Origin of the sequence: Paenibacillus sp. BR1-192 (genome assembly GCF_029542445.1) — a bacterium.
In the GTDB taxonomy this organism is placed as follows: domain Bacteria; phylum Bacillota; class Bacilli; order Paenibacillales; family Paenibacillaceae; genus Paenibacillus_AQ; species Paenibacillus_AQ lautus_A.
The window spans coordinates 6,943,873-7,001,543 of record NZ_CP120718.1; the positions used below are offsets into that span (position 1 = coordinate 6,943,873).

At 51.3% G+C, this 57,671-nt stretch carries 54 protein-coding genes and 1 pseudogene (2 of these 55 only partly in view); 22 read left to right on the forward strand and 33 right to left on the reverse strand.

The window, feature by feature from the left end; genetic code table 11:
- The 4 genes from P0X86_RS31880 to P0X86_RS31895 all read right to left on the reverse strand — a co-directional run.
- Window positions 1-141: the start of an LLM class flavin-dependent oxidoreductase gene (locus tag P0X86_RS31880; RefSeq protein WP_277747351.1), read on the reverse strand. The gene continues 921 nt to the left of window position 1, outside the view; only the first 141 of its 1,062 coding nucleotides appear in the window; the start codon lies at window positions 139-141; the stop codon falls past the left edge of the window.
- Window positions 142-400: 259 nt separating this feature from the next.
- On the reverse strand, window positions 401-910 hold the full coding sequence (locus tag P0X86_RS31885) for an SRPBCC domain-containing protein (protein WP_096775664.1): 510 nt from the start codon (window positions 908-910) through the stop codon (window positions 401-403).
- Between the two features lie 29 nt (window positions 911-939).
- On the reverse strand, window positions 940-1,269 hold the full coding sequence (locus tag P0X86_RS31890; protein ID WP_015737993.1) for an ArsR/SmtB family transcription factor: 330 nt from the start codon (window positions 1,267-1,269) through the stop codon (window positions 940-942).
- A gap of 272 nt (window positions 1,270-1,541) precedes the next feature.
- Window positions 1,542-1,898 carry a nucleotide excision repair endonuclease gene (locus P0X86_RS31895; protein WP_277747352.1) on the reverse strand — a complete coding sequence of 119 codons (357 nt, stop codon included), beginning with the start codon at window positions 1,896-1,898 and terminating at the stop codon, window positions 1,542-1,544.
- Between the two features lie 162 nt (window positions 1,899-2,060).
- Between P0X86_RS31895 and P0X86_RS31900 the strand changes: the two genes are divergently transcribed.
- Entirely contained in the window at window positions 2,061-2,372 is a 312-nt protein-coding gene (locus P0X86_RS31900; RefSeq protein WP_096775663.1) for a hypothetical protein, read from the forward strand.
- 657 nt (window positions 2,373-3,029) lie between these two features.
- Window positions 3,030-4,235 carry an MFS transporter gene (locus P0X86_RS31905; protein WP_192570239.1) on the forward strand — a complete coding sequence of 402 codons (1,206 nt, stop codon included), beginning with the start codon at window positions 3,030-3,032 and terminating at the stop codon, window positions 4,233-4,235.
- A gap of 121 nt (window positions 4,236-4,356) precedes the next feature.
- On the opposite strand, the gene greA is transcribed toward P0X86_RS31905, so the two are convergent.
- The 5 genes from greA to P0X86_RS31930 form a co-directional block, all read right to left on the reverse strand.
- Window positions 4,357-4,833, reverse strand: coding sequence for a transcription elongation factor GreA (gene greA / locus P0X86_RS31910; protein WP_015737997.1), 477 nt, complete (start codon window positions 4,831-4,833; stop codon window positions 4,357-4,359).
- A gap of 240 nt (window positions 4,834-5,073) precedes the next feature.
- Window positions 5,074-6,243, reverse strand: coding sequence for a mannitol-1-phosphate 5-dehydrogenase (locus tag P0X86_RS31915; RefSeq protein ID WP_192570238.1), 1,170 nt, complete (start codon window positions 6,241-6,243; stop codon window positions 5,074-5,076).
- Window positions 6,240-6,680 carry a PTS mannitol transporter subunit IIA gene (locus P0X86_RS31920; protein ID WP_009591149.1) on the reverse strand — a complete coding sequence of 147 codons (441 nt, stop codon included), beginning with the start codon at window positions 6,678-6,680 and terminating at the stop codon, window positions 6,240-6,242. The genes P0X86_RS31915 and P0X86_RS31920 overlap by 4 nt, the downstream gene beginning before the upstream one ends.
- A 16-nt stretch (window positions 6,681-6,696) precedes the next feature.
- Entirely contained in the window at window positions 6,697-8,766 is a 2,070-nt protein-coding gene (locus P0X86_RS31925) for a BglG family transcription antiterminator (protein ID WP_277747353.1), read from the reverse strand.
- Window positions 8,767-8,838: 72 nt separating this feature from the next.
- On the reverse strand, window positions 8,839-10,272 hold the full coding sequence (locus tag P0X86_RS31930; protein ID WP_015738000.1) for a PTS mannitol transporter subunit IIBC: 1,434 nt from the start codon (window positions 10,270-10,272) through the stop codon (window positions 8,839-8,841).
- A 368-nt stretch (window positions 10,273-10,640) separates the two neighbouring features.
- Here P0X86_RS31930 and P0X86_RS31935 point away from each other — a divergent pair, with 368 nt between their 5' ends.
- On the forward strand, window positions 10,641-11,099 hold the full coding sequence (locus P0X86_RS31935) for a hypothetical protein (RefSeq protein WP_277747354.1): 459 nt from the start codon (window positions 10,641-10,643) through the stop codon (window positions 11,097-11,099).
- An 80-nt stretch (window positions 11,100-11,179) separates the two neighbouring features.
- On the forward strand, window positions 11,180-11,470 hold the full coding sequence (locus P0X86_RS31940; protein WP_192570235.1) for a hypothetical protein: 291 nt from the start codon (window positions 11,180-11,182) through the stop codon (window positions 11,468-11,470).
- Between the two features lie 106 nt (window positions 11,471-11,576).
- Here the strand turns inward: P0X86_RS31940 and P0X86_RS31945 are convergent, their stop codons facing one another.
- Window positions 11,577-13,205 (reverse strand): glycoside hydrolase family 9 protein, encoded by a 1,629-nt coding sequence (locus P0X86_RS31945; protein ID WP_277747355.1) that lies wholly within the window; start codon window positions 13,203-13,205, stop codon window positions 11,577-11,579.
- A gap of 193 nt (window positions 13,206-13,398) precedes the next feature.
- On the reverse strand, window positions 13,399-14,091 hold the full coding sequence (locus P0X86_RS31950; RefSeq protein WP_277747356.1) for an FHA domain-containing protein: 693 nt from the start codon (window positions 14,089-14,091) through the stop codon (window positions 13,399-13,401).
- A gap of 200 nt (window positions 14,092-14,291) precedes the next feature.
- Between P0X86_RS31950 and P0X86_RS31955 the strand changes: the two genes are divergently transcribed.
- The 4 genes and pseudogenes from P0X86_RS31955 to P0X86_RS33375 all read left to right on the forward strand — a co-directional run bounded on the left by P0X86_RS31955 (window position 14,292) and on the right by P0X86_RS33375 (window position 18,584).
- Window positions 14,292-15,278, forward strand: coding sequence for a glycerophosphodiester phosphodiesterase family protein (locus P0X86_RS31955; protein ID WP_096775656.1), 987 nt, complete (start codon window positions 14,292-14,294; stop codon window positions 15,276-15,278).
- 225 nt (window positions 15,279-15,503) lie between these two features.
- Window positions 15,504-16,244 carry a hypothetical protein gene (locus P0X86_RS31960; protein ID WP_277747357.1) on the forward strand — a complete coding sequence of 247 codons (741 nt, stop codon included), beginning with the start codon at window positions 15,504-15,506 and terminating at the stop codon, window positions 16,242-16,244.
- Window positions 16,245-16,285: 41 nt separating this feature from the next.
- On the forward strand, window positions 16,286-17,296 hold the full coding sequence (locus tag P0X86_RS31965) for a polysaccharide deacetylase family protein (RefSeq protein WP_277747358.1): 1,011 nt from the start codon (window positions 16,286-16,288) through the stop codon (window positions 17,294-17,296).
- Between the two features lie 182 nt (window positions 17,297-17,478).
- A pseudogene (locus P0X86_RS33375) lies at window positions 17,479-18,584 on the forward strand (glycosyl hydrolase family 8).
- A 26-nt stretch (window positions 18,585-18,610) separates the two neighbouring features.
- Here the strand turns inward: P0X86_RS33375 and P0X86_RS31975 are convergent.
- The 4 genes from P0X86_RS31975 to P0X86_RS31990 all read right to left on the reverse strand — a co-directional run bounded on the left by P0X86_RS31975 (window position 18,611) and on the right by P0X86_RS31990 (window position 21,737).
- Entirely contained in the window at window positions 18,611-19,324 is a 714-nt protein-coding gene (locus tag P0X86_RS31975) for a sulfite exporter TauE/SafE family protein (RefSeq protein ID WP_096775652.1), read from the reverse strand.
- Between the two features lie 200 nt (window positions 19,325-19,524).
- Window positions 19,525-19,866: a zinc ribbon domain-containing protein YjdM gene (locus tag P0X86_RS31980; RefSeq protein WP_096775651.1), complete on the reverse strand. Its 342-nt coding sequence runs from the start codon at window positions 19,864-19,866 to the stop codon at window positions 19,525-19,527.
- Window positions 19,867-19,956: 90 nt separating this feature from the next.
- Window positions 19,957-20,973 (reverse strand): SDR family oxidoreductase, encoded by a 1,017-nt coding sequence (locus tag P0X86_RS31985; protein ID WP_192570229.1) that lies wholly within the window; start codon window positions 20,971-20,973, stop codon window positions 19,957-19,959.
- 263 nt (window positions 20,974-21,236) lie between these two features.
- Window positions 21,237-21,737, reverse strand: coding sequence for a cupin domain-containing protein (locus P0X86_RS31990; protein ID WP_192570228.1), 501 nt, complete (start codon window positions 21,735-21,737; stop codon window positions 21,237-21,239).
- Between the two features lie 264 nt (window positions 21,738-22,001).
- On the opposite strand from P0X86_RS31990, the gene P0X86_RS31995 reads away from it, so the two are divergent.
- Together P0X86_RS31995 and P0X86_RS32000 are read left to right on the forward strand one after the other, a co-directional pair.
- Window positions 22,002-24,416: an S-layer homology domain-containing protein gene (locus P0X86_RS31995; RefSeq protein ID WP_277747359.1), complete on the forward strand. Its 2,415-nt coding sequence runs from the start codon at window positions 22,002-22,004 to the stop codon at window positions 24,414-24,416.
- A gap of 5 nt (window positions 24,417-24,421) precedes the next feature.
- Entirely contained in the window at window positions 24,422-25,300 is an 879-nt protein-coding gene (locus P0X86_RS32000) for a GNAT family N-acetyltransferase (RefSeq protein WP_277747360.1), read from the forward strand.
- 43 nt (window positions 25,301-25,343) lie between these two features.
- Here the strand turns inward: P0X86_RS32000 and P0X86_RS32005 are convergent, their stop codons facing one another.
- The 4 genes from P0X86_RS32005 to P0X86_RS32020 form a co-directional block, all read right to left on the reverse strand.
- Window positions 25,344-25,883, reverse strand: a complete 540-nt coding sequence (locus P0X86_RS32005; RefSeq protein WP_277747361.1) for a DinB family protein — start codon at window positions 25,881-25,883, stop codon at window positions 25,344-25,346.
- Window positions 25,884-25,944: 61 nt separating this feature from the next.
- Window positions 25,945-26,892: a helix-turn-helix transcriptional regulator gene (locus tag P0X86_RS32010; RefSeq protein ID WP_277747362.1), complete on the reverse strand. Its 948-nt coding sequence runs from the start codon at window positions 26,890-26,892 to the stop codon at window positions 25,945-25,947.
- A gap of 23 nt (window positions 26,893-26,915) precedes the next feature.
- Entirely contained in the window at window positions 26,916-27,665 is a 750-nt protein-coding gene (locus P0X86_RS32015) for a class I SAM-dependent methyltransferase (RefSeq protein WP_277747363.1), read from the reverse strand.
- A gap of 345 nt (window positions 27,666-28,010) precedes the next feature.
- Window positions 28,011-28,547, reverse strand: coding sequence for a hypothetical protein (locus tag P0X86_RS32020; protein ID WP_009591201.1), 537 nt, complete (start codon window positions 28,545-28,547; stop codon window positions 28,011-28,013).
- A 107-nt stretch (window positions 28,548-28,654) separates the two neighbouring features.
- Here P0X86_RS32020 and P0X86_RS32025 point away from each other — a divergent pair, with 107 nt between their 5' ends.
- Entirely contained in the window at window positions 28,655-29,569 is a 915-nt protein-coding gene (locus tag P0X86_RS32025) for a phosphatidate cytidylyltransferase (protein ID WP_009591157.1), read from the forward strand.
- A gap of 116 nt (window positions 29,570-29,685) precedes the next feature.
- Here the strand turns inward: P0X86_RS32025 and P0X86_RS32030 are convergent, their stop codons facing one another.
- Both P0X86_RS32030 and P0X86_RS32035 read right to left on the reverse strand, forming a co-directional pair.
- Window positions 29,686-30,681, reverse strand: coding sequence for a sensor domain-containing diguanylate cyclase (locus P0X86_RS32030; protein ID WP_277747364.1), 996 nt, complete (start codon window positions 30,679-30,681; stop codon window positions 29,686-29,688).
- Window positions 30,682-30,716: 35 nt separating this feature from the next.
- The gene (locus P0X86_RS32035; protein WP_277747365.1) at window positions 30,717-31,532 is read right to left on the reverse strand and encodes an alpha/beta fold hydrolase; all 816 of its coding nucleotides are present in this window, start codon (window positions 31,530-31,532) and stop codon (window positions 30,717-30,719) included.
- Between the two features lie 477 nt (window positions 31,533-32,009).
- On the opposite strand from P0X86_RS32035, the gene P0X86_RS32040 reads away from it, so the two are divergent.
- The 3 genes from P0X86_RS32040 to P0X86_RS32050 are packed head-to-tail and all read left to right on the forward strand — an operon-like array spanning window position 32,010 to window position 35,653.
- Entirely contained in the window at window positions 32,010-33,362 is a 1,353-nt protein-coding gene (locus tag P0X86_RS32040) for a glycosyltransferase family 2 protein (RefSeq protein ID WP_277747366.1), read from the forward strand.
- A 29-nt stretch (window positions 33,363-33,391) separates the two neighbouring features.
- Window positions 33,392-34,483, forward strand: a complete 1,092-nt coding sequence (locus tag P0X86_RS32045; protein WP_277747367.1) for an acyltransferase — start codon at window positions 33,392-33,394, stop codon at window positions 34,481-34,483.
- A 6-nt stretch (window positions 34,484-34,489) separates the two neighbouring features.
- Complete coding sequence (locus P0X86_RS32050; RefSeq protein ID WP_277747368.1) at window positions 34,490-35,653, forward strand: glycoside hydrolase family 18 protein; 1,164 nt, start codon at window positions 34,490-34,492, stop codon at window positions 35,651-35,653.
- A gap of 198 nt (window positions 35,654-35,851) precedes the next feature.
- Here the strand turns inward: P0X86_RS32050 and P0X86_RS32055 are convergent, their stop codons facing one another.
- On the reverse strand, window positions 35,852-36,379 hold the full coding sequence (locus P0X86_RS32055) for a DinB family protein (protein ID WP_277747369.1): 528 nt from the start codon (window positions 36,377-36,379) through the stop codon (window positions 35,852-35,854).
- A 124-nt stretch (window positions 36,380-36,503) separates the two neighbouring features.
- Window positions 36,504-37,640: a VanZ family protein gene (locus P0X86_RS32060; RefSeq protein WP_096777195.1), complete on the reverse strand. Its 1,137-nt coding sequence runs from the start codon at window positions 37,638-37,640 to the stop codon at window positions 36,504-36,506.
- 236 nt (window positions 37,641-37,876) lie between these two features.
- Between P0X86_RS32060 and P0X86_RS32065 the strand changes: the two genes are divergently transcribed.
- Both P0X86_RS32065 and P0X86_RS32070 read left to right on the forward strand, forming a co-directional pair.
- Window positions 37,877-38,278 carry a MerR family transcriptional regulator gene (locus P0X86_RS32065; protein WP_096777196.1) on the forward strand — a complete coding sequence of 134 codons (402 nt, stop codon included), beginning with the start codon at window positions 37,877-37,879 and terminating at the stop codon, window positions 38,276-38,278.
- An 11-nt stretch (window positions 38,279-38,289) separates the two neighbouring features.
- Window positions 38,290-39,138, forward strand: a complete 849-nt coding sequence (locus tag P0X86_RS32070; RefSeq protein WP_277747370.1) for an SDR family NAD(P)-dependent oxidoreductase — start codon at window positions 38,290-38,292, stop codon at window positions 39,136-39,138.
- Window positions 39,139-39,187: 49 nt separating this feature from the next.
- Here P0X86_RS32070 and P0X86_RS32075 read toward each other — a convergent pair whose 3' ends face one another.
- From P0X86_RS32075 to P0X86_RS32095, 5 genes are all read right to left on the reverse strand, one after another.
- On the reverse strand, window positions 39,188-40,177 hold the full coding sequence (locus P0X86_RS32075) for an aminoglycoside phosphotransferase family protein (protein ID WP_277747371.1): 990 nt from the start codon (window positions 40,175-40,177) through the stop codon (window positions 39,188-39,190).
- Window positions 40,178-40,498: 321 nt separating this feature from the next.
- Window positions 40,499-41,977 (reverse strand): protein adenylyltransferase SelO, encoded by a 1,479-nt coding sequence (locus P0X86_RS32080; protein ID WP_277747372.1) that lies wholly within the window; start codon window positions 41,975-41,977, stop codon window positions 40,499-40,501.
- Window positions 41,978-42,154: 177 nt separating this feature from the next.
- Window positions 42,155-42,895: a Bax inhibitor-1/YccA family protein gene (locus P0X86_RS32085; RefSeq protein WP_192570212.1), complete on the reverse strand. Its 741-nt coding sequence runs from the start codon at window positions 42,893-42,895 to the stop codon at window positions 42,155-42,157.
- 205 nt (window positions 42,896-43,100) lie between these two features.
- Window positions 43,101-43,973 carry an SMI1/KNR4 family protein gene (locus P0X86_RS32090; RefSeq protein WP_213580820.1) on the reverse strand — a complete coding sequence of 291 codons (873 nt, stop codon included), beginning with the start codon at window positions 43,971-43,973 and terminating at the stop codon, window positions 43,101-43,103.
- Between the two features lie 183 nt (window positions 43,974-44,156).
- Window positions 44,157-46,841, reverse strand: a complete 2,685-nt coding sequence (locus P0X86_RS32095; protein WP_277747373.1) for an Ig-like domain-containing protein — start codon at window positions 46,839-46,841, stop codon at window positions 44,157-44,159.
- Between the two features lie 340 nt (window positions 46,842-47,181).
- Between P0X86_RS32095 and P0X86_RS32100 the strand changes: the two genes are divergently transcribed.
- Complete coding sequence (locus P0X86_RS32100; RefSeq protein WP_176502563.1) at window positions 47,182-47,619, forward strand: VOC family protein; 438 nt, start codon at window positions 47,182-47,184, stop codon at window positions 47,617-47,619.
- Between the two features lie 95 nt (window positions 47,620-47,714).
- On the opposite strand, the gene P0X86_RS32105 is transcribed toward P0X86_RS32100, so the two are convergent.
- Together P0X86_RS32105 and P0X86_RS32110 are read right to left on the reverse strand one after the other, a co-directional pair.
- On the reverse strand, window positions 47,715-49,811 hold the full coding sequence (locus P0X86_RS32105; protein ID WP_277747374.1) for a cytoplasmic protein: 2,097 nt from the start codon (window positions 49,809-49,811) through the stop codon (window positions 47,715-47,717).
- A 348-nt stretch (window positions 49,812-50,159) separates the two neighbouring features.
- Window positions 50,160-50,795 (reverse strand): hypothetical protein, encoded by a 636-nt coding sequence (locus tag P0X86_RS32110; protein ID WP_213580825.1) that lies wholly within the window; start codon window positions 50,793-50,795, stop codon window positions 50,160-50,162.
- A gap of 206 nt (window positions 50,796-51,001) precedes the next feature.
- On the opposite strand from P0X86_RS32110, the gene P0X86_RS32115 reads away from it, so the two are divergent.
- On the forward strand, window positions 51,002-51,385 hold the full coding sequence (locus P0X86_RS32115; RefSeq protein ID WP_255250692.1) for a hypothetical protein: 384 nt from the start codon (window positions 51,002-51,004) through the stop codon (window positions 51,383-51,385).
- Window positions 51,386-51,399: 14 nt separating this feature from the next.
- On the opposite strand, the gene P0X86_RS32120 is transcribed toward P0X86_RS32115, so the two are convergent.
- The 3 genes from P0X86_RS32120 to P0X86_RS32130 all read right to left on the reverse strand — a co-directional run bounded on the left by P0X86_RS32120 (window position 51,400) and on the right by P0X86_RS32130 (window position 54,077).
- Complete coding sequence (locus tag P0X86_RS32120; protein ID WP_096777205.1) at window positions 51,400-52,479, reverse strand: ankyrin repeat domain-containing protein; 1,080 nt, start codon at window positions 52,477-52,479, stop codon at window positions 51,400-51,402.
- 300 nt (window positions 52,480-52,779) lie between these two features.
- A complete protein-coding gene (locus P0X86_RS32125; RefSeq protein WP_277747375.1) occupies window positions 52,780-53,259 on the reverse strand; it encodes a hypothetical protein in 480 nt (159 codons plus the stop codon).
- Window positions 53,260-53,339: 80 nt separating this feature from the next.
- Window positions 53,340-54,077: a hypothetical protein gene (locus P0X86_RS32130; protein ID WP_277747376.1), complete on the reverse strand. Its 738-nt coding sequence runs from the start codon at window positions 54,075-54,077 to the stop codon at window positions 53,340-53,342.
- A gap of 198 nt (window positions 54,078-54,275) precedes the next feature.
- On the opposite strand from P0X86_RS32130, the gene P0X86_RS32135 reads away from it, so the two are divergent.
- The 4 genes in view from P0X86_RS32135 to P0X86_RS32150 are tightly spaced (at most 34 nt apart) and all read left to right on the forward strand, a layout consistent with a single transcriptional unit that may run on beyond the window.
- The gene (locus tag P0X86_RS32135; RefSeq protein WP_277747377.1) at window positions 54,276-55,412 is read left to right on the forward strand and encodes a DUF418 domain-containing protein; all 1,137 of its coding nucleotides are present in this window, start codon (window positions 54,276-54,278) and stop codon (window positions 55,410-55,412) included.
- Between the two features lie 19 nt (window positions 55,413-55,431).
- Window positions 55,432-56,553: a sensor histidine kinase gene (locus tag P0X86_RS32140; RefSeq protein ID WP_192570202.1), complete on the forward strand. Its 1,122-nt coding sequence runs from the start codon at window positions 55,432-55,434 to the stop codon at window positions 56,551-56,553.
- The gene (locus P0X86_RS32145; RefSeq protein WP_090909640.1) at window positions 56,550-57,155 is read left to right on the forward strand and encodes a response regulator transcription factor; all 606 of its coding nucleotides are present in this window, start codon (window positions 56,550-56,552) and stop codon (window positions 57,153-57,155) included. Before P0X86_RS32140 ends, P0X86_RS32145 begins: the two co-directional genes overlap by 4 nt.
- A 34-nt stretch (window positions 57,156-57,189) precedes the next feature.
- On the forward strand, window positions 57,190-57,671 hold the 5' portion of the coding sequence (locus P0X86_RS32150) for a hypothetical protein (protein WP_096777212.1). 61 nt of this gene lie beyond the right edge of the window; only the first 482 of its 543 coding nucleotides appear in the window; the start codon lies at window positions 57,190-57,192; its stop codon lies off the right edge, out of view.

Sequence of the window (57,671 nt, forward strand, 5' to 3'; positions counted from 1 at the left end):
TACGCCATACACATCCAATCCCACCTGATCGGCCAGGACGATTTCCTCAACCACCTCGCGCAGCCGCTGCGCATGGCTTATCACTTCGCCGGTCTTCACATCCGGCCACGTCTCCACGAACGAGCTAACCCCAATCTCCATTATGATTTCCTCCTATTATGCTTTGCCGCGGTCAGAACCGCCGGCAAAGGTTATCGATGCTTCCCGCCTAGGGCAGTCCATATCGTTAATCATCTTGCAATTATCTTTATATTGAACTTTTGGTTCGGATTTTTCAAGTTACAAGTTAACTGATAACGTGAAATCGGTGGATTCGATGCATATGAAATCTAAAAATGGCCGGGATCCATACGGATTCCGGCCATGCATTTTACCTTTTAACGATGCATTTGAAATGGGCTTATTGTTTCGATGCCAGGTATTCCTCCAAGCGATCCCAGGTTTGGGTAATGCCTTCTTCCATTCCCATATCCAATACCGATTGGAGCGCTTCAGCGGATTCATATACACCTCGATTGACCAGCTTGGTCTTTCCATCCACTTCCTCAAACGTCATCGTCACCGTGGTTGCGGGCATGCCCTCCGCAATATTGCCTTCCGCATCCGAGAAATAGTCGATGTAGACGATTTTCTCCGGCTCCTCAATTTCCTGGTAGACCGATTTGCCCCAGGATTCCATGCCGTAGAAATCCCCTTGATTCTGATCCATGCACTTCATGCAGTAATGCCATTGGCCGCCAGGACGGAAATCCATGTCGGATACCGTAATGTCCCATCCGCGAGGCCCCCACCACTGCTTCAGATGCTCTCCATCGGTAAGCACCTTGAATACCAGCTCTCTTGGTGCATTAAATACGCGCTCCAGTACGATCACTTGACCTTCTACCCGTGTAATCATTTTGCTTGTCATTATATATTCCTCCTCGAATTAGATGGTGTTTACTCCTGTTTCTTCATATCCGATTGCAGCTTCTCCAAGTAATCATCCAAGTTGTCATACCGTTCGTTCCATATGCGGCGGTAATTATCGAGCCAACGGTCCAATTCCTGAAACGGCTCCGACCGCAGCATGTAATTCCGTCGGTTCGCATCCGCCCTTACCTCGACCAGTCCGGCATCCAGCAGTACCTTCAAATGCTTCGAGGCTTGAGGCTGCCGAATGTCGAGACGTTCGGCGATTTCCCCTACCGTAAGCGGCCCCTTCTGCAGGAGATTCACGATACGAAAACGGCTTGGTTCGGCTAATGCGTTAAATGTTGTCAGTTCCATCTTGTCGTGATGACCGGTACAGACCCGCTGTTATGGCGTTTACGGCGATTGTCAACTCTCTCTGTTCCCGTCACCATCATCACCTCTTTTTTTCGGCTTCTTTTTTTGCTGCCGTTTTTCTTGTTTTCAATATACCACAAAGGGAATATTCCTGTAAAGGAATATTTAGATGTTTTTTCAATTTATTTTTATTACAGCGCAAAAAAAGCAACAAACGCGGCTCCTTACCTGACCTCGCTTATTGCCCCTCTTCGCTTTACCGTTCGTATTCCTTATCGAAAGAACACCTTGTCCACATTGTATTTGGCCTTGAATTCATTAATGATATAGGTTTCATATATCTCTCTATGCACCGCGTCTTCAATGACGCAAACCTCGATGCTCGTCACTTCATTCCGATGCTCCTTGATCGGGGAGACGCTATCTTCAAAATGCTTCTTGATCCGCGGTCTCAGCTTTCTAGCTTTGCCAACGAACAGAAGCTCTCCCTCGCTGTTGTAGAACATGAAAATCCCGCCCCGGTCTCTCGGAATCAGGTGGAAATCCGTAAATCCGTAAATATGGCTCAGTTCCGGAGCATCCTGCTTGGTTATGGTGACGTCCGGCTTGGGGATGGTTATATCGATCATGGCTAACGTTCACTTCCTCTATTCAATGTATTGACCTAAATCGTATCACTGATCGGCTCATTTGCCCATGCGGGAAATTCAACAGACCCTTAACACCCTTCTCTGGGCATTTGCATAGGATGGGATTATGTATGACTAATTCACGATGGGGGTCTTTTCCATATGAGCATTCAATATCCCGGACACCAGGAGCAAACCTTATATCAAGCTGAACCCAGCATGAAGCACAACATCAAATCGGTTCGCGATCATATCCACCATCTATGCAAGCAGCATGCGAATCAGCTGGTTCGCGTCGAAACGCTTGACGGCGATGTCTTTGAAGGCACTATTATGCATTGCGAGAAAGGGATTCTGTATTTGAGCATGCCCGGATACGGAAACCAGCGCGGCTTCGGTCCCAGTTACTATAACAATGTAATCCTGCCACTTGTCCTCTTCGAATTGCTTGTCATCACCTTGCTTTACATCTAGAAGAAGGGCTTTACATTGTAGTTCGGCAAGTCTCCCGCGCACTTCCAAACCTAAAAACCCGATTAAGGAGTGAATCCTCATGGCATTTATGCCGCCGCAAGGACCCCAGGGACCGATGCAAGGGCCCTCATCCCCGCCTCCAACATCTGTCCCCCAACAGCCTATGGCCAGTACCTTCGCAGTTGATCCTGGAGCGATCAGGGGCTGTTTGTTCAGAAATACCTATATTTGGCCGACACGTGGACCCGGCTTCTGGTTTTACCCGACTTTTGTGGGCCGCACCTCGGTGGCCGGCTTCCGCTGGACGGGATGGATGTGGGTATATTCAGGGCTCGACTTAAGAAGTATCGAGTCGTTCACCTGTTTCTGATGCTCTTATATCAAAAGGAATGGGTCAATCCGCTCCCACAGGCACCTCTATAGCGCCTACTTATGGGAAGAGCGCCTGCAATGGCGCTCTTAAGCTCTTACATGACGGACAAGCTCCTGTTCATGGAAGAGTCTACCTTAACAGGATGCCCCTGTTTTACGAAAAATAAAGTTCTTGATTATCCTCCCGCCACGTTAAATAATATGTAACAGTCCCTCTATAAAACCGATAATGGAGATTGGGATTATATCTTTAACATACAGAGCAGAAAGGTTGACTTGAACACCATGGATATTTCGCAACATGCCACTGGGGAAAAAAGCGGCAAAGAACCCTTTCCCATCTCTATACTCTCTCTCACCGTGGGTGCATTTGCCATTGGCATGACGGAGTTTGTCATTATGGGGATCCTCCCCAATGTAGCCGATGATCTGAATGTCAGCATCGCGTCTGCCGGGCAGCTGATTACGATGTATGCCCTCGGGGTAGCCGTAGGAGCCCCTATTCTGACCGTCCTTACTAACCAAATTCCGCAGAAAAAGCTGTTACTGCTGCTCATGGGCCTGTTCATCCTGGGCAACGGCATCTCGGTCTTCGCTCCGAACTATGCCGTTCTGATGGGAGCCCGGATGCTGACCGCGCTGACCCACGGGACCTTCTTCGGCGTGGGCGCTGTCATCGCATCCAATCTGGTGCGGCCGGACAAGCGTGCCGGAGCGGTGTCCATCATGATGGCGGGATTAACGATAGCCAATATCATCGGGGTTCCGATCGGTACCTTCATCGGCCAAACGATGGGCTGGCGCGCTTCATTCGGCGCGATTGCCGTCATGGGCGTGTTGGCATTGATCGGCATCCTGATCTTCATACCGAAGATACGGCAGGAGCAAGCGACAAGCATCGTTCAGCAGATCACGGCCATCATTAGACCCCAGCTTCTTCTCTTCCTGCTGATCGGCGCGCTTGGCAATGCCGGCCTGTTCGCCGTCTTCACTTATATCGCGCCCCTGCTGATTGAGATCACGGGCTTTGCGGAACCCAGCGTCACCTGGATTCTGATCCTGTTCGGTATCGGCGTGACCGTAGGCAACATCGTAGGCGGCAGGCTGGCGGACTGGAAACTGCTGCCCTCCATCCTGGGCGTTTACTTTGCGACGGCCGTCATTCTGACCATCCTCACGGTGACCATCCATCACCCGGTCACGGCTGTGCTGACCATCGTGCTGTGGGGGGCCGCCTCTTTCGCCGTTATGCCGGGAATGCAGGTGCGCGTGATGAGTCTGGCCCAATCCGCTCCTGCACTGGCCTCCACAGCAACCCATTCCGCGGGCAACCTCGGAAATGCGGCGGGCGCTTTTATCGGGGGATTGGTCATTACGCATCTAAGCTTAACGGCCCTGCCTTGGGTAGGAGCCGGATTGGTAGCGCTCGCCTTCATTCTGGGAGCAGCCTGCTATATGTATGAGCGCAAGGCTGTGACGGCTAATGCTTAAAGGGCTCCAACAGGCATGAAAAGCCGATCCCTTAACCGGGACGAGCATAAGAAAGGCGTAACCGGACATGTAGCACCCGGTTACGCCTTTTGCATCTATATATTCGTTGATCCATCGGCGATTACAGCGCCTTGATCTCCAACAATTCGTATTTCACGATGCCCATGGGCGCTTCCACATGGACCTGGTCGCCTACCGCTTTGCCCATCAGCGCTTTGCCGAGCGGGCTTTCATAGGAAACTTTGTTATTGGATACGTCGGCTTCTGCGGGGCCTACCACCTGATATTCAAGCTTCTCGCCAAATTCGATGTCGTTCAGAACGACGTTCGAACCGACGTTGACCGTGGTCGAGCTTACATCCTTAGCGTCGACGATCCGGGCGCTGTTAAGCGTTTTTTCCAGGATGATGATGCGCGTTTCCATAAATGCCTGGTCGTTCTTGGCTGAGTGGTACTCGCTGTTCTCCTTCAAGTCACCATAGCTGATCGCGAGCTTGATCCGTTCCGCTAATTCTTTGCGTTTTACATACTTGAGATCGTCAAGTTCCTCCTGGAGTTTGTCATAGCCCTCCTGGGTCAAGATCAATTCTTCTGCCATGCTCATCACATCCAATTTGTAGATTCTTACTTCTAGTGTACTCTTTATTTCGAAAATTAGCGAAAATTTTCTGAAATATTATGGATGGAATATTTGGAATTTACTTCCTTATGATGGTTTCCAACGATAAGCGCCAACAAAGCGCACAACATCCTGAAGCATGAGAAACTCCCCGCTATGCATAAAGCCCCTGATATCTCCGCGAAGAGGATCAGGGGCTCATCATTATATTTCCAATGATTATGCATTCGCTTCGAGCTCGGCCTTCAAGGCCTCATACTGCTCCATTACCTCACCCATGATGGGATGCTCTCCGGCAATGCCGGTATATTGGGAAGCCGTGTCGCTTACGCCGATATCCCGAACGGAGGCTTGGAGCTCCACGCTTTCCGGATCTTCCGGAACATCGAACAGCAGGGCTGCCGCCATGGACTTCGCCAGGCTCTTATACGCCAGTCCGCTCTCGAAAGCCAGCATGGCCGGCGAGACCAGGCGGTCGCCCGGGGACAGCTTCCGGATCGGGGAGCGGCCAACGCGCGACACCTCGTCGGTCAGCGCGGGATTGCGGAACCGCTCCAGGATGGTGTCAATATATGCTTGGTGCTCGGAAGGACCGAAGCCGTGCTTGTGTATGAGCGCAGCTCCCGTTTCTTCGAGCACCGCGCGGACATGGCCTGCCACCGCCTCGTCCTTCATGGCGTCCTGGATCGTTTCATAGCCTTTCAGAAAGCCTACATACGCAGCCGAGCAGTGTCCGGTATTCACCGTGAACAGCTTGCGTTCAATGTACGGCTCCAGGCGGTCCACGTAGTGAATGCCTTCAACGGGGACATAATCCTCAAACATCTGCGAGCGATCCACAGCCCACTCATAGAACGGCTCCACCACGACCTTCAGACGGTCCTCATGCTGCTGCAGCGGCACGATCCGGTCTACGGCTGCATCCGGGAAAGCCACGAGCCGATCAGCCTTACGCTTCGTCTCGTCATCAAGCTTCCCATAGACATGCTCTTTCAGCTGCGAGCTGCCGCCGATGGCGTTCTCGCATGCAATAATATGAAGCGGCGATGCCGAGTTCGTTTGCAGCCGAAGCTTCAGCCCCTCGGCAATGGTGCCGGCGATAAATTTCAAGATGTTGACGCCGACCGCCGTCGTGACGAGATCCGCTTCCGCTACCGCGCGCGCGGCAGCTTCCGGTTCCGAGGCGCTATTGAGAGCGGTGATGCCTTTGACCACCGTGGTCTCCTGCCCTTCGCTGGCCAGGGTTACGGGATATTCCCCGCGCGCCTTCAGCTCTGAAACCAGCTCTTCGTTTACGTCGACAAAACAAACCTCATAACCGGCCTGTGACAACAAGAGCCCTATAAAACCGCGTCCGATGTTGCCCGCGCCGAAATGGACTGCCTTCATGCGCCCATTCCTCCCTCGAAGATGGCCAGAATCTCCTCTTCGCTGGAAGCGTTCATGACCTTCTCGATGCTCTCGTCATCCGTGAAAATCATGGCCACATTCGTCAGAATCTCCATATGGTCGCCGCCGGCAGCCGCGATGCCAATGACGATGAACGCCGGCTCGTCTCCGCCGAAATCCACGCCTTCCGGAAAGCGGACGATCGACAATCCCGTGGAGATGACCATGCCTTTCGCTTCTTTGGTGCCATGGGGAATTGCAAGTCCTCCGCCCATATAAGTGGACGCAATTTCTTCGCGTTCCAGCATTTTATCCACGTAATCGGCCGATACATGGCCTGCTTGTACCAGAAGGTTCCCCGCCATGCGAATGGCTTCACTCTTGCTGTCAGCCTTTGCGTTCAGTACGACTTTATCTTTGGACAGTATGTTATTCATGTTAGTCTCCCTCTTTCTATGGTCTGTGATTGAAAAAATGCTGAAGCTCTTCCGCCAAATAGGATCGAATCTCTTCCTCGCCGCCCCGCTCCATCAGCTCGATCAGCTCGGAGCGAAGCAGCATGGCGCTGATTTCGCTGAGCACCTCCAGGCTCTCCTTCGGGAGCTGTTTCGGTGCCAGCATCAGCAGAATGACGCCCGCCTGGGCCCCATCCTCAAGCGGCGCTCGATGCGCCAGCCTGAACAGGGACAGCGAAGGCCAGGTGATATAGCGGCTTCGCGTATGGAATAAAGCCAGCGTCGTGTCGGGAATAAGCTGGGTACCCATCCGTTCGCGTTCAAGCAGGCGCTCCTTCACCATCTCCGCATCACGGAGAGCCCCTTGCTCATATACCTTGGTCAAGGCCTCGTTCAAAGTTCCCTGCAAATCATTCTGAAGATTATCCAGATGGTAGACATGGAAGCCGTCCAGAAGCGATACGATTTCGTTCATCAGGGCGGCCTGCATGCGGAGCCGCTCGAAAGATGCAGCTTTACGATCTTCCTCGATTCGGCTGACGGCAGCCGTGCTGCTGGCCGACTCGAAGGATGTGCTCTGGATGAATCGAAGCAGCGCCTCTTTATCATCCGCCGTCAGCAGCGGGCTTAGTCTTACATATCGATCCCTCGGCAGCGGCAGATCAATGGTCGATATGATGAGATCGTATTGCTCCTTCGGGATCCGAGCCGCTTCATACCACGATACGTTGCCGAGCACCTCGATCTGCGGCATCTCCTTATTCAGCCTTGTCCCGAGAAGCCTGGAGGAGCTGAGACCGCTGGAGCATACCAGGATGGCCTTCAGATGGTGTTCCGGCTGGTTCAGCCGTTCGCTCGATGCTCCAAAATGCATAACCAGAAATCCGATTTCTTCATCCGGGATGCTTAAATCCAGCTTCAGCTCGTCGACCGAGCGCCGGACGATCCCGAACAATTCCTCATAATCCTTCCGAATCGGACTGAGCAGCGGATTTCGGATCCGGGTCCCTTCCCGAATCCGATTCAGTGCAGCTCCGATGTGCTCCACCAGACCTGCCCGCAGCGTGCGGTCCTCCTGGAACGGAATGCCGGTGCGCCCCTGAACCCGTTCAATCAGGCGATGGGCGATCTCCACCATTTCGACGTCCGCATGAACCAGCTCGCTGACCTCGGACATGTTCTTTGCCGCCTCAAACAATTGGGCGATATAGATCAATTCTGATTCGCGGAAATTCATTTCCAGTTTCTCGCCGAGGCGACCAACAAAATCCCGCGCCTCCTCGACGGAAACAGAGGAAGGAGGGTAGCTCGCAATATCGGCAGCTTCCATGTCCCGTCCCCGCTTGATCCTGTTTACGGAAACCGATAACGCGATCAGCGTGGAAGTGTAGGCACTTTCGCTAAGATCCTCCGTCCAATCCCAATTCATATCCCACAAGGTTTTCTCTACATCCAGCAGAGCCGGTTTATCGATCATGGACAGCAGCCGGGCCGTCACCGGCTCCCGCGTGTCGCTGTATCCGTCACCGACAAGATCGGAATAATCCAGATATTCCTCGGCGAGCCTGCCAATCGCCCTTCGCCTTACCCCTTCCGCGCCGTCGATCTCGATGCCGTAGCCCCGGCGCCGTATGAGCTTCAGGTTAAACCGCTTCATCCACGGCTCCAGCTCATCCAGATCATTGCTCACCGTCGGGACGGTTACCTTCAAACTATGGGCCAAAGCAAACAATTTGACGGGCTCATCCGCCTCAAGCAAAGCGCACAGCATGAGGATTTTGCGTTCTTCCACGGAATAATCGGCCGGCTTCCCCGCAAGCAGGGATCGTCGCAGCAGGGACATCCCTTCGGGCTTCTCTTCTTCCAGCCGGATGCCCGTTCCCGACTTTTTGAGAAGCACAACGCCCGTACCTTGCAGGTCTTTCTCGATCTCCTCCATTTCCCGGTGAACCGTCCTGACGCTGACCCCAACGTCAGCGGCTATTTCTGCAGCCGTCATGCCATCGGTCCTGCTCATGAGGAGCAGAAGGATTTGTCGCTGGCGGGCAGTAATGTGTCCCAGATCCATGGCTCCCTTCTTCATGAAATGGAGACAACGCCGGCGTGATTACGCCAGCGTGTCATATGGTTCAAGCTTATGTTAGTCTTTGAGTCGTTCCACCAGCTCGTCATATCTCGGACTCTTCAGGAAGTTGTCGATCGAGATATGCTCGGCATTCGGATTCTTGGCGATGGCCCGCTCGGTGAGAGTCTTCTGGGTAATGACGATATCCGCATCATCCGGTATTTCGCTTACCGCCGAATTCACAACGGTAATGTTGACGCCTGCCTGCTGAAGTTTCTTACGCAATACCGAGGCGCCCATCGCGCTGGAGCCCATGCCGGCATCGCAAGCGAACACGATTTTGTTCACGTTGTCTTTGTCCAGATTGGCCACAGCCGCAGAAGCTGGGGCAACTTGGTCGTTCATGCCGCCGGTTTTCATTTCTTTCATCTTGGCGGATGCTTCTTCCAAATTCGGCTCTTCTTCTGTTTGTTTACCCGTTTTGAGCAGCAGTGCCGCAATCACGAAGGAAACGACCGTCGCAGCAAGGACACCGGCCAGCACCGGAACCAGGCCGCCCTTAGGCGCCATGGCGAAATAAGCAAGGATACTGCCTGGCGACGCAGGTCCCACGAGTCCCGCTCCAAGAATCTGGAAGGTGAAGGTTCCGGCCACGCCGCCCGCAATAGCGGCCAGGATGAGGACCGGCTTCATCAAAATATACGGGAAGTAGATCTCATGGATACCGCCCAGGAAGTGAATCACAACCGCCCCCGGAGCAGAGGATCTGGCAGAACCGCGTCCAAAGAACCAAAAGGCGAGAAGAATGCCCAGCCCGGGTCCCGGATTGGATTCCAGCATATACAGGACGGATTGACCGATCCGAGCCGATTCCTCTGTAGCGAGAGGACTGAAAATCCCGTGGTTAATCGCATTGTTGAGGAATAATACCTTCGCCGGTTCAATGATAATGTTGACCAGCGGCAGAAGGTTGGCATCGACCAGTACGTCAACGCCGGCTGAAAGAACTTTGGTAATGCCCTGCACAAGGGGACCAATTCCGGTGTAGGCCAGCAGCGTCAGCGCACCGCCGATAATACCCAGCGAGAAGTTGTTCACCAGCATCTCGAAGCCGGATTTGATTTTGCCGTCGATCAGCTTGTCGAACTGCTTTAATACCCATGCAGCCAGAGGGCCGACAATCATGGCGCCAAGGAACATCGGAATACTTGCACCGACGATAACGCCGACCGTGGCAACCGCACCGATAACCGCACCGCGTTTGCCGTGGATCATCTGTCCGCCCGTATAACCGATCAAGAGCGGAAGCAGATACTTGATCATCGGGTCAACCAGAGCTCCCAACTTCTCGTTCGGGAACCAGCCGGTCGGGATGAACAGAGCCGTAATCAGGCCCCAAGCAATAAACGCACCGATATTCGGCATCACCATGCCGCTAAGGAGCCGGCCGAGCTGCTGAACCCTTACGCGAATGCCTTTGGAAGCGTTTGTATTTGTCTCGTTGGACATCGTACTGACCTCCTAGTCATATTTGAAAATAAAGCTGAATGTTGTAGTGTTGCTTTCATCTGACACCTCTATGTTAAGTCAGCCCGGCAAAAGGCTCAACGAAAGGAAAAGCGGGTTTCGTCAAGAATATTGTTGACAAATTTTAAATGGATCATGTCATCATTATGAAAATGCAGTCCTGACGCGGTTTCATTCGTAGAACAAGCCTGCCCCTTGATCCTGTATATTCCAAGTTGCAAGCCGAAGCGGCTCAAATTCACGGATTGCGTACACCCTCGTCATAAGTTCACAACATGCCTTCGGTAAACTAAAACCATCTCGGCTAACATCGGGAATCTAAATTCAAGGTTACGGAGGTAAATTGCGAGATGAACATACAAAGAAGAAATAACAACGGCTTGCCGATGCTCTCAATCATACTGCTGGCATTGCTCGGCGTTCCCCGCGTCATTGCCCACGATTTGCAATGGGTCGATCCCCACGGGATCATCAATCGGCTGCTTGTCTTCATTCCCCCGATCGTCTGGATACTCTATGTACTCGGCAAGCGGCATCACGTTCAATATCCTTTTCTGCCCTTAATGGCCATCGGAGCCGTCTATGGGCTCTTTCTTGGCATTACGCATCAGCTGTTATGGAATATGGCCTTCGAAACGCCGCCGGCTCTAGGGGGCAATCTGGCCGACCTCCCTGCAGCAGCCAACAGCTTTTTGACCAGAACCTTCGCCTTCATCAGCAGCATCGTGACCGGTACGGTCGTCGGCAGCGTCTGCGGCATTGCTGCCACGTTGCTTCATACGCTGGTGAAGGGGAAATTAAGAGGCTAGCATCCAAACCTATCATCTGCAGCTGCATAGAATAGATAGGAGATGATGCAGCGACAGCACGGTCATTTCCCACGTTTTTCATGAATGAAGGGGAGGTGTACGCCTTGAGAACACCGTCATCGGGTCGAATTGAAAATCAGGTATACTCGAGCCGCGTCTTGAGATCAGAGTTTGACGGCAACTGGAGAACCGTGCTTTCGAAAAGCGGTTATGTCGTTTATATCGCTACTTCGAACCATGCCAAAGTCGAGGTGATGCTGGCAGGCGGACTGACCAAGCTGCTGGTGTTTAGAAGAGGAGGAAAAGTTCTGGTCGGCGGGGGCGGAACAAGCCATTACAGCAAGCCTCACCGAGCGATCACGATAAATTAAGCCCATGCTTTACTCGACTCTTTGGAGATGGAAGAATCCGCAGTCCATTACAAAAAAAGAAACGTCAAGAATCTCTCGGCGTTTCTTTTTCTGTGTAATGCTCTTTCTATACAAAATGAGACAGCACGAACACGGCCGGTGAGTTCCAATAAATAGCCACCTCATTGGTGGAATAGCTCTCCATCACATCGGCAAAAGAGGCTGCGGGCGCCCTGCCGGCCAAGTGTTCATGCGCATAATCGTCGTGAAGCCCCTTGTTCGGACCGCCGGAGACGAGGCCCGGAACCGGCTCCTCCACGCCGTCGCCTTCGGAAGGACGGTGATGGGGATGCCGGATCGGCCTCGCCCCATATCCGGTAACATAACTTGTCCCCATCACGTTCGCCCCGAATACATAGTGCACATGCTCGTGCACATGCCGCTCAAAGTTCTCGGAACCCGACAGTCTTCCCGCCACCAGCAGGAGCATCGCGTGGTTCATGACCAGCATATTGCTGCCCCAGATATATTGATCCGGCAGAAGCGAGAGGCCATAGCCGTCCCGATCGCTGACAGCAGCAAGCTCATCCGCACGCCGTAACAGGCCCGCCATCAATTCTTGCGCCAGCTCGGGCTCTTCTTCCCGCTCCGACATCAGATAGGCAAACGTCCCGTAACCGCCCATGTCCGCCCATCCCAGCTCGTACTTTCCGAAAGAGTCCTGCTTGGCTAAAGCTTGGAAAGCCTCATGATATGGCGTCTCCCCCGTTGTACGGTATAACTCTGCCGCTGCCCAGTACCGTTCGTCCGCATCCTGGCCATCGCCATACTCGCCTGTAGCGATATCAGCCGGATTGCGGAAGCCCGGCTCGTCGGGATGCTCCTCCAGCCATGCCCAAGCCCGCACCGCTGCCTTCAGGCAGCTCGCGGCGAAGGCTTCATCATAGGGAGAATAGATCCGTGCCGACATGGCCATGATACCGGCAAAACATCCGGTTGCCGTTGCGGAGATCGGCGACAAGTACAGCGGGGCCGTATCGTCCTCCGGCATGACGTCTCCCGCCGGAAACCGCAGCGTCGTGAGCTTATGGAATACGCCCCCCGATTCCTCATCCTGCATGCGCTGCAGCCAGTCCAGCTCATACCTGCATTCATGCAGCACATCCGGCATGCGGCCGTCGCTTTCAGGCAGCGGCAGCGGCTGGGCAAACGCTTCGGGGTACAGCTCGAAGGCCAGCAGCAAGTCGGCGGCGGCTTTGGCGCCAGGCACGACGTACTTGCCATAATCCCCGGCATCATGCCATCCTCCCCAAGCATCCATCCGCCGCGATTCATGTCCATGCACGATGGCCTGCGTGAGATGGCAGGCTTCATGCTTCCAAGGCCCCGCATGCGGCTCATCCAAAGCCGTCCCGCACCGGAAGTAATAAAACGCTTTCAACATTGCTCGGTGGGCATCCTCATATACATCGTCGGCAATGGCAAATGGTACCGACGACTGCCCATCCTCCGTCTCGATTCGATAGGTACCGGGTGCTTCCCATGCCGTAAAATCCCCTCTGCTTACCGTCTGTCCGCTGGACGCATCCTCTATGGCGGGCGCCGTCTGCCCCTGCCATACGACCTCGCCATTTCGCGCATTGACGATGCGAAACCGTCCGCCCTGACCGGCAATGACGGCAATCTTGGCGTCCCGGCCCCGATAACCTAACTGGTTAACGGCAATGCCGTTTTGCTGCAACTGCTCCATGTTCATCTGTTCTGCACATCCCTTTCGATTGTCGTTTCATTCGAAACTTCCATGCTATAACAGTTCGCTGGGGCCTGCCATTTCCCTCTCACCGCCATCGAATTTGTCCTGTTCATGCAAGCAAGCCCTTCCTGCATGGAGGAAGGGCTTGCCGTTTGATGGTTCCTTAGATTTCATTGCGTTTTCGTTTTTGCGATCGTCATTCAGCCGTCGACTGCAAAATATAGCCTTTTCCCCGGATGCTCTCAATGGCCAAAATATCCCTCGTCTTCTTGCGGACCCGGTAGATCAGCGCATTCAGCTCCTCCGAGCTCACATCGGGCACTTCGTCCGTCCCGTAGCTTCGCTCGGGCCAAACGTATGCCTTGAGCTGCTCCTTGGACACGAACTGTCCTTGGTGATTGACGAGCAGCTCCATGCACTTGTACTCTTTTTCCGAAAAAACGTACACGTCCTCGCCGTATACCAGCTCCTGCTTGAAAGGATTCAGCTTAAGCCCGCCGGAGCCCTCAACCGCCGCCAGCTGCTTGATCAGCGGGGTAATGTCCATCGTCTCATCCATGCTGAGGATGGAGAAGGACAGCACGATCAGATCTCCCGCAAGCACGATGGTATCTCCATGCTGAAGGGGTATTTCATCATGGGGAGCCAGCCGTGCCTGATTAACGAAGGTGCCATGCTTGCTGTTCAGATCCTTGATGCTGAACTTCCCGTTTAGATGCAGCAGCGCCGCATGCCGCCGGGACACAAAAATATTGTCAAACGCGATATCCGGATCAAAATGCTGGCCCTTGCGGCCAAGCACCGTGATCGGTTTGGTCAAAGCTATAACGTCCCCGCGTTCGTAGGGATTTCCCCGCTCCACCATCAAAAAGGAGGATTTGTCCATCATGCTCCCTCCTGTTCCCATATACTCGCTCATTCGTATTTGTTAGTTCGTTATTATGCAATTGTTATGTTCCAGCCATTGAGTATGCGCCCAAAATCACTAAGATTGAATAAAGAAGGATATAAATAGAGAACTTCGTATAGAGAAAGAGAAAAATATAAATCTACTATTGCATATTGTATACGATTTTGGGGGATTGGATCATGCGAAAACTAAAAAGATGGAAGAAAATCATACTGTTTTTTGTTGTGTTGCTCGTGTTTTTGTTCGTTAACAATTCATCCCTGTTCACCAAAGACCGTGACGGCGAGCCGCTTCTGCTGGCGCATCGCGGGCTTGGGCAGACCTTTACGATGGAAGGCATTGAAGCCGACACGTGTACCGCCTCCCGCATCTATGTGCCGGAGCACGCTTACCTGGAGAACACCATTCCGTCCATGAGAGCCGCCTTCGAGGCAGGTGCCGATATCGTGGAGCTGGATATCAAACCGACCAAGGACGGCCAGTTCGCCGTGTTCCATGACTGGACGCTGGAATGCCGCACCAACGTGGAGGGCTCGGTCAAGGATTATACCATGGACGAGCTGAAAAACATAGACATCGGGTACGGCTACACGGCCGACCAGGGAGCGACTTATCCTTTTCGGGGAAAGGGAGTCGGGCTGATTCCGTCGTTAGGCGAGGTGTTGGAGGCGTTCCCGGACGGCGCGTTTCTGATCCATATCAAAAGCACGGACCCTGAAGAAGGAAAACAACTGGCCGATTATCTGTCCGGTCTGCCGGTGAAGCGTCTCAGCCAGCTGACCGTTTACGGGGATGACCAGCCGATCCGCACGTTAAAATCGCAGCTCCCCTCGCTGCGCGTCATGTCCATGAATACGCTCAAAAGCTGTCTCGTATCCTACGCCGGGGCCGGCTGGAGCGGCTACCTTCCATCGGTTTGCCGCAACACCCAGCTCCATATACCAGAGAAATATGCCCGTTACTTATGGGGATGGCCGGATAAATTCCTAAACCGGATGGACAGCATCAATACGCGGGTCATCCTCGTGGCCGGGGACGGCGGCTGGTCGGAAGGCTTTGACTCCGTAGCGGATTTGGAAAGGCTGCCGGACGACTACAGCGGCGGGATTTGGACGAACCGGGTCGACGTTATCGCCCCGGAGCTGACCATAAAGAAGACGGAATAAGTCGAAGCATCGCGTTCGTTTTAATTCATGAATATAGGCGGGTCGAAAGGCCGCATAAACCGGAAGATCTGCCCTCTAAAAAGCCCCCTCTCGCTTGCGGGGCTTTTTTTTATTTTCATAGGGTCAAAGGGCAAAGTTTTTAGGGTGTTTTTACCGATGACTATTAATAGGGTCTTTTATCCTAAATTCATGCTGTATTCATTGAAATATATAGGAGTTGATATTTTGGCCAGGGAAACAGAAAAAAAGGGAATGGCCTGGTTTAAGAATGCCCGCTCAAACCAGAACCAACCCGAGAAGAACAGTGCCGAACACCAGGAAATTGCCGTAACCGTCGAAGAAGAGCCGGCTTATTCCGCGGAGCCTGAACTGCCCGCCGCGGAGAGCAGCAAGCATCTTTTCTCCAAGGACAACCAGGACAAAATCGGCCTCGACGTCATCGTTTCGATCGAGAACATGCTGAAGGAGCGGCAATTGCTGTCTTATAAGAACAAGGGCCTGGAGGATCAGCTATTTACCGCCAACGAAACGATCAACCGGTATAAGCATGAGCAGATCAAGCGCGATCAGTTGGTCCAGGAGAAGAACAAGGAAATCCGCGAGCTCGAGAACGTGCTGACCAACAAACAGATGAGTTACGACCAGCTGTTGGAGGATTACAAGGAATACCAGCTGACATCGAACCTGGCGTACGAGAAGCTCTCCAACCAGCTGGAGACCGAAACCGCCAAGTACAACAAGCTCTACGAAGAGTCTAACAACACCCAATATCAGAGCATGCTCAAGATCAACGCGCTTGAAGAGAAGGTGCGCGAGTTGGAGATTGCAAACCAGAAGTATGCGGAGCAGTACCAGAACATTCTGGACGATAAAGCCAAATTGATGCAGACCATCAATGATTTTACCGAGAAGATGTCTTTCTCCTTCTCGCCAAGAACATCGGCTCCCAATACACCATCGGAATAAGCATAATCACTGCATGAACATCTAGAGAAAGGAGGGCCGTCATGTCTGACTCCTATGGAAAAGTCATTGAGCTGCTGGCGATCAAGGCTATCCGGCATTTGGACGATGTATCTACCCTGTCCTTCCTGTCCGCGCCTCCATCCGAACCGGGTCCGGCCGAAGAGGTGCAGACCGATGGAAATCGAAACACCACGCGCTCTGCAAGGAAGCCGCATCGTCTTCCGCTTAAGCTGGCAAGCGCAACCTTGATGAGCTTGATTTTTGTGGTATTGCTAAGTTCATTTAATTACTCGTATCCGAGTGACATCCGGCATGAAGCTGCTATAACCGCCGCAGCGGAGGTCGAAACGGTCATCCAATTGCTTGCCGAGAACCGGAATGCGATGATTGCCAAACCTGTAGCCGCTTCCGTGGAGAAGGAAGCGGATAGCAAACCGAGGAAGGAGATCAAGACCTCGGCTGCCGTTCCACAGCTGGAGCTTAAGGATTTCATCTCCTACAGCATCCCCAAAGGGTATGTCGCCCTTACGTTCGATGACGGGCCATCCAAGCACTCCATGGATATCATGAACGTCTTGAAGAAACACGGGGTTGGCGGGACGTTCTTCTTTGTCGGCACCAATGTGAAAAAACACCCGGACTACGTCAAGGCCATCCATGCCAACGGGTACTCCGTCGGCAGCCATTCGATGACCCATAGCCAGATGCCAAACCTTACTTATGAAGAACAAAAGGCGGAACTGACCCGCGCAGCCGATCTCATTGAGCATATTACCGATGAGAAGCTGGTGCTCTTCCGTCCGCCTTACGGTGCCTTTGATGACCGGACCGAGGCGTTAAGCCGCCAGCAAGGCAATAAAGTGGTGCTCTGGAACCGGGATCCCGAGGATTGGCTGACTCGCGACGAGGATAAAATCCTGGATTATGTCCAGCACATCGAAGCTTCCGGCTCCATTATTCTCCTCCATGAATCCCAGGCGGTCGTGGATGCGTTACCGAAGATCATTAAGAGCCTGCAGGATCAAGGACTAACCATCGTCAGTCTGCAATAATCGCTATACGCTTATGCAAGAAAGGCTGTACCTTTGATGATTTGGAGCTTCCAACATCAGGTACAGCCTTTTTTAGTGAAGTATACCCGTTCCTACAGCCGGGGGCTATGTTCACCGCCGCCCAGTCTTCCTTGAAGGCTTTAACCTGTTGAATATCGAAAGAGTATGGTCGAGGTGAACCTATGACAAACCGGATTTCAACGCGCAAGAAAGCCATTCTTGCGATCATCGTCGTTCTTGCCCTTGCCGGCATCCTCCTCATAGCCTGCTGGATCAACAAGAACAAGGAGAATCCTGACGTGACCGCAGCGTTCATTGAAGAGCATATGACAAACGATAACGGTACCATTGCCACCTATCTTAAACCCGCTGCTTCCGTGAATCCGGACATCGTTGCCGGCCGGGAAGCGTTATCCGAGTCGCTCGGGCTTTGGATGCGGACTGCCGTGATATCCGGCAATCGAGCCCGGTTCGACGACAGCGTCCAGCTTCTTACCACCTATTTTCTTAATCAGGAGCAGAGCCCTATATCCAATGGAAGCTCAGGCCGGACGGTCAATCCGAGGTCACAACCAATGCGCTGGGCGATGATCTGCGAATCCTCGATGCCCTGCTGAAGGCGTTCAATCGCTGGGGCGAGGAAGAATACCTTCAATTGGCAAAAAGGATCGGGTCTGCACTCCTTGCGATACAAACCGAAGGTTATCTCGTCGATTATCATGATTTTGCACGGGATGAATCCGCCGCCGCGCTAAGCCTGGTCTACGTTGACTTATCGGCACTGCGCGAAATGCATAATAACGGAATCCTACCCTCCCAGGATTATGAACGATATCAAAACCTGCTCGCTCATATGCCTTCGGACGGCGTTTTCTATCCCAAAACCTATCACATCGGCTCCGGCCAATATGAGTACGACGCATCGGTCAATCTGATCGACCAATTGATCGTTGGCGTCCATCTCGCCGAGATGAATCATCCGCCGACAGATCTTATAGCGTTCCTGAAGGGAGAATTCCGCCAGCATCAGCGGCTGGCAGGCCGCTACACCCGTGAAAGCCGCAAACCGGACGCGGATTACGAGTCGCCTGCCGTTTACGGTCTGGCCATCATTCTGGCGCTGCAAACCAATGACCTCCCATGGGCGCAGCAGCTGCATGAACGCATGCTCCAATTCCGGGATCAGGATCCCGCTTATCCGGGAGGATACGTGTTTGACGGGAATACGCATGCTTTTGATAACCTGTTTCCCTTGCTGGCCGAGACGCTGTTCGAGCAGTCCAAATGATGATCCTGCCATCTTCTTTGGCATGACTACAAGCTTTCGATCAGCATGTACACACCGGTAAAGATCAAAATGATATAGGTAAAGATCTGAAACACGCGCTGGTTGATGACGTTGAATAAACGTTGTCCGATAAACAGCCCGATGAATACCAGCGGCAGCGCGATTCCGCTCGATACCCAGACTGTCTTGGACGTTCCCGCCACGATCACCTGAATGATCAAACTCAGGGAGTAGATGAACAAATAGAAGGCCAGGGTCGTCCCTCTCAGTTTGGCCTTTTGCGTATCGGTGCCCGAAAAATATAACAGCAGGGGCGGACCCGGCATGCCGATGCTCGTCGTTAGAGAGCCTGAGAGTCCTCCCACAGCCAAGTCCCTGCCGCGGCTTTGGTTTATTCTAAACTTCAGCATCAGCATGACGGTCAGTGCCAATATGATCAGACTGACGCCCAGCTTCAGATAGCCGATATCGATGAGCGAAAAAATAACGATGCCCAGAGGGAGACCTGCCGCGCTTCCGATCACCAATCGTTTAAGGATGCCGTAGTCGATGTCCTTGCGGATTTTAGCAATCAGGGCAGCCGATATGACAAGCGATAGAATCAGATTAATCTGAATGGCCTCGGCGGGCCGGAACAACAACAGCAGAAACGGCGTAGCCAGGATGGAGAACCCAAAACCGGTACTGGTCTGGAGAATCGACGCCACGAATATGATAACCGCAAATAGTATGATATCCACGCTGCACCTGCTTTCTTCACCTATTCGGGGAGCTCCTATACGAAGCAAGCCCATCCTGTCATTGTACCATAAGGCCATCACAAGACTGCTTCTCATTTGTTGCCGCAATAGGCTGCAAAAACCCTGGTTAGACGAGAAAAACCCTCCTTGATGGAGGGTTTTTGCTGCTGCTATTCATGATGGAACCGTGCTAACACATCTTAACTCTTTTTAACGAATTCCGATTTCAATTTCATGGCCCCGAATCCTTCGATCTTGCAATCGATATCGTGGTCGCCGTCGACCAAACGTATATTTTTCACTTTCGTGCCTATTTTTAATACGGATGAGCTGCCTTTTACTTTAAGATCTTTGATTACCGTTACGGAATCGCCGTCGGCCAATACATTTCCGTTCGCGTCTTTAATGACCCTCGCATCTTCCTCATGCTCCGCTTGGGACCCCGGGGTCCATTCATGAGCGCATTCGGGGCAAATCAAGAGGTTCCCATCCTCATACGTATATTCTGAATTACATTTCGGGCAATTCGGCAAAGTAGACATCGTTTCGTTTCTCCATTCGTTTTACAATAACTATACCCTATATTCGAAACAGATGTCCGCTATATACTTCCGCCCCTGAAAGATTAAGCCTTACCCCGTAATGATCGACTTGGCCTTCTCCAGCGCGGAGATGACCTTATCGCACCACGCATCAAACTCCGCGTCCTCCCGCTGATGTTCCGGGTGGGCTAAAATATAGTCCACGGTCTGCTTGATCCCTTGATCGGCACGGATGGTTGCCACGAATTCAGGGACCAGCCGCTTCAGCTTGCTGTTATCGAACACCACCGTATTCGCTTTGTCTCCCAGTAACGACCCGCGGAAATCCTGCGTGCTGGTAGCATCCAGGAACTCGGAAGAGACATGCACCGCATTCAGCTGTACGCCAAGGGCATCCGCAATGATTTCATAAATTTGATTCCAGGTAAGCGACTCGTCCGAGGTAATATGCACCGACTCCCCGATGGCATGGATATTGCCCATCAGGCCGATGAAGCCTTTAGCAAAATCGCGGTTATGCGTCAGGGTCCACAGCGACGTCCCGTCTCCATGAATAAGGACCGGTTTATTCTCCAGCATGCGCTTTACGACCTGCCAGCTTCCCTGGCTGCCGTGCACGCCGAGCGGAATGGACCGCTCATCGTACGTATGGCTTGGCCTTACAATAGTCACCGGGAAGCCATGCTCCCGATACTGCTTCATCAGATAATCCTCACAGGCTATTTTGTTTCGGGAATACGCCCAGTATGGATTGGATAAAGGCGTCCCTTCCGTAATGCGATAATCGGATAGGGGCGTTTGATAGGCTGAGGCCGAGCTGATAAAGATGAACTGTTTGGTTTTTCCTGCAAACAGGCGGTAATCCCTTTCCAGATGGGCGGGCTCGAATGCAATAAAGTCGGCCACAACATCAAAATCGAGATGCTCAATCAGTTTCGTTACTTGGTCTTCGTCATGAATATCGGCTTGCAAAATATGTGCGCCCTCGGGCAACGTGTCGTTTCGGTTCCCTCGATTGAGCAAGTATAACTCGCAACCTTGTTCAAGCAGCTGCTTCGTAATCGCCGTGCTGATCGTTCCGGTTCCTCCAATAAACAACGCTTTCATAAACTGCACCTCCGGTAGCAATAATGAGAAGACTGACTGCAACTTGACCTTCTATCCCTTACCATAGCATGGGCACGGGTGCATTACAATTTCCAAAAAGGGTTGACCCGCACAAGACTTTGAGCAGAGTGTGGAGCAGGAAGCATTATAGGTCGTGCGTGAACCGGCATGAGGCTAAGGTGCTGTTGTAACGCGCAGAAAGACTCCCGTCTGCTTGCGGCAGGCGGGAGTCTTTTCGTTTCTAATAATGTCGCATGCTTAGGTTATTTCACCCACTTATGCAGCAGAGGCCCTTCCTCTCCAAAGACAGGATCCGTTTCCGGTACAGGCACGCTTTGGATTTCGTTGATCGCCTGGGCCCGATCCGTCGGATTACGCTCCCTCATGTTCGGCGTATTCCCTTCGGGATAGGCACCAATCACTTCGAAGTCGGGCGTACTGGTAAGCTTCATATGTGCAGTACCCGCCGGCAAGACGATCACGTCACCTGTAGCAAGCTCCAGCCGCTCCCCTGCATCCCCGCCCACAAGGACGGTCGCGCTTCCGGACCGCACGCCAAGGACTTCGTGCGTATTGCTGTGATAATGATGGTAATCGTATACGCCGCCTGACCAGCTGCCGCTCCAGCGATGCCGGTTAAAGGCTGCCTCCAACCCGCTCGGGTCATCCGCGAATACCCCATTGTACACAATGACAGGCAGGTCGGGATTGTTGGGAACCTCTCCATCGTCATTCACGAAAAATGATCTGACATGTACTTCCACGGTCATCCGCTCCTTTTAATTCATTGTTCACTCGTGTACCAGTACCCGGGCCGAGCGTGTCTCAAACAATCTTCCTGCAAGAAAATTTCCATATAACCCGCCATAATATAGAAAGGAATCGACCCAGATTCTCTGTATTATATTCACTAGTTCTTTAGTCCGGAAAAAATGATTGCCAACCCAGAACCTGGAACTATATTATAGAATCACGAATCCAGCGAAAGAGCCGGATTACGGTATACATCAAAACAAGGGGGAACATGCTTGAAACACAAATTAATCGTAAAAGTGATGACCACAGCAGCATTGCTGAGTGCTTGCGCCTTCCCTGCGCACGCAGCTCCGACATCGCTTACGGACATCTCCAATTCTTATGCAAAGGATGCCATCCTGGAGCTTGTCGACAAAGGAATCATCAATGGGAAAGGCAATGGCACGTTTGATCCTACCGGTAAGATTTACAGGCAGGACTTCGCCATTATCTTGGCCAAGGCTTTGTCTCTGGACGTAACATCAGCGCCTCCGTCACCAACATTCAGCGACATACCGGCCACTCATTATTCTTACAAATTCGTGGAGGCTGCAGTCAAAGCCGGCCTAATCAAAGGCCAGGGCAATGGGGAATTTGGCTTAGGAGAGAACCTATCACGACAGGATATGGCCGTCCTATTCATCCGGGCTCTCGGCGTAGATGCAAGCGGAAAGGCTGCCGAACAGGGTAAATTGAATTTCAGCGATGCAGCCTCAATCTCAAACTACGCGAAGGATGCCGTTGCTGCAGCCGTTGAACTAAAGCTGCTCAATGGCCTAACGGACGGCTCGTTTAATCCTGCCGGCAGTGCGGACAGGCAATCGGTAGCCTTAGTAGCAAGCCGCTTCCTAAAAGCCAAGGACGAGCTCCCTCAAATTCCCGATACGACACCGGAACCAGGCAATCCAACACTTCCTCCAGCCACTGAAAAGCCTGTGGCACCACCTACTACCAATAACAATTCTAGCGGCGGCGGTTCTACCGCTCCAAGCAATCCCGGCACGCCCAGCCAATCCGATACGACACCACCTACGGTGACCATGGTTTCAACCTCTCCGGTCATGGCTGATCTGCACGTTATCGTTAAAAGCACAGAATCAGGCATCGTGTATCTTGTTCCCGCTTCAAAGACAGCCGCTACCAAAGCCCAACTGGAATCGTTGGTGGCCGAGAAGCTCGCTAACAAGGCAATCGTAGCCTCCGCCAATGCGGAAACCGCCATCACAACAACCCATTTGGCCTTGGGCGACTATAAAGTCTATGCAGTGGATTCTGCAGGCAACGTATCTGCGGCTACCTCCACGATCGTGCTGCAGGTACGGGTGATGGAACAGCCTACCCTTTATTTTTCCGATCAGCGCACCCTTGTATTCGCCTATAACGAGAACCTGAATCCTCAGTTTGTTCCTAAGGTTGAGGACTTTTCCGTTTATACCGAGGATGGAACTCTAAAATTCCCGAAGGCCATAGAACATGTACGCATCATAGAGAATAAAGTGGAGATCGTGCTTGCGGAGACGTTACCGCTCGGGAGATCCGTAAAAGCAGCTTTTAACCCTCTTGATTCCGGTGCTTCAGTCCGCAGCCTCACGGGAAAAATCTCTCCTGTTGTAGGTCCCGCATCCGTTACCTATTTGCCGGACAACGTAAAGGAAATGCTGGACGATCTGATTGCGGAAGCCATGACATTGATGGAGAGCGCCGAGATCGGAAACACGTTGGGCAAATATCCGCAAGAGGCGGTCGAAAGCCTTAACGGGGTGATTCAACTCGCATCATCCGCAGCTGAGAATCCGGATGCAACACCCCAGACTCTCGCAGAAGGTTATAACAGTCTGTCTTCCTTTATGGGAGTTTTCCGGAACCTTCAGGTTAAGCCGTTAACGATATCGCTTGCCCAACAGGATGATGTGTTCATTTTGAACAGCCCTATCCACTCTGTAAACAGCTTGGTTACAATAACAGACGATGTTTTTCATACTCCGGGTGACGCATACACCAAGCGGAACATTAAGAATTTGGTTCAGGTGCAGCGCAATGGAAACCAAGCACCTATTCAATATCAATACAATGACGCCCAGCTAGCATTCGACATCATTCAGAGTAGTGAAGTGATTGGTCATATTGAGATCGAGTCTACCGATCCAACCATTGTGCAATTGACCAACGAATCCCATTATGGACTTTCGGTGAAGCCTACTGCAAAAGCTGATGAATCAGTACAAACTTCACTCATTTTCAAAGTGATTGAGAACGACAATGAGACGGGTCGGGTGGAGTTGCCCGTAAAGTTCGATCTAACGGCTCCTACGGTAACCCAAGCCACCTATGATCCCTATAATGGGCTCTTCACTTTAAGAATAGACGAAGCTATTAATAATGACATATATAATTTACAAACGCCATTATCAATGAATATCGCGCATTCACCAAGTGGAGATTTCACCGATGTAATTCAGCTATCTCAACAAGATTTCTTTATCTCGGCAATTACCGGCCAAAAGCTCATTCACATCACTCTTCAGCCTTCGGGTATTGCCAAAATATCGACCAACCCGCCTGGTGGTAAATTCAAAATCAACGTCAACGGTCTGAGCGATTTTGCTCGAAATCACAAGCCACAAGTTATTGAAATTGATGCATTCTAATTGCCATGAAAACATCCATTGAGGTTCGCGCTTACCAAGGCGCACTGCCTTCAGAGTTCAGCTCGTTGGTCCCCCCTGAGCTGCGGGACTATCTGCGCGTACTGCCGCCGAACTGCATCGCATTGGGAGCGATCGGCGGAGGCATGCCGCTTGGAATTGCGATTGCGAAGCGGAACGGTGCGGAATTGTCAGCCAACCTGCAAGCACTAGTCATAACCGAACCCTGCCGACGGCAGGGGATCGGGCTCCAGCTGTACGGCATGCTCGAATCGCTGCTGCGGCAGCAAGGGATATGTTGGATCAGGACCGAATACTTGGGGGCCAGCCATGTTGCATCGTTGGAAGCTTCCTTTCTTCAGTCATGCGGATTTCCTGAGCCTGCACCCGGTATCCATGTATGGAACGGTTCCTTTGACATCCTGAAAGAACTGCCGCGGATCCAGTCTCTGAAGCTGCCCGGCGATTACCTCGCTATTCCGTTTGACGAGCTTACGGGCAAGGAACGAGTGGAGATGGCCAAAGGAAACGGCGACTGGTATCCGCCCATCCTGGATCCTTTTGCCGAAGAGGATTTGATCGACCGACAGCGGAGCCTGGCATTGCGGTATCGGGATGCGATCATAGGCTGGATGATACTGGAGCCGTTCCATGCACAAACATTGCTCTTTAAAACGATGTTTGTGAGGCAGTCCCATCAACGAACAGGGCGCGGAATTGCGCTTCTGGCCGAGGCTAGCCGGCGAATTGTGCGTGAAGGGCAATACAAAGATTGGATATTCTTCGTCGAAGCGGACAATGCGGACATGGTCCGATTCATGCAGCGGCGGATCCATCATCCGAATGTTCAGAAGGAGATACTATGGAGAACGGTCAAAGCACTTTGACCGTTCTCTTGTTGTATTCGGACATCCGCAGCCTGATATGTCATCATACCCGCTGCTCTAACGCCTGTTTCAACCGATTCAGCTGTCGAACATGATGACGATAATGCATCTCAATGAGCAAAAACCACTCTTTGGCATGCAATCCTCCGAACCTCGGATGGGGGACGGTATGCTGCAAGGATGCCTCACCAAGCTTCGGTTCGGTTTCTTTCACCCGATGGAGGACGGCGTTCAAGCCTTGAATCAGCTGCTCCTTGTCTGCGGGCTGTTCCGGGGTATACTGCGGAGACGGCGGAACCTGAATGCGGATGGGCGGGAAACTGCCCTGTTCGAATATCGCCGCTCCCACTTCCGTTTTTCCGGCCGGGGAAGCTGCCGCATCTCCATTCATGTTCAAGCAATGGTCGATGTTCCGCAGATGCATGTACAGTGCGGATTGAATCAAGTGCTGGTACATTTGCCCGATCGACCACTCGTCCTCCGCCGGCTTATATCTTAATTGCTCCTCGCTGAATCCATCCAGCTCCTGCACATAAACCTTCACCGTCTCTTCTAATCGCTGCAATGCTTCCTTTATATTCATATCAACAACTCCTTCATCGTCTTTGTACCGAATATACAAAAACGCTACTGACAACGTCATGTCAGTAGCGTTTAAACATCTTCTCCGCTTCGTCGCGGATTCGGTCTCGGAAGGATTGCGGTTCAAGCACAACGACATCCGATCCCCAGCCGAGCACCCAATGCAGGATCTCCTCAGGACGGCGGACGCGAAAGCTCACAAGCAGTCCTTCCTCGCACTCCTCTAAAGTCTCTATATAATAGTTGCCGGCTTCCTTCACTCGATCCGCGATGCCATGACTTGCCAGAACCCGTACCAGCAAATTGCGGTCATCCCGTGGCCGATAATTCTCCAAATGAAAATCCGGCGGCATCTCAAAGCGCTGCTCAAGGATCGTCAGGTCCTTCATGCGGGACAACCGAAAATGACGAATGCCTTGCCGGAGGTCGCACCAGGCAATCAATGTCCATGAGCCTTGAAGAAAGGCCAGGCCATAAGGGGCCGCCGAGCGAAAGCTCTTTCGGTTGCCTTTGGAATCCGGCATGTTCTTCGCGTAATGGAATTCTATCTTCCGTTCCTCAAGTATGGCCCTACGAACCAATTCCAGATAATCCCTCTCTTCTCCTAAAGCTGCCTTGCTGCCGGGAGCAAGGAGCCGCATGGTCTTTCGAACCCGGGCAGCGTCTGCGCGGACACGGTCCGGCAGAATGGACTCTATCTTCTTGCGGGAAGCCCTAGCCTTCTCGCCATAGTCTGCGTCAAAGCGCTGCTCGACGAAATCCGTTCCTATGAGCAGCGCCACGGCTTCCTCTGCCGTGAACATGATGGGCGGCAGAAAGTACCCCTCCATTAACGAGTATCCTTGCCCGGGGGCTCCGATCACGGGTACGCCTGCTTCACTAAGAGCCTGAATATCCCGGTAGATGGTCCGGACGCTCGTTTCGAATAGGGATGCCAAATCTTCGGCCCGCATAACCTTGCGCTGCTGCAGCTCAAGCAGGATGGCCAGTAATCGATCGGTCTTGTTCATTCTATGTTTACCTCCGAAAGGACTTAAACCTCTCCCCAGTACACCTTCGTCTCGTAGTCAAAAAACACGCAGCCATCCTGCTCATTCCGTTCATAGATGATTTGGAGCTCCTTCATCATCGGCTCGTAGTTCGGATGCCCGGGCAGGGGAGCATAAGATGACGAATGAAGGCGACCGCATAAGCCTTCATAATCGAATGTCTGCCGATTGAAGAATTTCGCCTCCTTCATATCTCCTGAACGGAAAAAGGCCGCCAGCGTTTCATGCCCAATATTCTTCTGGTCCACTTCTTTATAGTCGGTGCCATAGGTAAGGAGCAACTGCTCATATGCCCTCAGGAACGGCGTTCCCTCCGTGAGCCTGGAATTCCATATCAGGGCAACCTTCCCGCCCGGCCTCAGAATCCGCCGAAACTCCGACTGGGCCGCATGACGGTCAAACCAGTGAAAAGCCTGGGCGCTCACGATATGATCCACCGATTGATCGGGCAGCCCCGTCATTTCGGCCGAACCGGAAACCATGCGGAAGCCGGGCTCGCCGCCAAGGTCCGACTCGGCGGCTTCCCGCATCGCCTGATTGGGCTCCACGGCGGTCACATGGCTCCCCCGTTTCAGCAGCAGCTTCGTGAATATCCCCGTCCCTGCGCCAATATCGGCGATATCGCCATGCAGTCCCACCGTGTCATACAGATAATCCATGACCTCCTGCGGATAACTCGGGCGATACTTCGTGTACGAATCCACGCGATTCGAAAACCGTTCCTTGCTGTTCATCCTAAACCACGCTCCCATCCAAGATATAAGCGAATCCTGACTACGACACCCTTTCGTTTCATTAGATGAAACTTCATTTCATTTTCATAACTCCATTTTATAGCAAATGCTGTTTAATCTCCAGTACTTGCTGCTGGGAGGGGCTCCCGACCTTCATCATCCACGAACTGCAAAAAGCCCAGCCTCATCTGGATGCAGACTAAGCGGGCTTTTTCCTTATTTCGTAATAAGGTAATAGCTGACACTGCCGAGCATAAATGGATGCGCTTGAAGCTGAATGTCTTAGCAACCGTCCGCCTTACAAGTTGGTCATGTCCGCAGGATGCCGACAATGCTTTGTGAAGTTCAAGGCTCATACTCGCTCAGCTTCCCTTCATATATCAACTGCAGGCGCTCGCTTTGGCGAAAATCGTCCGGCGTCACCAAGGCAGGCAGCTTATCCCATAACCTTACTCCGGAACGCTGCAGAATCTCGGCCACGAATTGCGAACAGAAATAGGAATTGCTGAATTCGATCGGTTCCTTCAGGGCGATGCCCAGGACGCCCAATATGTTATAGAAATACTTTTTATCCTTTCGGATAAAAGCCTGCAAAACCCGCTTCATCTTCGCGATGTCGCGTTCGGATACCTGAAGCTCATAGATCACGCAGGTCGTGTTGGGGTACTTGCTGAACGTTCCCGTCTTCAAATCCTCTTTTACAAATCCGCCGTTCAGGGGGTTGTTCGGATTCTTCCTCCCAAAACTATATAACTCCGACAGCTCCCGGTTAAAGGAGATCGAGGCATGATTATAAGGCGCTCTCGTATAGCCCTGAATGACTTTCGTAAAGAGCGTTCCGGTATTGGTAAGCAATATAAAGACCGATTGATCGTCTACCATTTACGAAATTTCCCCTTATCCGTATTGAATTATTCCTTCATAATAACATATGATTCTTTTAGTAGAACAAGAATCGTACCCCGTGACAAGTTGGTGATGACAGGCATATGGAAAGCTCGCTTTTAACCTTGATCCTTATATTCTCCGTCTTATCGGTCATCCAGCTCCTGTATTACGTGATGAGTAAGACGCAGCCGAATATCGACTATACCGAAGTAGGATTCCGCATCAAAACCTGGTGGGGCATGCTCGTCATCTTCTGTTTGGCGACCCTTTTGAATCCCGTCGTATCCCTGCTATCCCTTATGGTGCTGACCTTCTTTACGCTCAAAGAATATTTCTCGATGATCAAAACCCGGAAGGCCGATCGCCGTTTATTTCTGTGGGCTTATCTAACCATCCCCGTCCAATTCTATTGGATCTATATCGAATGGTACGGGATGTTCATCGTGTTCATTCCAATCTATGTATTCTTGGTGCTGCCGCTTCCACGGTTGATCAACAAGGGCACCGTCGGATTTATGCGCAGCGTCAGCTCGACCCAGTGGGGACTCATGCTAATGGTATTCGGTCTCAGCCACCTGGCCTATTTTCAATTTGCCACGCCCCAGTATGGAGCTGGGCTCGTGCTGTTTCTCGTCGTCTTAACGCAGCTGAACGATGTGGTGCACACGATCGCTTCCCTCTATTTCGGCAAACGGAGAATCGTGCCGACATCGAACCCGAATCTCACTTGGGAAGGCTTTGCGTGCGCGTTTCTCGTTACCACCGGATGCTCCTATCTCATCTATCCCTATCTGACGCCGCTAAGCCCGACCTTTGGCCTCTTGTCCGGCATGCTGATCAGCCTCGCCGGCTTCTTCGGCAGCTTGACGGTTTCCGTGCTGAAGCGCGATTTATTGATCGGGGATGACGGACGATTCGATGCTTTGAAGAAAAGTTACCTGAGCCGCGTCGACAGCCTGACGTATACCTCGCCGATCTTTTTTCATTTCATCCGTTACTTTTACGATTTTATGTAGTTTCGCCTCTCATGCAAAAAATAGGTTAACAAGGCTCAGGGGCCTGAACCTCTATAAGCCATAACCATGCGAGCTTAGGCTCAACTTGGTTATGGCTTTTTCGTGGATAGAATGTATTAAGGCGAATATCCCTGGAGCCTCAAATCCTCATAATGGGAAACCTGGTTTCGTCCATTTTGCTTGGAGGCATAGAGGGCTTCGTCCGCTTTTTGCAGGAGCGTCGCTTCATTGGCGTCCGGACTGGCCGTGATGATGCCGATACTGATCGTCATGCTGCCCGTTTTCCAGCTGAAATCCTGGACTGCCCGCCGTAACCGCTCCGCGCCGGCCTTTGCTTTCTCCGCATCCGTTTCCGGGAGGATCATGACAAACTCCTCTCCGCCATAGCGGGCAACCGTCTCCCCTTCGACGGCGTGGGTCTTCAGGATGGTTGCTACATTAAACAGAACCTCATCCCCATACCCATGTCCCCAAGTATCGTTCACGTGCTTAAAATGATCAATGTCGATGATGAACAACGAGAGCGGAATCCGGTTATGGTTATACTGCATCAGCTGCTCTTCCAGCTTCTCCTGAAAGAATCTCCGGTTCTTCAATCCGGTCAGCTTGTCGGTATTCGACAGTTCCAACAGAACCGCGTTAATCTCCATGAGCTCCGTCTGCTTCCGTTCAATCTCGGCATGGATCTGCTGCAGCTCGGCCAATGCCTGGTCTTTTTCCCAATAGGCCTTCTCAATCTGCTTGTTGGCCATCCGAAGCTCCATTTCATAATCAATGCGTTTGCCCATCTGCACCAATACGCAGTCCAGCCGTTCCTGTCCCTCACGCTCAAATTTGCGTCCATTCAATATAAACGGCACCGACTCTCCCTGACTGTTCTTAAGCCGGATAAACAGCTCCTCCACATGCCCGTCCAGATTGATATGCGGATAGAAGTAAGAGTGGAATATAAGCTTGTTCGCCGTCGACATCATAGCTTCAAAATGCTTCTGCACCACGTCCTCCAGCCGATACCCCATCATGTCAAGGAAGGTCTGGTTCACCTCCGCCACCATGCCTTCGTGGGTGATGGAGACATAGCCGCATGGCGCATAGTTCAATCGTTCATCCATTGCTTATCGATCGATCCTTTCCAAGTACATTCCCGCTAGCCTGTATACGCCGCTTCAGATTTCAGATAGTCATTGATCAACGCAATCGTCTCCTCGGGATGGCTGATATGCGGATAATGCCCCTTCGCCTCCATCAAGCGGAACGTGCTGTTATCCAGATGACTGTGCAAATACTCGCCTGCCGCAATAGGGACGATGCTGTCATCCGAGCATTGCAGGATCAGCGAGGGAACCGTGGCTTGGGATAACGCCTGCCGGCAGTCCGAGAAAAAGGTAACCTCGGCGAACTCCCTCGTAATCGCCGGATCCGCCGAAATAAAGCTGCGCTCCAGCTCTTGGGTCAGCTTCGGCATCTCCGGGTTCTTCATCGCGATCGGCGCGAGGAAGCTTGCCCATCCGGCAAAATTCATCTCCATCATATCCAGCAGCTCCGTCACATCGCTTTTATCAAATCCTCCGACGTACCCGTCATCATTCAGATATCGCGGAGATGGCCCGATCATGATTAATTGAGCGAAATACTCCGGACGTTCGATCGATGCCAACATCCCGATCATGGAGCTGACCGAATGACCTATAAAAATCACGTCCCGAAGCTCCAGCGCCTCCACAATGTCCAGCACATCCTGCACATAGCCGCGAAGGCTGCCGTACCTCTCCGATGTATACGCCGACAAATTAGAACCGCCCGAGCCCACGTAATCGAACAGCACGATCCGATAAAACGGTTCGAAGGCAGGCAGGATGTATCTCCACATGCTCTGGTCGCAGCCGAAGCCGTGCGCCAGCATGAGCGTACGCTCCCCTGTCCCCAGCACCTTTACGTGATTCCGTGCAATAACCTCATTCATGACATAAACTCCTCTATGCTCTTCCTTCTTTCTCTCCATTCTAAGGGACCCTATGTAAATATCAAGTCATTTTGCCGAATGTTTGTCGATTTAAGACGAGTTGAACCGAAGTTAGGCGAAAGATGAACGGGCTCCATGTACATAGATGCTTAATCGCTTTAGCCGCCTAAAATATAGAAAGACGAACCTATACAGAGACTGTTCTCGAAAAGCCTCTATGTATTCGTTTTCTTGATCCATGGAGCGGGTTTACATTTCTAGCACGATTGCGATAGTTTATTACATAGGATGTCATTTGTATTTATATGGAATTAGAGGTTATAAATGTATGATTTTATCCCTCTATGCCCGATTTTATCCCTTGACATCGAATGGACAGAAAAAGCGCTCGCCTAATCCGCACCCCATAGAGCAGGCCCAAGGCGCATCATACTGGTCTTCATCACAAAAAGACAGAGAAAGAGAGGAGTGAGGAGTTTGCAGTACTTTTTTTATGGATTAGCCGGCGTGTTTCTCGTGTTTCAGGCCCTCTACACGTTCATCCCGCTGCTATGCAGCAAGGTGAAGAAACTGAATTCCGATCTCGCCGAAAAATCAATCACGGTGCTCGTCCCCGCTTACAACGAAGAACTGACGATCCGGAATTGCATCGATGCCATGGCGGGCTTGCGCTACCGCAACTATGAGATCATGATCATCAACGACGGCTCCAAGGACGGAACCTTATCCGCCCTAGACGGGCTCCTGGATTTGGAGCCGAGTGTCAGGACGGCCGACAGCAAGCTGAACTATAAGCCAATAAAAGGATTCTATCGTTCCAATCGATACCGCCATATTTACGTTATCGATAAGATGAATGGCGGGAAAGCCGACTCGCTGAATGCTGGCATCGACTATGCCGTCTCCGACATCGTCATCACCCTGGATGCGGACAGCATGCTGGAAGCCGACTCGCTCAAGTATGTGAATCAATATTTTCACGATGACGATATCATTGCGCTGGGCGGCACGGTCAAAATCGTGCAGGGTGCCGTCCGGGACAAGAACGGTGCCGTCGTCGAAAAATTCCGCGGAAAAGGGCTCATCAAAAGCCAGATCATCAATTATACGCACGGCTTCTACGTCCGCAAGCTCACGCAATCGTATTTTAATTCGATCGTGGTGATTTCAGGCGCCTTTGGCGCCTTCTATAAAGACGTCCTCGTTCATGTCGACGGCTTCCGCAGCACGGTGGGGGAAGATATCGACATTACGCTCAAAATTCACGAGTACATCAAAGCCAATCAATTGAAGAAAAAACTCGTCTACGCCCCGGAAGCGGTATGCTACACCGAATGTCCGGAGAATCTGCCGAACTTCTATAAACAGCGCATTCGCTGGCAGAAGGCCTTCATTGACTGCATTCTGATCTATTGGTCCAGGCTGTCCCGGAAGTTCAGCGTCAGCGTGAGCCTGTTCTTTGCGATTGACGGATTTATGCTGGGGACGCTCTCGGCGTTTACCACGATATTTTATCTGGGGCAGACGCTGGTTGTGGGCGGGAACCTGTGGCATGCCATTATCTTTCTGCTGATGAGCGTGGTGCTGAATGCCGCGCAGATCGTCATCTCCCTGTACTTATGCCGTAAATATGGCAGCACCTATGCGTTTAGCGATTACGTGAGGATGTTCCTGTTCAGCCAAGCGGAACTGCTAACCTATCGGAATTTGCTGCTGTACATCAACATTGCGGGCACGTTCAAATATTTTGACAATGATGAGGGCTGGGGATTCGTGGAGCGCAAAGGCGTGGCCGCCATCAGCCAGAACATTGCCGCTGGATCGAACTAAATTATAGTGAAGGAGACTGCCGAAACCGCATGGTTCCCAACAAACGAATCGTCTATGTCGATATTCTAAGAATTCTATCTATCGTAGCCGTCATTATCCTGCACTACACGGCAGAGGTGCTGACCAGCACGAATGATTTCCACTCCTCCTCATGGTGGATCAGCAACGGATTTAACTCCATCTCCCGCTTCGCCGTCCCGGTTTTCTTCATGATCAGCGGAGCGATGATTCTGCGGACGAAGATAACATCCTACCGTGAGTTCTATACGAAGCGCGTCGTACCGCTGCTCATCCCCCTCCTGACCTGGTCGCTCATCTACGGCTTGTACAATCAATACTATCTGATGCGAAGCAGGCTGAGTGCGTACGAGTTCGTTATCGACTTCGGCTACCGGCTGCTGACCGACCGAAATTACGTCCATCTCTGGTTCCTGTACGCTATTATTGCCATCTATATGACGGTGCCGCTAATCAGCAAATTCATCCAATCGTGCAGCGAGAAGGATCTGCGGTATTATCTGCTGCTCTGGTTCATCGTCAGCATCGCCTATCGTTTCATCTCGGATGCCGTCTTCCGCGCAACGGATCAATACATCAACATTCCGATCATGAACATCCCGTTCTTCATGGGATTTCTGGGTTATTTCATTCTGGGGTACTATCTCTTCCATTTCGAGCTGCCGCCTAAAGCCAAAAACATTCTGTACAATCTGGGCATCGTCTCTTTTTTTATCACGCCGGTTGCCACCTACTTCGTATCGCTGCGCAGCGGCGTACTGGATGAGATGTTCTATGGCAATTACTCCATCACCACGTTCTTCATGGCTGTCGGGTTGTTTATCTTTTTCAAGGAGAAGGAAGCCCGAATCAGCGATAAAGTGAATCATAAAGTCCAAAAATTGATCAGCTCGCTCTCCCGTGCCAGCTTCAGCATCTACCTGATTCACCTGCTCGTTGAAATGATGCTATCCGGCCGAACCGAAATCGAGGCCACGTTCCTGGAAGCCTCCCTTAGTCTGATCGTGAATATCACCATTATCTTCGCCATCAGCTATATCACCGTCAAGGTGTTAAACCTAAGCAAAACGGCAACCTACATTCTATTCGGCGGGCGGGGTTAAAGGACGATGAGAATAACGATATATACGAAAATATTCATTGTGGTGCTGCTTGCAGGCATGGGTCTTTACTTCTATCAGATCTCCGCGGCGGAGGACCGGAAAATCACGGCGGTCTACGTGGAGGCTTGGCAGGATTACCGAAACATCAAGCTATCGGAGAAAGGCGTGGACATTGCGTTTATCGCTTTTGCACAGATCAAGGGAACGGAGCTCTACTTCCATGAAGACATCACGACCAACAACCAAATCAAAGAAAACATCAAGCAGTTGAAGGCGGCGAATCCGAAGACCCAAATGGTGCTGGCTGTAGGCGGCTACGGAGCCGACGGCTTCTCGGACGCTGCGCTGGACGGCAACCGGTACCTCTTCACCGAGAGCATCATCAACCTGGTCAAGGAGCTGGACCTGGACGGCGTGGACATCGACTGGGAGTATCCGGCGTTCCATGCCTGGAACACGCAGAAGGCAAGGCCGGAGGATACGAGGAATTTTACCAATCTGATGAAGGAGCTGCGGGAGAAGCTGTACAGGCTGCCTCACAAGAACAAGAAATATCTGCTGACCTTCGCTTCCGGAACGCAGGACTGGTACTTCCAGAACGTCGAGGTCAAAAAAGTGGAGAAATACGTGGATTTCATCAACGTCATGACCTACGACCTGACAGGCAAGTGGTCGGATACCACGGGCTTTAACTCCAATCTGTACGCAGACAGCCAGGGGAAATCCAAACACTCCATTGACGGCATCATCTCCATGTACCTGGACCACGACATCGACAGCAGGAAGCTGCTGCTCGGCATCCCTGCCTACTCGTACGGCTGGAAGAACGTGAAGGAAAACAAGGGGGCCAAGAACGGCCTCTTTGCTCCCGGAACGCCCATCGACATCGACAAGGTAAATCTGCATTATAAGCAGATCGAGAAAGCCTACCTGAACAAAAATGGCTTCAAGCGCTACTATGACAACAAAGCCAAGGCCGCCTACCTCTATGACGGCCATACCTTCATCAGTTACGAGGATCAGGAGGCCTTGAAGGAGAAGGTGAGCTACATCCAAAGCAAGAATCTCGCGGGCGCGATGGTCTGGCAGTATTCGCAGGATGCAGAGGACGGCATCGTGAAATATTTAAGCGAGCATTTGAACGAGCGTCAGCAAACCGCCAAACGGTAACATGCGGTGCCTGCCTTAAGCGGAGCTGCACCCCCGTCTTGGGGGAGCGGTAGTTCTGGTAACAACCAACTATATACGTGAAAAAGCCGGTGATCCTCGCAGTCGAATGCGGATCATCGGCTTTTTTATTATATAGGTAAGACTCCTGCGGTGCTTACCCCCGGACATATAGAGGGTAGGGCCTGCCGATTGACATCATCATCGTCTCTTCAGAATTCCCAAATACTCGATCCATGGCCCCACGTCATGCCGGTAACGCTCGGCCAGGACCCGCACAATTTGAGACGCATGCGTTAAATCGTGAACCACCCACGTCGACAGCAGCTCTCTTAATTTCACCACGCCGAATGCCGGGTGCAGGCCCGTCCGTTCGAAATCCGGCGCCGAATCCATCAGAACCTTCAGTTTAGCCAGATTTTGAGTACGGATGGCCTTGAACGCCTGCAGCTTTTGATCGATGGATTGCTCAGCCGCCTCGTTCAAGTGGGCGTAACGGTCAAAGGGCGGAAACGGCTTGTCCTCCCCTTCCTGCAGCATAAACTCCAGCCGCGGTATCCAGTTGGTCCGCTCAGCTTCGATAAGGTGCTCGATCACCTCCATGGCATTCCAGGTGCCTTCCCCTTCATGGCTCCTAAGCCATCCATCCGATAAACCGGATAACATGTGCTCCAAGGTGACGGGGGTTCGTTCCAGAATCTCAACGGCTTCCTTGATATCAAAATTCATGCTCCCTCAGCTCCCATCTGTTCCGTATTCACCATGCCACTTCCTATGGAAACCGGAATCGTCTCGATTTAATAACGCTATCGACTTATTCTTGGTTCCATATAATCCGTAATTTTTACATTGATCACTTTTCACCCGTGATTCTAACAGCCTCTATGCGACTGTATCGATTAAAGTAAAGAACGTTGTCCTTTTTGATCCATCTAATCACGATATGGCAGAAGATAAAGAACCATAACAGGCCTGTAAGGAAAACCACCCCAATTGCAAAAAGGTTGGCTAGAAGATCTTCTCCCATATGATTCGAAAATATCTCCGATAAGGCTGAGCACAAAAAAGGCAAATAGACAATGGCGTAACGTCGGCTCAAGCTTCCTATCCAATTCCCCTTTTCCGGAATTAATCTCATGCGAACGATCTTGGAGCCCAACGTATTTCCCTTCCAAATCACAGGGATAACGACCATCAACACAAAGAAAACAATGGCAAAGATGATCTCGTCAACCAATAATCCTCGACTCTTCAGTAGCCCTAATATAAAGCCGGTTATCACTCTGGCAATCATAATATTTAGAAGAATCTCCATGAGTTGGGCACCAAAGGTTGCTTTTCTCTGATTGTGAAAGAAGTGGCTTTGCTCACTAAGGGTTTCCCGCGATGGTATTAACACCAAAAACATGGGGGCGAGTATAAAGCCAAGTACAGTCCCAACCGTATTCGTCAACAAATCATCTACATCAAATATACGATAGGGGCATTCAAAAAAGCCAAACAAAGCGGTTCGTTGGGTGATTTCAAAGAAAAGCGAAACACCAAAGCCAATAAGAGCAGCATGAAACCATTTTGCTTTACCTTTGAAAAAATACCTCAGAAACACACCTAAAGGAAACAAAAGCAAAACATTAAAAAACATTTGATAAAAGGCCCGCGTTGTTAACAAATGGAGATAACTTGAGGGGTTCGTCCAATGAAATCCGCTTTCACGCTGAATATCCCGTATAAATTGAAAAGGTCGATACTGAATGAGAATCGTACCGGGATCCATTGAAGCACAATTATTCCGGGCACTGGGGAGTGGAAAAATCACTAAAAAGAAAGCACTTAATCCATACAAGATAAAACTAAAGATAAGTAATGTTCTCCAAAAGCTAAAGTACCCATGTTTACGGTACTGATAAACGGCCCAAGGAAGCGTCAGAAAAGACGCTAATAAAAAACATACGGAGATCGCAATGAAAATAGGCAATACATAAGCTTGCATTTCATTCTCCCTTTCTAGAAGCAGCTAGAGAAATAACAACTGAAAAGATAAATAATCTTTAGTCTTTTATATAAGCATTTCCAAAAGATTGATCTGGCAATACTTTAAGATCCTTCATCAAAGGGCACAGAGACGTAAATGATCTGTGAATAAAAAATAGATATTGACTTGGTGTTAACACCAAGTTGTACGATAACGTTGCAACTCGTTACGAGCTGCAGAAATGAGGTGACCTCATGGGAGAAACATTCTCCATCAAGCAAGTGTCTGAACGAACCGGATTGACCGAGGATGCCATTCGCTATTACGAAAAAATCGGGCTCCTCCCCTCTCCCAAAAGAAAGGATAACGGCCATCGTGTCTATCACATAGAGGATGCCGAAATTATGGAGTTGATCACATGCCTGAAGAAGACAGGAATGTCGCTGGAGGATATGAAAGCCTATGTGCATCTTCCCTTTAAGGAAAATATTCAATCCGTTCCGGAGCTGAATGCCATGCTCCAGAATTACCGTCAAAAAATTACCGGTCAGATTTCGGACCTGCAGCGCATTCTGCGTTTCATCGATGACAAGTTGAACCAAAATCAGTCCCTGCTTAATCCCGAAAAGGCGGCCAGCAAAGAATCTGAAGTATAGGAGATTTACACATGACAGAGAAAAGAATGAATAACGTCGCCTTGATCACGGGAGCAAGCTCCGGCATTGGCTTGGAGTTAACCAAGCGATTGTTATCCGAAGGCTGGCAAGTCCTCGCTTTGATCCGTTCTGCCTTTCCAACAGACGATGCACGGATTCAAGATGCACTGCGATTGCGGCAGCTCAGAACGTACAAGGCTGATTTATCGGATTTCACGGATCTCCAAGCCTCGCTGGATCAGATCAAGAAACACGAGAGTCATATTGACTTGCTGTTCAATAACGCAGGCGTCTCCTTCGGCGAATTATCCTACTCCCAACAAGGACGGGAGATGCATTTTGAAGTAAACTCTATCGTCCCTTATATCATCTTGATGGAACTGAAGGAGCTTCTTGGGAAGGGCAGCTTCAAGACGGTAATCAATACGTCTTCGAATGCGTTGTTGTATCTCAAACAGTTCGATCACCGTACCTTGGCGTCCCCTGTCGGGTTCAAGAAGCTGATTGGGCCTTATGCTGCGAGCAAATTAGCCTTATCGTTGTGGACTCAGGAGATCGCCCCTTCCATGCAGGCAGATGGCATTACGATCCGAAGCGTCTGTCCGGGAGGGAATAAAACAACCATGACCACAAACGCCGGGATGCCAAAATTTATGATCCCGATCCGTAACCTGTTCTTCTCCCATCCCAGTGAAGGAGCTTCACGCCTGTATGAAGCAGCGCTAGGTCAATCCCGACAATCGACGGGGGCATTTCTCAACAAGGGTAAAGCAACGCCTTTAAAATTCTCAAGCCAAGGTGCAGAGCTGCTTAGCACGATCGAGCTAATCTATAAGCAAGAGTTCGCAGTCAAATATTAGAACCTATGCAGCGGAGGGTTCGTGATGTTTCCAGCCTAGCTCATGAAGGCTAGTTATCGAGCTGCCATTCCTCCATGAATCGTAGGGTGTTGCGAGCATGATAATCAGCCAAATTCGAAGCAAAGACCTGATCCGGAAATCCACGGTGAAGAAGCTTCAAGCCGCCCGAGGTTAATGAGATATAGTGATGCAGACGGTAAAATAGCATCCGATTCGGATCAAGCCCGTTTTGTTGGAAATACCGATAATGCTTCCCGAATCGCAGCTCCAGAAATGTATGCTCATGCTCGATGTCGAAGAATTGCGCACCTTCAATATCAATAAGATAGGGCTCTAAACGGTCTGTGACCAGGACATGGTCGGGTCCCAACTCGCCGTGGATAAAACCATATCGCTTGCGTGAATCTATCCTGGATTCCAGTTCATGCAACACAGCGAGCAGCCTGTCGTGATTCTTCCGGATACTCTCGTTATGCAGGACGATGTAGGACAGCTGTTCCTTGGCATTTTCCAGCTGTACAAGATGGCATCGCTCCCGTTGGTTCCCGCTTTGATCGGGCTTTCCGTAACTCTGCCTGTGGTTTGCATGCATGCGTTCGATCATGCTGCCTATCCGTTCCAGGACCTCATCCCGGACCCGTTGGTCCGGGTCCTGAAGGCAAGCTTCTGCCTTCTGTCCTTCAATACATTCAACAAGAGCATAGTCAAACGGGTAACGGTCCTGTCCCGTGTGAAGATCATATAGAGCAGGCGTAGAAATACCATGATTCCTTAACCATCGGTTATTGGTTTCGAACGAATGACCGCCAAAGGATCGTTCATGCACACGCTCGTTCGCTATTTCTTCCTGAAAATAATTCTTCGTCAAATCCCACACATACAGCACGCAGGCAAATCCATTGCGACAGTGAATTTTATAGACCACCTTTTGCGCTCCGCCATGCATCTTCGTTATATCCGCGACAATATATCCGGTACCCAAAACCTTCCCGACATACTCCTGTACTTCTGTTTCATCGAGGTGACAGGTCCAACTCATGAAACCACGCTCCATTCCATTGTTTTTGCCGGCTCCCCCACTCTATGGCATTTCCGGGCAAAAATATAGACTATTTCTTTCGGCTCTGCTATGATGTTGAATTAGGTCTCGAATAAAACAGCCATACGATTTATAGCCCTTGGACGCTTGGTCCAGGGGCTTTTTTGATGTGTTTTATATATAAAAAAGACCAAGCAAGGTCATTCTTGCTTGGTCTTGATGCATCTCGGATATCGGATCTCGCATCCGCTGCCCGTGGTACACGATGATCAACTATCCATCCATCATCTTCGGAACGTTCCACGGGTGGCAATCCTTCCCTTACGTGCCGCAGAAGGTTCGGTAAGGACGGGACCGCTCGGGCACGATCGCATATTCAGCTTGTTCCGGGGAATGCGCGTATGGATTAGACAGAACGTTCAGCAGTTCATTCATCACGCTGTAGTCCCCTTCGTTCTCCGCGGCTTCCAGCGCTTCCTCCACCCGGTGGTTCCGCGGAATGACCGCAGGATTGCTGCTGCGCATCAGCTGATGGGATTGGTCCCTGGATTCCTGCTGGCTGTCAAGTCTTCCTTGCCAGCGCTCGTACCAGGAAGCTAATTCCGGCGTGCCGTTTAGAGGCGTGTCCTCGAGTTTGTCAAACGTTAACGCACGGAAGGTATTGGTATAGTCTGCCTGATAATTTTTCATCATCTTGAGAAGGTCTTCGATCAGGGATTCGTCGTCCTCCTCTTCATGGAAGATCCCCAGCTTGGCTCTCATGCCTGCAAGCCACTGCTCGTGATACAGATCGGTGAAGGACCCAATCGCACCCTCGGCCAGCTTGATTGCCTGCGCTTCCTCTTCATGCAGCAGCGGAAGCAAGGCTTCCGCCAATCTTGCGAGATTCCAAGCGGCAATATACGGTTGGTTGACATAGGCATAGCGGCCTTGAGAGTCGATGGAGCTGAATACCGTATTCGGGTCAAAGGCATCCATGAAGGCGCAAGGCCCATAATCTATCGTTTCGCCGCTGAGGGTCATATTATCGGTATTCATCACCCCGTGGATAAAACCGACAAGCTGCCATTTGGCGATCAGGACCGCCTGGCGCTGGATGACCTCCTGAAGCAAGACCAGATAACGGTTGGCACCGTCACCAAGGTCTGCCTTAGGGTAATGCCGCTGCAGGGTGTAGTCCGCCAGAGCCCGTAAATCCTCGGTTGTCCCCGCTCCCCTAACATATTGAAACGTCCCCACTCTTACGTGACTTGAGGCCACGCGGGTCAGGATGGCGCCCGGCAAATCTCTTTCACGGGTGACAGGCTGGCCGGTCGCCACAACCGCCAGGCTGCGGGTAGTCGGAATGCCCAGCGCATGCATGGCTTCGCTGATAATATACTCGCGCAGCATCGGACCCAGGGCAGCCCGGCCATCGCCTCCCCGGGAATACGGCGTCCGGCCCGAGCCCTTGAGCTGAATATCCATGCGATCTCCCTGCGGCGTGATTTGTTCACCCAACAGAATCGCACGGCCGTCGCCCAGCATCGTAAAATATCCGAATTGGTGCCCGGCATATGCCTGAGCGAGCGGCTCGGCCCCCTCGGGTATCTCGTTGCCAGCAAGCATTGCCGCTCCCTCCGGGCTTTGCAGGGCATCGGCGTCCAATCCCAACGACGCTGCCAGCGGTTCGTTTAGAACAATCAGTTCCGGCGAGCGCACCGGCGTGGGATCTTGCTTGGTAAAAAAAGATGCCGGCAATAACGCGTAACTATTGTCAAAATTCCATCCTATATCGTTCAAAGCTTTCCGGTTGGTCATGGGATCTCCTTCTTCAAGCAATTTGATGATGACGGTATCTACCTATTATTTAAACACAAGTCGCTCTTTGTAGGGTTTACTGAGGGAAATTTATTATTCTGCTGATTAATCGCTGCATTCATAAAAAAAATCGCCATCGAGAATCCCTCGACAGCGATGTTTGGTTCTTACGAATCCTTAGTCCCGATTCGCCAGCTTCGCCAGCAACCGGATAATTTCGATGTACAGCCAGACGAGTGTTACCAGCAAACCAAACGAGCCGTACCACTCCATATACTTGGGTGCGCCATGATGCGCGCCCTCTTCAATAAAGTTAAAATCCAGCACGAAATTGAGTGCGGCGATGATGATGATCACAACGGAAATTCCGATACCGATCGGTGTGCTGTCATGCAGGTAAGGTACCGTTACGCCGAACAGGCCGAGAACCATGCTAAACAGGTAGACAAGCGCAATGCCGATCGTTGCTGCGATAATCCCCTTTTTGAAGCCTGGCGTCGCCCGGATCAGACCCGTCTTATACGCGAGCAGCATGCCCAGGAATATGCACATCGTCAGTAAAGCCGCCTGCAAAGTAATGCCATAGTACAGATATTCGTAATGCGCGGATAATGCACCCAGGAAGAAGCCTTCCAGGATCGCATAGATCGGCGCCAGATACGGCGCTGCCTTCGGCACGAAGCTGATGATCAGCGCCAGGACAAAACCGCCGATCGCTCCGCCGATCATGAACGGGAATACCTCATACCCGTTAAAAAACATAACCCAAGAAATGACCGCTGCCCCGATCAGCAGCGCGAGCAGCATGAACGATTTGTTCACCGTTCCGCCAATCGTCATCGTTTCCTGATTGTTGTAATACCCACTCTTCTCAAAGGTTTCTTCGTTGAGTGTCGGATTTCCACTGCGCCCTATCAAATAAATTGCCTCCCTAACAGTCTGTTTTATATCCATTTTAACATAGGTTGGAATATTTTAGGATACGCAAAATATTGCATTACGGACGAATCCAACCGAATTAGAAACTAACGGTATGCAAAAAGAAAAAAAAGCATCTCCTGCAGGGGATGCTTTCTTTGTTAGAAGCGAGATCATGGATCGTGAATTCGCCTTGCCTATCTTTTTACTCCAATCCACTAATGAAGGCCTCGAAGTTCGCGGCAAGACGGGTGATTTTGTAATCGCTGGCCTTGTCCACATGAATAACCTCCGGCTCTCCATCGTTCCCCGATGAACGGTAATCCAGCATCACGACCTCGGACGGGGAAGGACAATCGCAGATCACCACGCCAATCTCAGGATATCCGCCGTTCTCGATCATAAAGCGGCTGCCCAGGCTGCCGCACAAGGATTTTTTCTTGTCTCGTCCGATTCCCAGAATACCTGATATTTCAATAAAATCCTGTGCTCCACCCTCTATAGGGAATTTCCGGTTTCGGGGAATCCCCCCGTTATGTACTTTCATGGCTTGAATATAAGATGCCGGCAGCTTGAAGACCAGCGCTTCCTCCACGGATTCGATCAGCTCGTCCGTAGGCGGAGCAGAGACGTATTTATCGGCCTCCGGGGCGCCGTCATCCCAGAAATTCAGTACGTCAGGATCCGTATAAGACACGGCGGCACTGGACTTCTCTGCTGGCTTCGGAGCCGTTTTGTTCCGGATCCATTCCAGAAACTCCAGCGTATCCTCATCTCCAGGTTCTAAATGATCGGCCACTTCGAACGCTTTGCGAGCATCTTCGTAACGATCCAAATAGTAATATGCGAGCCCAATGCGGTAATGCCACAGCGGATCGTCCTTGCCCTCTTCCTGAATGGACAGAAATTGCTCAACCGCCTCTTCGTAGCGTTCGAGATTGTTCAGCGCCCGGCCCAAATGGCTGATCAGCGCATAATCCCGCTCTTCCTCCGGGATCTCCGAAATCGCATCTACGATTTCCTCAAACTCGTCCTCTTCATGCCACTCTTCCAGCTGCTCCAATAGCTCCTCATTCATCGTTCATGCCTCCCACTCTATTCATCCTTTCTGAAATTATACCATTCCAGCATAGCCCTCTCCAGCATGGAAGCTACAGAACTGATCGAGTATATGACAACAAGCAAGCACACCTGCGGTTATTACGTTCAATACAAATACAGAGGACACTTTTTCGGCGTCCTCTGTATTCATCGCTAAACTTTATTTGGATTGACCTAACATGTTCATTAGAACGGTTACGGCCTCTGCCCTCGTGGTTTGAGCGCTTGGATTAAACTCGCCTGCGCCAATTCCCTTAACAATACCAAGTTCCTTCAGCGCTTCAACAGAGCTTTTCGCCCAATCAGGAATAGCCTTGTCATCTGAAAAAGAGGTTGTGGGGATGTCCTTGATGGATAGCTCGAGCGCATTCGCAATCATTGCTGCCATCTCAGCACGCGTCATTTTTGCATTTGGACGGAAAGAGCCATCCTGATAGCCTCGAATAATGCCAGCCTGGACGGCCTGCGAAACTGCCTTCTTAGCCCAGTCACCGATCCAAGCTGTATCTGTGAATATCAACTCCGCTCCAGCATCTGTCGACTTCAGCGCATTCATCAGCATGAGGGAAAATTCTGCACGCGTCACGGTGTTGCCCGGCTTGAACGTTTCATCCGGATATCCCGTCACGATACCCTCACGCACCGCTTCCTTAATGCTTACTTCGGCCCAATGTCCGGAAATATCGGTAAAGGAAATTTCCGTTGACGGGTCTGTTGGTTTGTCGACAACGGGCATTCCGTTGGCTTTATTTACTACGAGTGCTGCATACTTCGTAAAGTGATTGACCTCTACGGATATATAATTCTCCTGTATGATGCTGCCCTCGACTTTCACCCATGCCTTTTTCACTTCATTAAAGTAAAAGACGGCCGCTGTTTGATCGCTCTTTAAGCTTGCGGCGTCGTAAGCTAAACTCAGTTTCACGGGTTTGTTAAAATTCCCCGAGACGTTTGTTAGAACTTCAAATACCGGGCTTGCCAAAACCTCGTTATTCTTTAAGAGAGCTTCGGTATGTTGTATTTTCTCTATCGATAATTTCAGCTCCTGAGGTGTGGCGCCTGCCGGAATGGAGATGATGATTTCTTTCCCCAGGCTAACCAACCCAGGTCTTCCTGTTGGCAGCGTGATTTTTCCATCGGATGAGGTAACTGTATTGTCCATGGGAGCCGATGGTTTGGACGAACCGCCCTCGCTGGCTGTACCTCCCCCATTAGAAGAACCGCCACCGTTAGAGGAGCTATTCTCGCGGGTCACAGTAATCGTGTAGATTCTGGTCGATTGATCGCTTGCCGTTACAACAATCGTGATCGTATTCGATCCCACGTTTAGCAATATATTGGAGCTTGCTTGCCCGCTTAGTACTGAAGTACCGTTAACCGTTATCGTAGCATGACTATCAAGTGCAGTCGCCGTTACGGTTAATACGGAAACGGAGTGAGGCACGCTTGACGTGTACACTTCAGTTCCAGAAGCAAAGACAGGGCTTAGTGTCCCGTTCGATAACGCTACACTGCTCAAATCCGCAGATGCCGGCACCGTGAACACTGAGTACGAATTGGATTCCGTCAAGCCTGCTCCCGCATTGCCTGCGTAATCGGTCACCCCCGAGTTATCAAGCGTGATGTTATTCGTCGCAGCATTTACATTGGAATTCGGCGTGAGCGTTGCAGTCCATGTGATGTTGTCAGATGAACTAACGCTGCTTAACGCACCGTTTACCACCGTCAGGTCCCCATTGGCGAAGCCACTAACCGCTTCCGAGAATGTAATGGTCGCCAATGAAGTTTCGCCAATAGATAACGCCGTGTCCGCTACTACAATGGTGGCGGTCGGCCGCTGTGTATCGATCGCGTAATTGTTAGAATCCGTGATACCCACTCCCGCATTACCTGCCGCATTCTGTACGCCCGTGTTGTCCAGCGTAATGACATTGGTTGCATCTGTGATGCCGGCGTCTGGCGTTAACGTCACCGTATACGTGATATTGTCGGACGTGCTCAAATCGCTTAATGTGCCATTCGCTACTGTCAGATCTGCTAGCGTAAAGCCTGTTACCGCTTCCGAGAACGTGATCATTACCAATGAAGTTTCTCCAATCGATAGCGACGTATCGGCAACCATGATCGTGGCCTTCAGCTGTGTCGTATCAATCGCATAATTGTTGGAACCGGTGATACCAACACCCGCATTGCCCGCCAAATCGGCCACGCCCATATTATCGAGCGTGATGATGTTGGTTGCATCTATGATGCCAGAAGTTGGCGTCAACGTCGCCGTCCAGGTGATCCCGCCATCGGACGAGCTCACGGCACTCAGCGTACCGTTTGCCACCGTCAGATCTGCATTCGTGAAGCCTATTACCGCTTCCGAGAACGTGATTATTACCAATGAAGTTTCACCAATCGATAGCGCCGTGTCGGCAACTACAATAGTAGCGGTTGGTCTCTGTGTATCGATCGCGTAATTGTTAGAATCCGTGGTACCCACTCCCGCATTACCTGCCGCATTCTGTACGCACGTGTTGTCCAGCGTAATGACATTGGTTGCATCTGTGATGCCGGCGTCTGGCGTCAACGTCGCCGTATACGTGATATTGTCGGACGTGCTCAAACCGCTTAATGTGCCATTCGCTACTGTCAGATCTGCTAGCGTAAAGCCTGTTACCGCTTCCGAGAACGTGATCATTACCAATGAAGTTTTTCCAATCGATAGCGACGTATCGGCAACCATGATCGTGGATGTCGGAGACGATGCATAGACTACACCGGTCGGCTTGAGAAATAACAACCCCGCTACAATAGATACGATTAGAGATAACAGCCCTATTTTCTTGGCAAAATGCATATGTGCCTCCCCTAATGAGTGGATAAATTCCTCAATCTATCAAATTATGTACGTACCGTCGGAATTATCGCAGTTTACGCCATATTCCATATGATGTGAATTACTTTTATCGACAAATTCCAACCGCCTTCTATTGTATATCGTCCATTTCTTTCAAAATAGTGACTGCTGTCATGAAAATCGTCATTTTACATCCCCATATCATAAAAATGATAGCTCCTTTCGTGTTAACCAAAAACTCCCACGCTTAGAAAAAAACCAAAACACTGACATAAAGACGTCAGTCATCACCGCTCATAATAGCCATAAAACCAATCTTAATCGTCCTAGGAGGAAATATATGATAAACACAAACCAAACATTGCGGGGATTTGCGACCATCAGTTACTGGGCAGATGATATGGAAGCGGCAAAGGCTTGGTATTCCGACCTGCTGGGTATTGCGCCATACTTCGAAAGGTCAGGTCCCGACGGGAAACTGGCTTACGCCGAATTTCGGATTGGGGACTACCAGCACGAGCTGGGTCTCATCGATCGCCGTTTTGCCCCTGGTCAGCCAACGTCCGGTCTCGGCGGAGCGATCATGTACTGGCATGTCGATGATATAGAGGCCACCCTCAGCCGATTGAAATCCATGGGTGCCCAAGAATACGAACCGCTCACCCACCGCGGGGAGGGATTCATTACGGCATCCGTCACTGACCCCTTCGGCAACATACTAGGCATCATGTACAATGCTCATTACCTAGAGATACTGAATTCCAGAATCCAGGGGTAACCAGAAGCATGCTACTTCACTCTTCGATCCAGCAAAAAAGGAGCAGCCTAAGCTGCTCCTTATCTTAACGGCATCTACATGGCATCCGCATGAACTTACACAACATAATCCGCCATAATATGCTCGATATCGAACGGGGTCACCCCATGTTCCACCGAGAAGATCGTTTCCGCCTGTTCCGCATGATCTACGGACTCTCCTCTTGCCTTGGCATGCAGCATGAACAGATCATACAGATCGGGCTTCCGCAGGGCTGTCATGGCTTTGCCCATCAAGACCATCCCCTTCTGATTCCCCTCTACATTGTTGTAGTAGTGTGGATGTCTGGTTAGGGACAGATCGGTCCAGATGACCGTACGCTCCACCAAATCCAAGATAACGGGAATAGCGATCTGCGTATCGGCGGCGACATCGATTTTATTTGCCACCGTCGAGGGCTCGAATATTTCACCGGAACCGGGTTTCTTCCGCATCATCCAGCCCACGAAGCACTCCGGCAGGTTGCAGTACGGTTGATTTGTATACGAATGAAGAGTCGCCACAATATAACGTCCGCCGTATTGGACGATGGTTGGAATATGCAGATCAATGAATTCGCATGCTCCTTGAGGAGCTGACACATCCCCGCTGTGCACGGCCCTGTAATGGGAGGACCGCAGATTCGTATAAGAAATATGCTCGACGTACTGCCAGTCGTGATCATACATGACGGCGGACAGGTCAATATCCACGCGGCCCGTAGGCTCTCCGTTCACGCGTCCTTCCTTCCACCAGCTGAAGAAACGGATGGTATCCCCTTCCGCCATCGGCACCCGGCTTCCCCGAACCAACGTATGCAGGGCTTTGCTTGCCGATCTCTGCGAGAACGGCACATGATAGTCCTTCAATCGCTTATCGACATAGGCCTTCCCCAAGGGCGGCAGCGCGGCGAACCGCTGGATCAACGCCTGCTCGCATACCTGCTCGATGTCTCGGCATGCCGCTTCATCGATCTCCGGAAGCGTATGGGGTACGGCAAAGGCTTCAGCCACATTTCCTTTCGGGAAAAAGACGCGCAGCTCTTGAGGCTGGCGGCGGCGGGCAAAATGATTCTTCACTTGCAGCAAGACCGGCGTCGATACTTGATTCGCCACCTCGCCAAACGCCAGAACGACATACTCCGTATGTTCGGTGGAACGCAGCAACTGATCCAATCTGCGGGCAAACTCGCCCGGACGCTGCATCAACAAATCGATCAAATTCCAGACCTGGCCGTACTGAAATGCAAGCTCGACACTCCCGTTATAGGTGGTAAAGGGCTTGTGATTCCGCAAAATATCAAAGGCTTCCTCACAGCGTTTATACCGGTGCTTATATTCGGAAGGATGGAGGATTTCGCCCAAACGAATCCAGCGGTCCTTAAATCTGAGCATATCCTCCGTTATCGGATGACAGCGTTCCAGCAACCCCAGCAGCAGCCGTCTTTCGCGCCGCTTAAATTTGCGAAACCGGGTGGCTTCCGCCAGGCTGACATCTCCGCCTGACCAAGCCACCGCTAGACGAAGGACATCGGTTGCGGTTTTGAAATAACGCCCGATCCGTTCGACGTTCCCCTTGTCATGCTTCATTAACGCAGCTGCCACGAATCCCGCATTCTCCTTGAACGGAATCTCGGAAGGGAGAATGACATCCAGTTCCTCGGGGTCGACAAGCTCAATAACGGCCTCAATATCCCCTTTATCCGTTGGGGAGATGGAGCCTTTAGCTTGGATCAGCTGGCGTATCATGGCATAGAAATCCGCCCTGCTTCCCAGATCAATGGTTTTCAGGTTGATGTCATCCTGCAGCGGAGGTCTCTCTTCATGCTCATATGCAGGCAAATCCCAAGTCAGATCATGATAGATGGCATTCAGGTACAGCTCCGCATCGTCCTCCTCCATCACCTGCAGCGGGAACGCGGGATACATCGGCACATATTTTACATGCGCGCCTACCATCACCCGTAAATCGTCAATCAGCGGTTGATAAAGCGCTTCGAACTGCTCTTTGGATAAGGCTCGCACGGCGTTCAGCAATGGATACGAGAACGTATAACCAAGCTGCTCGATATTCTTCACGGCCGTCGCCAGATAAGCTTTTGGGAGACGATCCGATTCATTCTCTGCATCAACCATCAATTTGTTCGCTCTTCGTAAATAAATCGAGTTCATCATATCAAGAGTCCAGGAAAGCCATATCCCTAATGTCATTGAAAGAATTATAGAAGGAAGGAATATGATAGCCTGGACGCCTCCTCTCTTGAAACAAACTCCCTCAGGAAAGCTGCGACCCTAGGTTCGCCAAATGAAGTAGAAGGAAGGATCGCAATAGCCTGAAGGCCAAAGGTTCAAAGTCCATGACCTCAAATCTTTGATGAACCCATCATCCCATACCTTGCAGCCGGCCAACAGGGCGAAAGTATTACGACTTTGGAAAATGAGGAATGATTTCACTCTTCATCATGATGAAAAAGCGACCGCCGCAGTCCCGGCAATCGCTTCCTTGGTTAGTGTTATTCATTTTCATGAGAACTGCCAGAAGCCCGCTACCGGGTCCTGAACGTCATTCGTGGTGATTTTGGCGTAAATATACAGAGCTCCAAAGCCAAAAGGATAACTGCTGTCCTCTCGGAGCAGTGTCTCGGGATACCCATCTTCGTCCACCTGAAACAAAAAGGAGAATCCTTCCTCCCTCAGCTTGGCCGAATAATAAGCTTCATCTTGGACCAGTCTCGGGCTCCCGCCGAATTTGATCAGGAAAGACTGATCCATCGAATGGAGGTCGCTGCATGTCTCTCGATGCGAAATAAGATGCTTGATCAGGTCCGGGTGCGCAAAATGATCGCTCAAGCTCTCGCCAGTCATTGGGTGCTCCATTACCTTGATAGAGCAATCAGGATATTGATTGTGCTCTACGTATTTTTCATAGTCATTAGGGATGAAAATAGAGATCATAGATGCAGGCTTGAAAGGATGAATAAGACTTAAATAGAAGTAATAGCCCAGGTCACCTTCTTGGATGACATCCGCTTTGTCGTCGAAATAGGCCGGGGCATTGCCGCCGATCCAGCCCGTACTTTGTCCTGTAGATGGACCTCGACCGGCCTCATACAGTATACAGTCCTCGCGCTCAGCTAAAATATTCTCGTAATTTTCCATACATATGATATGAATCCGGTTAAAGGACCCTTTCCTCCTGCTGATTTAGTTCATGCAATGCCAAGTGATTTCGGCTTAATAGCCAGTCCTGCAGAAATGGACTAGAACAAAAAAAGCGAAACCCCTAGACTTATCTTTTTTGCTAAAATAAACTTAAAATGGAAGCCGTACGATTTTCGAATTCCCGATCATGATTGGAAAGCGAGGTGCAGCCATTGACGACCCTTATTGTGATCATCGTCATTTTCTCACTGATCACGCCGTCCTTCTTCATCGCGAAATTCACCAAGGAATTACGGGCGAACAACAACCGAAACGTGCAGCGCAAGGCGATTCTCGCGAGCGGTACGCCCGCTCAAGCACAGATCAACTCGATCCGGCAAACGAATGTGCAGGTTGACGATCAACCCGAAGTGTTGCTGGACCTAAGCGTCACCAAACCGGATGGCGAGACGATCCATACCGTCGTAAGAACCGTTATCCCGATCATAAGCATCCCCACGTTCCAACGAGGCAATATCATCGAAGTAAAGCATATGACCATAGACAATGAGTTGAAATTCGAGGTCGTAGGTGCCTATATACCTTGACCCTGAATTCTCGATTACAGCTCTCCCTCAAGAAAACGGATGAGGTACGATTCAGGCTGCGCAAGGAACTCGGTAAAGCTGCATAGATCGGCATACGTCTGATGCTCCACATCGTAACAGCCAATCAGTCCCTTTTTCTTCGGATTCCATACGAGCTGCAGATCGGAGTAATTGTCAATGTCGGCTGACAGGCGCAGAAACTTTTGTCGGCCGACTTTCATCTCGATCGTATCTGTCAGGGTGAAGAAATCGATATACCCGATTTCATATTCATTCTCCGGCAGCTTAAGCCGCAGCTGGTCTCCTGTCAGAAAACGGACCAATTCATCGGTCAATTTATACTTTTTCAGCGCATACTTCTTGTTCTCTAAGCTATGAAACTCGGCCGGCTCCAGCGATTTCAAGTAGTCGGCCAGGACGGTATCCTTATTGCCGACCGCAATCGTATACGGCCGCTCGCCGTCCTTTTCCGCCAACGTCACGTCAGCGCCGCGCTCAATCAGATGCTTGACCATGCGCTGATTCCCCATCCGCGTGGCCACGGTTAGCGGAGTCGCTTGATAAGGATAGACCATATCGGGCTGATTATAATTGATGTCCGCCCCATGATCGAGTAGATAATCGAGTGTCTTATAATCATGGTCCGACACGGCTTGGCGCAGCACCGCGCTGCCATGCAGCTTGAGATCCAATCCCAGCTCATGAATGAGCGGGATGTTTTTTTTGTTGCCGTAATAGGCCTGTGCATATGCGCCTGACCCGGTTTGATTGAGTTTATCCAGCTCGGCGCCCTGCGCTGCGATATAACGAACGATATCTTCCTTGCCGTACCGCACCGCTCGCAAAAAAGCCGGATTATGATGGACATTCAGGTTAACGCCGTGCTCGACCAGCAGCTTCACCACATCCGTTCGCTGCGAGACCAACGCCAGATCGAGCGGGCTTAACGTCGTATATCTGCTTAGTACGATGCCCTCCTCGATATCCCAGCCAGCGGTTATTGCCTCCTGCAAAGCCGGAATGTTCCCTTGGTAGATGTGCATCGCAATCTCCGGCAGTTCCTCGAATTTGCCGATATCTTTCAGAACGATCATCGATATTCCTCCCAACGTAAATCCTGTGTATGTATGCTTCTTCCTTATTTCAATAATTGGCTGATTGAGCTCGGCGAAACGGCTGTCCCTTACATCGGGGAGCATTTGAATGACAAGCCTAAAGAGGATACGCGGCTGATCTTGGAGACGGCAGTTGAAGATTTGGGACAGCTCTAGCCCTGCCGCTTGATACGCTCCTATCACACGAACAGCTTCGCTCCTTAGGCGCCTACAAAGGATATGGCGGGGCTTTTCCTGCTGCGATGTTATCGGGATGAACGTCTGCAGGCTCATGTCCATTCATGCGGAGATACGTATATTCCGCTTCTTCCAGCGGCATTTGCAGCGTTCGGCTGATTTCTCATAGAGGTCGATGTCCTGCGCCAGAAGCTCCCGTGCCTGATGGATTTTTCCATGCAGCCAACCGTGTTCGAGCATCCATTCTTTCACCCGGTCCAGAAGCTGTTTTTGGGTCTCCGCATCTGCGTGCTTTTTATATTTAGCAACGGACTCCGACAGATAGTCGTAGAGATAACTCCCCAGTGCCTCGCGCTGCTCGTGTTTGGACATTCGTTGGTACTGCTCATAACTTAAACTGATATCCAAGTCGAGGGTATGATCCCTGCTATCAAAACGTCTGGATGTTTTTCGGCCATAACTTTCCGGCAAAACGCGAAATACAACAAAGATATCGAACGGAAACTTCCATGCGGCAGCCAGTTCCCCTAACGGCAGCAGCTCGTCCCTTAATTGACCTACGCACGTTCCGTGTGCATCCACGAAAAAGCCAGCTTCATCCCATGTCCCCCTTATCTTAAACGCAGTTCCCCACTTGATGAGTACCGATATGGATCTAAGTGTTATGATACCCTTTCGCACCCTTTCGACAGGAGCCATGCCTCTATAACGGCAAATGCCTGCCCTGCATCCTGTTCATAGAAGACGGCTATCTCTTGCTGATAAGCATAATTGAATCGTACATATCCGCCCAGTTCCCGGTAGAACAAGCTGCATGTATATTCGTTTTCCACGCACAGATCCGGCGAAAAGGACGCTTGACACATACCGGCCAGCTCGGTCAGCGAAGGCTGATCCTCCCCTGGCGGCAAACGCAAAAAGAGATGGCTCCGCGTACCCGTCCACGGTTCGTAATAGACGACTCCCTCTTGGCTGCTTCCATACACCTGACGGTATATTTCATCCAGCACCGCGGCGTACAGGCCTTCATCGTTCCGCTCCCGTGACTGCAGCAAGATTGCCTGTATATGGTCCGCATGCCGAGGAAGCCAGAGCAACTGAGCCGTCGGGGGATGCACCGCCAGAAAATCACCGTCCACCGTTGTGCCTATAGCGATACACTCTGCAATCTGCGGCTCCGTAATGGGACTGTCATCGTCATGCTCCCATAACCCGTACTCGGCAAAAGGCTGCAGCACCTCCCTATCCGGCTGCTGGACATTCATCCACCCGCAGTAAGTCCCTTCGCCGAATTGCTGCATAAACCGGACGTAGCCCGGCGGATAAACCCCCTCTTCCTCTCTTCCAAGCACTTGACTTTGGCCATCCGACAGCGGCCTCGGTCCCGATAAGATGTACATGATCACCCCTCCTGTTTTCTTCTATTATTCCACAATTTTCAAGCCATGACGAGAACCCCATCCGACTTCTTCCGTTCGTTCTCCCTGCTTTTATGACACGTGTCATACGGATCTCTTTACAGGTGTGAATGTTGCGCCAGGGAGATCGTACCTACAATAAAAAGACAAGAGAACCTAGAAGAAAGAAGGAATGGAAGAATGGAACAACGTACGGGCAGAATTCGCCTGCTGGATATTTTGCGGGGCTTCGCGATCCTGGGAACGCTCGGGACGAATATTTGGATCTTCGCACATGCGGGGGATCTACGCTACATTACCACCTTTGATCACTCCGGCTGGTGGGGAGCGGACGATCTTCTCCGGATGATCGTCTTGTTTCTGGTAAACGGGAAGCTGCTCGGACTGCTGACGATCATGTTCGGGGTCGGTCTGGAAATGAAGTACCGGCAGGCCAAGCGCAAAGGAAAGCCGTGGCCTGGCGTTTATTTATGGGCCGTTTTGTTTTTAATCCTCGAAGGCCTGCTGCATTTTATATTAGTCATGGAGTATGACATCTTGATGAGTTACGGAATTACCGCCATCATTGCAGCCTTTATCGTAAAGGGCGGCGACCGGCTCATCGCCCGCACGATGAATGTAATCGGCAGTATCTTTGCCATCGCGATCCTGGCCCTTGCGGGACTCATGCTGGCAAGCGGGGCCAGCGTATCGCTGGGCAGCTTTGACGATGTCGCTGCTCTCTATCAGGAAGGCACTTGGATCGAGCAGGTCCGGTACCGGCTGGCGAATTTCCTCACGTTGCGAGCGGAGGCCATCCTCGTCATCCCGACGAACGTGTTTCTGTTCCTGCTAGGGGTTCGCTTTATGCGCTCAGGCGTATTCGCCCCGGACGACAACGGCAAAAGGCTGCGAAAAAGGCTATTCAAGCTGGGTATATATGTCGGCGTGCCGCTCAACCTGCTCATATTCGTTCCCGGCGGCGCTTTCGATCTACCGGTGCGCTATTTATTCGCTCCACTTATGTCTATGGGGTATATAGCAATCATTGCGAGAATGATACAATATACGAAATGGGAATGGCTATGGTGCCGCCTGGAGAACGTCGGAAAAATGTCACTGAGCTGCTATGTGCTCCAGAACATCATCGCATCCACCATCTTTTACGGCTGGGGGTTGGGGCTTGCCGGCAAGCTGAATTCAGCGGCCACTATCGCCATCTGGCTGGTTATCTCCGCATTTCTGCTGGGCATGGCGTCCCTATGGCTCCGCCGCTTTAAGCTGGGGCCCATGGAGACCGCCCGCAAACAGGCGATAGGTTTCTTCGAATCAAGATAGCCGAAATTGGAGGCTTGATATGTTCTATAAGTTGTACCCGAGGGATCAGATCAAAAGTTATTTGCTCATCGATATCATACTGACCGTATTCTTATGCTACCAGGTGTTTCGTTCGGATACGGCGCTGGGACTGTGGGGCAGCCTTTTGCTGCTCCTGCTGTTCCTTGTTTCATTCTATGTCGCATTATGGCGTCGGGGCGGCTGGCTGCTGGCTGCCGTGCTGGCGGGCCTGTTCGCTGTAGGCGTACTCGGGGTGTATACGGGGCCGAGCACCCTGCTGTTCGGGATCATTTTTGCCGATTTGCTGGGCCGGTCCAAGTCCAAGGTACATATCGCCATCGGCTGTGCGGCCATTGCCCTATCATTCCTGCTCGTGTTCGTTTTCCGAAAGGAACCGCTGCTCGAAACGTCCAATGCCATTTACCTTCCGATCATGATCATACAGTCGGTATATCCGATCGTCATCTACATCAAGGAGAAAGCAAAAAGCCTGCAGGGGGAGCTGGATGAAGCCAACGAGCAGATCGCAAAGTATATCCAGCAGGAGGAGCGGCAGCGAATCGCCAGGGATCTCCACGATACCTTAGGGCAGACCCTCATGATGATCAAAATGAAGAGCGAGCTGGCAACGAAATGGGTGGATAAGGATCCGAGCCAGGCCAAACGGGAGTTAGGCGAGATTCTGGATACCTCCAGAACCGCCCTCAAGCAGGTAAGGGAGCTGGTATCCGATATGAAGTTCATCTCGCTGGCAAGCGAGCTGGAGCATTCGGCCAAGCTGCTGCATACGGCAGGAATATCGCTGAGCATCGAGAATCCGGAGAAGCCTCCACTGTTATCCAGCGTGGAAGAAACGATGCTGGCGCTCTGCGTCCGGGAAGCCATGACCAATATTATCAAGCATAGCCGGGCCGAGCGGTGCACCGTCAAACTGGAAACGAAGGATCATGCCTTCGGGATCCATATCGCGGATGACGGCGTGGGTCTTGCGGGGAACGCCGGCGGAAACGGCCTTCCGTCGATCATGGAGCGGATGAAGACGCTGGGCGGGTCCTCCGCCATCGACCCGTTGCCTCAGGGGGGCACCAAGGTGTACCTGAAACTCCCGCTTCGCCGGCATGAAAAGGAGGACGCATCATGATTCGAATCGTCATTGCAGAAGATCAGCAAATGCTTCGCGGCGCATTCGCCTCACTGCTCAATTTCGAAGACGACATCGAGGTGGTGGCCGAGGTGCCGGACGGGCAGCGCGCCTGGGACGCGATTCGGCAGCATCAGCCGGACGTGTGCCTGCTCGACATCGAGATGCCTCATATTAACGGCCTGGAATTGGCCGAGTCCATACGTCAAGCAGGCCTATCCTGCAAAATCATGATCGTCACGACCTTCGCACGTCCCGGTTATTTGCAAAAAGCGATGGATGCGCAGGTGGAGGGCTATCTGTTAAAGGACGAGCCCATCGATTTCTTGATTGAGGCCATCCGGCGGGTCATGAAGGGCGAGCGGGTCGTGAGCACCGACTTGGCGGCCGCGCTCTTCATGAAGGAGGAGAATCCGCTCAGCGAACGGGAAATCGAAATGCTCCGGTTAACCAAGGAAGGCATGACTACCGGCGACATCAGCAAAGCCTTGTTTCTGACAAGGGGAACCGTGCGCAACTACCTGTCCTCCGCCATCCAGAAGCTGGAGGCGGATTCCCGGCAGCAGGCCGTCACGATCGCTGAAGATAAAGGGTGGCTGTAAACTCCCCGGGATACATATGTAGGAGGTGAAGGAGATGAACGCTTTGACCCATACGACAGCCAGCGTGCCGTGGCAGCGGTTGACGACAGCCTATGGAAGAGGCACGGATATTCCTCGGCTATTGGAAACACGACAATATAAAGAATTGGCCAGCCTGATCGAGCACCAAGGCACCCTGTGGCAGACGACGCCATGGGCCCTGCTTATGCTCCTGCGGGAGCTTGCCAAACAGAAACCGGAGCAGGTCTCTTCAGAAGAAATGGAATTATACTTATCCGTAGCTTCAGCCATAACCGTGGAATATATGGATTCGGCACAAACGGTTGAAACGATGGATAAGCTGCTGGACGAAAGATACTTATGGCCGGAAGACGACGAAGAAGACGATTTGCGATGGGAAGAAGAGGAACCCCCCGGTTATGAAGCGGAAATCTTCATCAGTTATTATTACTTCAGTTATGTGCTGCTGCAGGAAGCGGCTCCTGTTTTCCGAGCGATCATGAACAGCAGCGATCA

Coding starts and splice junctions, on each gene's coding strand:
- P0X86_RS32130 (WP_277747376.1), bottom strand. CDS start 54,077: ATGTACATCTTATCGGGACCGAGGCCGCTGTCGGATGGCCAAAGTCAA.
- P0X86_RS32050 (WP_277747368.1), top strand. CDS start 34,490: ATGAGAATAACGATATATACGAAAATATTCATTGTGGTGCTGCTTGCA.
- P0X86_RS31890 (WP_015737993.1), bottom strand. CDS start 1,269: ATGGAACTGACAACATTTAACGCATTAGCCGAACCAAGCCGTTTTCGT.
- P0X86_RS32005 (WP_277747361.1), bottom strand. CDS start 25,883: ATGAATATAAAGGAAGCATTGCAGCGATTAGAAGAGACGGTGAAGGTT.
- P0X86_RS32055 (WP_277747369.1), bottom strand. CDS start 36,379: ATGAATTTTGATATCAAGGAAGCCGTTGAGATTCTGGAACGAACCCCC.
- P0X86_RS32000 (WP_277747360.1), top strand. CDS start 24,422: ATGAAAACATCCATTGAGGTTCGCGCTTACCAAGGCGCACTGCCTTCA.
- P0X86_RS32095 (WP_277747373.1), bottom strand. CDS start 46,841: ATGCATTTTGCCAAGAAAATAGGGCTGTTATCTCTAATCGTATCTATT.
- P0X86_RS31985 (WP_192570229.1), bottom strand. CDS start 20,973: ATGAAAGCGTTGTTTATTGGAGGAACCGGAACGATCAGCACGGCGATT.
- P0X86_RS31925 (WP_277747353.1), bottom strand. CDS start 8,766: ATGGATCTGGGACACATTACTGCCCGCCAGCGACAAATCCTTCTGCTC.
- greA (WP_015737997.1), bottom strand. CDS start 4,833: ATGGCAGAAGAATTGATCTTGACCCAGGAGGGCTATGACAAACTCCAG.
- P0X86_RS32035 (WP_277747365.1), bottom strand. CDS start 31,532: ATGAATGAGGTTATTGCACGGAATCACGTAAAGGTGCTGGGGACAGGG.
- P0X86_RS32065 (WP_096777196.1), top strand. CDS start 37,877: ATGGGAGAAACATTCTCCATCAAGCAAGTGTCTGAACGAACCGGATTG.
- P0X86_RS32090 (WP_213580820.1), bottom strand. CDS start 43,973: ATGAATGAGGAGCTATTGGAGCAGCTGGAAGAGTGGCATGAAGAGGAC.
- P0X86_RS31935 (WP_277747354.1), top strand. CDS start 10,641: ATGAACATACAAAGAAGAAATAACAACGGCTTGCCGATGCTCTCAATC.
- P0X86_RS32100 (WP_176502563.1), top strand. CDS start 47,182: ATGATAAACACAAACCAAACATTGCGGGGATTTGCGACCATCAGTTAC.
- P0X86_RS32060 (WP_096777195.1), bottom strand. CDS start 37,640: ATGCAAGCTTATGTATTGCCTATTTTCATTGCGATCTCCGTATGTTTT.
- P0X86_RS32070 (WP_277747370.1), top strand. CDS start 38,290: ATGACAGAGAAAAGAATGAATAACGTCGCCTTGATCACGGGAGCAAGC.
- P0X86_RS31930 (WP_015738000.1), bottom strand. CDS start 10,272: ATGTCCAACGAGACAAATACAAACGCTTCCAAAGGCATTCGCGTAAGG.
- P0X86_RS32105 (WP_277747374.1), bottom strand. CDS start 49,811: ATGATGAACTCGATTTATTTACGAAGAGCGAACAAATTGATGGTTGAT.
- P0X86_RS31965 (WP_277747358.1), top strand. CDS start 16,286: ATGTCTGACTCCTATGGAAAAGTCATTGAGCTGCTGGCGATCAAGGCT.
- P0X86_RS31895 (WP_277747352.1), bottom strand. CDS start 1,898: ATGATCGATATAACCATCCCCAAGCCGGACGTCACCATAACCAAGCAG.
- P0X86_RS31955 (WP_096775656.1), top strand. CDS start 14,292: ATGCGAAAACTAAAAAGATGGAAGAAAATCATACTGTTTTTTGTTGTG.
- P0X86_RS31945 (WP_277747355.1), bottom strand. CDS start 13,205: ATGAACATGGAGCAGTTGCAGCAAAACGGCATTGCCGTTAACCAGTTA.
- P0X86_RS31940 (WP_192570235.1), top strand. CDS start 11,180: ATGAATGAAGGGGAGGTGTACGCCTTGAGAACACCGTCATCGGGTCGA.
- P0X86_RS31980 (WP_096775651.1), bottom strand. CDS start 19,866: ATGTCTACTTTGCCGAATTGCCCGAAATGTAATTCAGAATATACGTAT.
- P0X86_RS32025 (WP_009591157.1), top strand. CDS start 28,655: ATGGAAAGCTCGCTTTTAACCTTGATCCTTATATTCTCCGTCTTATCG.
- P0X86_RS32110 (WP_213580825.1), bottom strand. CDS start 50,795: ATGGAAAATTACGAGAATATTTTAGCTGAGCGCGAGGACTGTATACTG.
- P0X86_RS32080 (WP_277747372.1), bottom strand. CDS start 41,977: ATGACCAACCGGAAAGCTTTGAACGATATAGGATGGAATTTTGACAAT.
- P0X86_RS32120 (WP_096777205.1), bottom strand. CDS start 52,479: ATGATCGTTCTGAAAGATATCGGCAAATTCGAGGAACTGCCGGAGATT.
- P0X86_RS31950 (WP_277747356.1), bottom strand. CDS start 14,091: ATGATGGACAAATCCTCCTTTTTGATGGTGGAGCGGGGAAATCCCTAC.
- P0X86_RS32045 (WP_277747367.1), top strand. CDS start 33,392: ATGGTTCCCAACAAACGAATCGTCTATGTCGATATTCTAAGAATTCTA.
- P0X86_RS31885 (WP_096775664.1), bottom strand. CDS start 910: ATGACAAGCAAAATGATTACACGGGTAGAAGGTCAAGTGATCGTACTG.
- P0X86_RS32015 (WP_277747363.1), bottom strand. CDS start 27,665: ATGAACAGCAAGGAACGGTTTTCGAATCGCGTGGATTCGTACACGAAG.
- P0X86_RS31915 (WP_192570238.1), bottom strand. CDS start 6,243: ATGAAGGCAGTCCATTTCGGCGCGGGCAACATCGGACGCGGTTTTATA.
- P0X86_RS31900 (WP_096775663.1), top strand. CDS start 2,061: ATGAGCATTCAATATCCCGGACACCAGGAGCAAACCTTATATCAAGCT.
- P0X86_RS32145 (WP_090909640.1), top strand. CDS start 56,550: ATGATTCGAATCGTCATTGCAGAAGATCAGCAAATGCTTCGCGGCGCA.
- P0X86_RS32075 (WP_277747371.1), bottom strand. CDS start 40,177: ATGAGTTGGACCTGTCACCTCGATGAAACAGAAGTACAGGAGTATGTC.
- P0X86_RS32135 (WP_277747377.1), top strand. CDS start 54,276: ATGGAACAACGTACGGGCAGAATTCGCCTGCTGGATATTTTGCGGGGC.
- P0X86_RS32030 (WP_277747364.1), bottom strand. CDS start 30,681: ATGGATGAACGATTGAACTATGCGCCATGCGGCTATGTCTCCATCACC.
- P0X86_RS32140 (WP_192570202.1), top strand. CDS start 55,432: ATGTTCTATAAGTTGTACCCGAGGGATCAGATCAAAAGTTATTTGCTC.
- P0X86_RS32020 (WP_009591201.1), bottom strand. CDS start 28,547: ATGGTAGACGATCAATCGGTCTTTATATTGCTTACCAATACCGGAACG.
- P0X86_RS31905 (WP_192570239.1), top strand. CDS start 3,030: ATGGATATTTCGCAACATGCCACTGGGGAAAAAAGCGGCAAAGAACCC.
- P0X86_RS32010 (WP_277747362.1), bottom strand. CDS start 26,892: ATGAACAAGACCGATCGATTACTGGCCATCCTGCTTGAGCTGCAGCAG.
- P0X86_RS31920 (WP_009591149.1), bottom strand. CDS start 6,680: ATGAATAACATACTGTCCAAAGATAAAGTCGTACTGAACGCAAAGGCT.